Here is a 54,570-nt window from a genome sequence, read left to right on the forward strand (position 1 = left end):
CGCCGAGGAAACACCGAAGACGGAAAGCGCGGCGCCCTGGTGGCGCACCCTCAAGGTCGGCGGCGAGCTCAATGCCAAGTACCCCGGCGGCATCGAGGCGCAGATGTCGAGGCTCGAGGCCGAGGGCCATACGGTCGTGCAGCGCGGCAAGCGCTATTTCGTCGAAGACTTCGCAAAGAAGCTCACCGGAGCCCGCTGATGCGCCGCGCCGACCGCCTCTTCCAGCTCGTGCAGCTCATCCGCGGACGCCGGCTGACCACGGCCGCATTCCTGGCGCAACGCCTCGAGGTGTCGGAGCGCACGGTGTATCGCGACATCGCCGACCTGCAGCACCAGGGCGTGCCCATCGAGGGCGAGGCCGGCGTGGGCTACCGGCTGGGCGCGGGCTTCGAACTGCCGCCGCTGATGTTCACGCAGGACGAGGCCGCGGCGCTCGTGGCCGCGGCGCGGCTCGCGCAGAGCTGGGTCGATCCGGCACTGGCACGCGACATCGAGACCGGGCTGGGCAAGATCCTGTCGGTGCTGCCGCCCGCGGCGCGCGTCTCGGCCGAGGCGCTGGCGCTCTATGCCCCGGGACTGGGCCTGGACGACACCCTGCGCGCTCGGCTGCAGACGCTGCGCGAGGCGACGCAGTCGCACAACAAGCTGCGGCTGCACTACCGCGATGTTTCCGGCGACGCCAGCGAGCGCACGGTGCGTCCGCTGGGCTGCTTCTATTGGGGCAAGGTCTGGACGCTCTCGACCTGGTGCGAGTTGCGCGACGACTTCCGGGGCTTCCGCCTGGACCGCATGGATGCGATCGAAGTCCTGCCCGATCGCTTTCGCGACGAAGCAGGCAAGACGCTGGCCGACCTGCTGCGACAGGTCAACGCCGAGACGGCGCAAGGCAAGGTGGTGCCGCAGAAGCCGGGCACGCCGCCGCCGTGGAACAACGGCAGCGGCAAGAACGGCAACACGGGCTGACGGCCCTCTTCTTCTTCAACGCCTTGACGGCGCCGGATCAGTACTCGTCGTTGTTGCTGTAGCCGACCAGGTTCTCGAACTTGGTGAGCGGCTTCAGGAAGGCCAGCTTGACGGTGCCGGTCGGGCCGTTACGGTGCTTGCTGATGATCACCTCGGCCACGCCCGGCTCCTTCGACTCCTTGTTGTAGTAGTCGTCGCGGTAGATGAACATGATGATGTCCGCGTCCTGCTCGATGGCGCCGGATTCGCGCAAGTCGCTCATCATGGGGCGCTTGTCGGTCCGGCTTTCCACACCGCGGCTGAGCTGCGACAGCGCGATCACCGGGCACTTGAGTTCCTTGGCCAGCATCTTCAGGCCACGCGAGATTTCACCCACGGCCGTCGCGCGGTTCTCGTCGCCCGAGCTGCTGGTGGACATGAGCTGCAGGTAGTCGACCACGATCAGGCCCAGGCGCCCATACTGGCGCGCCAGGCGGCGTGCGTTGGCGCGCAGTTCGCTGGTCGAGAGGCCCGGCGTCTCGTCGATGTGCAGCGAGACGGTGCGCAGCTTCTCGATGGCCTCGGTCAGGCGCGGCCACTCCTCGTCGGTGAGCTTGCCGGTGCGCAGGTGACCCTGGTCGATGCGGCCGATGGAACCCACGATACGCACCGCCAGCTGGGCGGCGCCCATTTCCATGGAGAACACGGCCACCGGCAGGCCCTCGTCGAGCGCCACGTGCTCGGCGATGTTGATTGCGAGCGAGGTCTTGCCCATCGAGGGACGCGCGGCCAGCACGATCATGTCGCCCGGCTGCAGGCCCGAGGTCATCTTGTCGAAATCGTTGAAGCCGGTGCGAACGCCCGTGATGTCGTTCGGGTTCTCGGCCATCTCCGTCACGCGGTCGAGCAGGTCGACCACCAGGGCATCCATGCTCTGGAAGCCCTGCTTCATCCGCGTGCCTTCCTCGCCGATGTTGAAGATCTTCTGCTCGGCCTCGTCAAGGATCTTGTCGACCGCCTTGCCCTGCGGATTGAAGGCGTTGGTGGCGATCTCGTCGCTGGCGGAAACCAGTTTGCGAAGAATGGAGCGCTCACGCACGATCTCGGCGTAGCGGCGGATGTTGCTCGCGCTGGGTACGTATTGCGCGAGCGAGTTCAGGTAGACCAGCCCGCCGATCTCGTCGGCCTTGCCGAGGTTCTGCAGCTGCTCGTAGACGGTGATCACGTCCGCCGGCTTGCTGGCGTTGATCAGCCCGCCGATGGCCGCGTAGATCAGCTTGTGCTCGTGGCGATAGAAGTCGCCGTCGACCAGCAGGTCGCCCATGCGGTCCCAGGCGCCGTTGTCGAGCAGCAGGCCGCCGAGCACGCTCGATTCGGCCTCGATGGAGTGAGGCGGAATGCGCAGTTGAGCGACTTGGCGGTCTGCCGACGGATCGTTGTCGGCATAGGAGAAAACGGCGGACATGGACTTCCCTTGCAACCCTGCATGCTAAGCCGCGCAGGTCGATGCGCGTGTGGACAAGGTTGTGAATAAACGGTGATCTTCCAGTGCAATCGGCTGGAAAAGACGGGACAACTCGCTCCCGGAAAAACAAAAGCCGCCCGAAGGCGGCTTCTGTGCAGCGCACGAGGCGCTGTGGAAGATCAGGCGGTTTCGCCGTAGACCGTCACGGTGATGTCGACCACCACGTCGGTGTGCAGGGCAACGCTCACGGTGCTGTCGCCAACGATCTTGATCGGACCGTTGGGCAGGCGCACTTGCGCCTTGGCAACCTTGTAGCCTTGCTTGCCCAGTTCTTCGGCGATGTCGCCGTTGGTGACCGAGCCGAACAGACGGCCGTCGACGCCAGCCTTTTGCGTCAGCTTGATGGTCGTGCCACCGAGCTTTTCGCCTTGGGCTTGCGATTCAGCCAGCTTGGCGGCCGCAGCCTTTTCGAGTTCGGCGCGCTTGGCTTCGAATTCGGCCTTGTTGGCGGCGGTGGCGCGGCGAGCGCGGCCCGACGGGATCAGGAAGTTGCGTGCGTAGCCGTCCTTGACCTTGACGATGTCGCCCAGGGCGCCGACGTTGACAACCTTGTCCAGAAGAATGATTTGCATGGTGTCGACTCCTTAGACGCGGTGCTGGTCGCTGTACGGCACCATGGCCAGGAAGCGCGCGCGCTTGATGGCGGTGTTCAGCTGGCGCTGGTAGATCGCGCGCGTGCCGGTCAGGCGTGCGGGGATGATCTTGCCGTTTTCGCTGATGAAGTCACGCAGCGTGTCGATGTCCTTGTAGTCGATTTCCTCGACGCCAGCGACGGTGAAGCGGCAGAAGCGCTTGCGCTTGAACAGCAGCGACTGGGTGTTGCGCTTCGGGCGCTTGTCTTTGTTGAATTTCTTGAACGTGGCCATTTCGGGACCTCTTGTCGAAAATTAATCTTGCTGAAAATCCTGGATGTGCAGGACCGGATGCTTGCCGTTGCCCGGTGTCGCGAGGAAGCCCTGAAAACGCCAGAGACTTCCCATCGACTGTCTTGCGAGCCGTTCGGCGATGGCGCCGAAGGCAACGGCCTTGAGGGCCGTCTTCACCTGCCTGGGCTTTCCTGCCTCCTGGAGCGTCGACTCGTGTTCGAGCTTCAGGTCTATGGCTGGCAAGCCGGCTGGCGTGAATCGCAGGGTTCCGAGTTCGGCAACGGAGGCGGTCAGCAGAAGCTGGTTGACCCCGGTTGCCGCAGCGGCGGCAGTCACGCCATCAGTTGTTGTTGGCGGCGTACTCGGCCTGCTGGGCCTTGCGGGCCTCTTCGCGCTCGACCGTCTTCATCATCGACGAAGGACCGGTTTCGGCCTTCTTCTTCTGGACGGTCAGGTGACGCAGAACAGCGTCGTTGAACTTGAACGCGTGTTCCAGTTCGCCCATCACGGTTTGCTCAGCTTCAATGTTGACGCACAGGTAGTGGGCCTTGTTGAGCTTGTTGATCTGGTAGGCCAGCTGACGGCGGCCCCAGTCTTCAACGCGGTGGACCTTGCCGCCGCCGGCCGTGATCAGGCCCTTGTAGCGCTCCAGCATGGCCGGAACTTGTTCGCTCTGATCCGGGTGGATCAGCAAAATGATTTCGTAGTGACGCATGGCACTCCTTGTGGATTCTTCCGAGGAAGAGGAAAAGCCACCTGCAGCGTCGGGCGCAGTGTGGCAAGGCAAAGCCGGCAATTATAGCCCTGCCGGAAGCGATCCGGCAAGTTGCTCAGTCGTTGAGCGCCTTGTCGAGCGCCGCGGCCTTCTCGGCGCCGACGGCTGCGCGGATCTTCGGCGCCAGCGCCAGCAGGTCGTCGTAGCCCGCAGCGGCCTCGACCTGGAGATTGAGCCGGAAGCCCTTCAGCCCCAAGCCGCCGGTCAGCTGGGTCGCGATGGGATAGGCATCCTTGTAGCGCTGCTGCTTGCTGCGACCGGAAGAGCCCTGGACAGGCGCGGCACTCTCCGCAGAAGGCGCCGCGCTTCCCGCCGCCTGCTCCAGCACACCCAGAGCGACCATCTGGTCGATGTCTTCGCGGACGATGCCCATGCCGGCAGCCAGCACATCATCGACCGAGCGCTTGCCGTCGAACAGGATGAACGCCGAGCGCTGGCGTGGCGAAAGCGGGACCGAGCGGTCCTTCAGTGCCTGGTGGCCGGCTTCTGTCTTGACGAGGATCATGGTGGTCTTCCCTTCCGGGATACGCCCGTGAGTCCCGCCAGTCTGGCATCAAATACGCAATTTGTTTCAATCACACTCCCGGGTCGCGGGAATCCCCCCATGGGGATTACCGCAATCCAGGAGCTTCGGCCTTCGACCTGCTTGCTCAGCGCTTGGCGAGCTGCTGCCAGGTGTCGATCACGCTGTCGGGGTTCAGCGAGATCGATTCGATCCCCTGCTCCGCCAGCCACAGCGCGAAGTCGGGATGGTCGCTGGGGCCCTGGCCGCAGATGCCGACGTACTTGCCCTGCGCCTTGCAGGCCTTGATGGCGCGGCTCAGCAACGCCTTGACAGCCGGATCGCGCTCGTCGAAGTCGGCGGCCAGCAGTTCAAGGCCCGAGTCGCGGTCCAGGCCCAGCGTGAGCTGGGTCAGGTCGTTCGAGCCGATCGAGAAGCCGTCGAAGTACTCCAGGAACTCGTCGGCCAGCACGGCGTTGCTCGGCACCTCGCACATCATGATCAGCTTGAGCTCGTTCTCGCCGCGCTTCAGGCCGTGCTCGGCGAGCAGGCCGGTCACGCGCTCGGCCTGGCCCAGCGTACGCACGAAGGGCACCATGATCTGCACGTTGGTCAGGCCCATGTCGTTACGAACGCGCTTGAGCGCCTCGCACTCCATGGCGAAGGCCTCGCCGAAGTCGGCGCTCAGGTAGCGCGCGGCGCCGCGGAAGCCCAGCATCGGGTTTTCTTCCTCCGGCTCGTAGCGGCTGCCGCCGATCAGCTTGCGGTACTCGTTCGACTTGAAGTCCGACAGGCGCACGATGACCTTCTTCGGCCAGAAGGCCGCGGCGATGGTCGCGATGCCCTCGGCCACCTTGTCGACGTAGAAGGCGCGCGGCGAGGCATGGCCTCGGGCCACCGACTCCACGGCTTTCTTCAGGTCGTTGTCGACGTTCGGGTAGTCGAGGATCGCCTTCGGGTGCACGCCGATGTTGTTGTTGATGATGAACTCGAGCCGCGCCAGACCCACGCCGTGGTTCGGCAGCTGCGCGAAGTCGAAGGCGAGCTGGGGGTTGCCCACGTTCATCATCAGCTGGATGTCGATCTCGGGCATCACGCCGCGCTGCACCTCGGTCACTTCGGTCTCGAGCAGGCCGTCGTAGATGAAGCCGGTATCGCCCTCGGCGCAGCTCACCGTGACCAGCGTGCCGTCCTTCAGCAGGTCGGTGGCGTCGCCGCAGCCGACCACGGCCGGAATGCCCAGCTCGCGCGCGATGATGGCCGCATGGCAGGTGCGCCCGCCGCGGTTGGTGACGATGGCAGAGGCACGCTTCATCACCGGTTCCCAGTTGGGGTCGGTCATGTCGGTGACGAGCACGTCGCCGGCCTGCACCTGGTCCATCTCGCTGATGCTGTGCACGAGCCGCACGGGGCCGGTGCCGATCTTCTGGCCGATGGCACGGCCTTCGGCCAGCACCGCGCCCTTGCCCAGCAGCTTGTAGCGCTGCTCGGCCTTGCCTTGCTGCTGGCTCTTCACCGTCTCGGGGCGGGCCTGCAGGATGTAGAGCTGGCCGTCGGTGCCGTCCTTGCCCCACTCGATGTCCATCGGGCGGCCGTAGTGCTGCTCGATCACCAGCGCGTACTTGGCCAGTTGCTCGACCTCGGCGTCGGTCAGCGAGTAGCGGTTGCGCTGTTCGGCCTTGACGTCGGTGGTCTTCACCAGCTTGCCGGTCGCCTTCTTTTCTTCAGGCGTGGCGAACTCCATCTGGATCAGCTTGGAACCGAGGTTGCGGCGGATGACGGCCTTCTTGCCGGCCTTCAGGGTCGGCTTGTGCACGTAGAACTCGTCGGGGTTCACCGCGCCCTGCACCACCGTCTCGCCCAGGCCGTAGCTGGAGGTGATGAACACCACGTCCTCGAAGCCCGATTCGGTGTCGATGGTGAACATCACGCCTGCGGCGCCGAGGTCGGAGCGCACCATGCGCTGCACGCCGGCCGACAGCGCGACCACGTCGTGCTCGAAGCCCTTGTGCACGCGGTAGCTGATGGCGCGGTCGTTGTAGAGGGAGGCGAACACCTCCTTCATCTTGTGCAGCACGTCGTCGATGCCGACCACGTTCAGGAAGGTTTCCTGCTGGCCAGCGAAGGAGGCGTCGGGCAGGTCTTCGGCGGTGGCCGAGGAACGCACGGCGAACGATGCCGACGGATTGCCGGCGCTCAGCGTGGCGAAAGCCTCGGTGATGGCCTTCTGCAGGTCGGCCGGGAACGGCTGGGCCTCGACCATGCCGCGGATCTCGGCGCCGGCGGCGGCAAGAGCGCGCACGTCTTCGACGTTCAGGGCGGCCAGGCGCTTGCTGATCTTGTCGGCCAGGCCGTCATGGGCCAGGAACTGGCGGAATGCGTGCGCCGTGGTCGCGAAACCTGTGGGCACCCGCACGCCTTGTGGCAGCTGCGAGATCATTTCGCCGAGGCTGGCGTTCTTGCCGCCAACCGCCTCGACGTCGGTCATTCTCAGGTTTTCAAACGGTACGACCAGGGCGGTCGCGTCGAAAAGTGCAGACATGGGAAAGCTCCAGAAGTTGAAACCTGTGCCGCATGCAGACGGCGCGGCACGATCGTTCTCGTTGCTTTGGGTGCGGGCGCGGTGTGCATGGAGAGAATTGGGTTGGGAAAGCGGATTCCCGATAATGGCCCTGATTGTAGGCGGGGCAAGGTTGTCCCTGCCGCAGGACAAGGCCGCATGACCATGCATTCACGCACTGTTTTCTTTGTTTCAGACGGCACCGGCATCACCGCCGAGACCTTCGGCAACGCCGTTCTGGCCCAGTTCGAGATGAAGCCGCGCCACGTGCGGCTGCCTTTCACCGACACGGTCGACAAGGCCCACCAGGCGGTGAGGCAAATAAACCACACCGCCGAAATCGAGGGCGTCCGGCCCATCGTCTTCACCACGCTGGCCAACATGGACGTGCTGGAAGTGATCGAGACCGGCTGCAAGGGCATGCTGCTGGACATGTTCGGCACCTTCGTGCGTCCCCTCGAGATCGAGCTGGCCATGAAGTCGAACCACCGCATCGGCCGCTTCAGCGACGTCAGCAAGAGCAAGGAATACAACGACCGCATCGCCGCGATCGACTTCAGCCTGCAGCACGACGACGGCCAGAGCAACCGCGATCTCGAGGGCGCCGACGTGATCCTGGTGGGCGTGAGCCGCAGCGGCAAGACGCCGACCTCGCTCTACCTGGCGATGCAGCACGGCCTGAAGGCGGCCAACTACCCGCTGATTCCGGAAGATTTCGACCGCCGCCAGCTCCCGCCGGCCCTGATTCCGCATCGCAAGAAGATCTTCGGCCTGACCATCCAGCCCGAGCGGCTCAGCGAGATCCGCAACGAGCGGCGGCCCAATTCGCGCTACGCCAGCATCGAGAACTGCCGCCACGAGGTGGCCGAGGCCGAGGCGATGATGCGGCGCGCGGGCATCCGCTGGCTCTCGACCACCACCAAGTCGATCGAGGAAATCGCCACCACGATCCTGCAGGAGCTGCGGCCGGAGCGGCTGGTCTACTGAGCTCGCTATCTTTCAGATAGCAAACGGCATCCGGCGGCCCTAGCCGAAGAGATACTGGACCGTGCCGTCCGTGCTGGTCACGGGCTGGCACGGCGTGCCCCACACGGCTTCGATCAGCCCCGGCTGCAGCACCTCGGCCGCCGCGCCCTGCACCAGCCCGCCCGAGGCTCCGCCGAGCACCACCACCTCGTCGGCATAGCGCCGCGCCAGGTTCAGATCGTGCAGCACGGCCACCACGCCCACGCCGCGAGCGGCCCAGTCGCACAGCAGGCGCATCGCCGAGTGCTGATGGGCGAGATCCAGCGCCGCCGTGGGCTCGTCGAGCAGCAGCCAGCGGCTCGCGCCGTCCGGCCTCGGATGCCACAGCTGGGCCAGCGCCCGCGCCATGTGCGCCCTCGCCTTCTCGCCGCCCGACAGGGTGTTGAGGATGCGTGGCGCCAGCGCCGACACGTCGGTCAGCGACATCGCCTCGTCGACGATCGCGTCCTCGTCCAGCCCCGGCGCGCGGCAATGCGGGTAACGGCCCAGCGCCACGATCTCCTGCGCGGTGAAGTCGAAGGCGACCGCGCTCTCCTGCGGCATCAGCGCCCGGCGCAGCGCCAGCTCGGGCATGCCGTGTTCAGCGAGCGGGCGGCCGTCGAGCGACACGCTGCCCCGGGTCGGTGCGCGCTGGCCGGCCAGCACCGAAAGCAGCGTCGACTTGCCCGCGCCGTTGGGCCCCAGGATGGCGGTCACCCTGCCCGGCGCGAGATGGACCGAGGCACCGGCCAGCAGCGTCTTGCCGCCCACCTGGACCTCCACGCCGGAGCAGCACAAGGCCAGCGGATCGCGTTGCACCGCAGTCATATGCGCCCCCTGAAGCGCCGCAGCATCCACAGGAACATCGGCACGCCGATGAACGCCGTCAGCACGCCCAGCGGCAGCTCGGCCGGCGCCATCGCCGTGCGCGCCACGGTATCGGCGGCCAGCACCAGCGCAGCACCGAGCAGTGCCGACGCCGGCAGCACCACGCGGTGATCGGGCCCCGCCACCATGCGCACCCAGTGCGGCGCGATCAGGCCGATGAAGCCGATGATCCCGGTCGTCGCCGTCACCGCCCCCACGGCCACGGCCGTGACGAGGATGGCGCGCCGCTTGGTGCGCTCCACGTCCACGCCGAGCAACGCCGCCTGCGCCTCGCCCAGTGCGATGGCATTGAGCGGCGCCGCCAGCGACCGCGCCGCCACGCACGCGAGCAGCACCGCCGCGCCGACCAGCAGCACGGCGCTCCAGCGCGCCCCGCCCAGGCTGCCCAGCAGCCAGAACTGCAGGCTGCGCAACTGCTCGTCGGTCGCCATCACGCTGAGAAAGCCGAGCCCGGCGCTCGCCAGCGCGTTCACCGCGATGCCAGCGAGCAACATCAGCGCCATGCGCGTGCCGCCCTCGCTGCGCGACAGGGCGTAGATCAGCAGGGTCACCGACAAACCGCCGCCGAAGGCCATGAGCACCAGAGTCCAGCTGCCGAGCGTGCGCGGCAGCACCGGCCAGAGCCAGGCGCCGAGGATGATCGTCATGCCCGCCGCAAGCGCCGCGCCGCTGCTGATGCCCACCAGCCCCGGATCGGCCAGCGGATTGCGAAAGAGCCCCTGCATCAGCGTGCCCGCCATGCCGAGGCCCGCGCCGGCCGCCACGCCGAGCACGAGGCGCGGCAGGCGGATGTTGAGGAACACGAGGTGCTCAGGCGACTTGTCGGTGCCCTGCCCCAGCGTCGCCAGCACATTCCAGAGCTGCGGCAGGCTGATGGCGTAGGCCCCGGAGACGGCGCCCACCACGAGGGCCGCGACGAGCAGCAGCGCGCTGCCGCCCAGCACGGCCCGGGCCGTGAAGCGCTGCGTCATGCCAGCGCGGCCAGGAATTTCTCGTGCAGCTCCGCAACGGCCGACGGCATGCGCGGGCCGAAGCCCAGCAGGAGCAGCGCGTCCTGCGTGATGAGGCTGCGCTTCCTGAACGCCGGCGTGAGCGCGAGCTCGGGCCGCTCCCAGAACCTGTCGACGCCGCCGTGGGCCTCGATGCTCTGCGTACTGGTGAGGATGATGTCCGGCGCGGCGCTGGCCATGGCCTCGGCCGTCATCGGCCGGTAGCCCTGGAAGCCGCCGAGCGCATTGACGCCACCGGCGAAGCCGATCACCGAATGCGCGGCGGTCTTTTCGCCCGAGACCTGCGGGCTCGCGCTGTGCGAGAGCACGAACAGCACGCGCGGCTTGCGCCCCTTTCCAGCGGCGGCAGCCACGCGCTGCTGTACCTGGCCCCACTCGGTGTCGAGCCGCGCCTGCAGCTCGCGCGCCTGCGCCTCTCGCGCAGCGGCGCGGCCGACGGCCTGCACCTTGCGCTGCACCTCGCCCCAGCTGTGGTCGGCCTCGATGATCTCGACCTTCACGCCCGCGCTGCGGACCTGGTCGAGCACCACGGCCGGACCCGACTCGTTGGTGGCGATGATCGCGTCGGGCTTGAGCGACAGCAGGCCCTCGGCCGAGAGCTGGCGCATGTAGCCCACCTTGGGCGTGGAGCGCGCGGCCGCGGGATAGAGGCTGGTCGTGTCGGTACCGACGAGCTGGGCCTGCGCGCCCAGCAGGTACACGACCTCGGTGATCGCGCCGCTGACGGTCACGAGCTTCGGCAGCTTCGCGTCCTGCGCGAACAGCGGCAGCACGGTGGTGCCGAGCGACGATGCGCCGAGCAGGCGCAGCACGTCGCGGCGCTGGGGAAGGCGGTGGGACATTTCGTCGAAGCCGGTCATTGGTTCTGTGCCGTGGGTTGAAGACGCGGAAGCTCGCGCACGATGCGCCGCCATTCCTCGCGCTCCGGCGCGCCGGGCTTGCGCGCGCCGAAGAACATCGCCATCAGCTCGCCCTGCTGGTCGAAAGCCTCGACCGATGTCACCACGCCGTCGCTGGTCGGCTTCTCGACGATCCACACGCTGGCGATGCGGTCCTCGCGCAGATGCAGGTTGAATCCCGGGTCGAGCACGTTGAGCCAACGGATCGGCGGGGCGTTCTCGCCGGGGCCTTTCATTTCCATCGGCTCGATGCGGGTCACCGGGCCGGTGTGGATCTGGATGCAGCCGGGGCTGCCGACGAACACCATGATCGGCGTGCCGTCGAACGCCGCTTCCATCAGCAGGGCGCGCACGGCATCGGGCTCGGCGCGCTGCGTGAACTCGCCCTCGGTCAGGCGAAAGCTCTGCTGGCGCTCGACATCGAACTTCTTCAACAGGCCGAAGAACTCGTGCGTGTCCTGCATGCCGCGCCATGCATCCGACAGGCCGGTCGTGTCGATGGCTCTGTCGTCGCGCGGCGCGGCCTTGTCCTCGGGCGCGGCGAACGCCACGGGCTCGTCGGGCGCGGTGAAGCCTTCGACGACCGACTGGAACGCATCGCGGTCGGTGGCTTCGCGCACGAAGATCTTGTGCACGGCCACGCCCTCCGGATTGAAGAACTGCAGGCTCAGCGAAGGCGGCACACCAGGGTTCGCGGCGGCCTCGCTCACCGCGAAGCCCGCATGCCAGCGGCTGAAGAACAGGCGCAGGTCGATGGCCTCGCCCAGCGCGAGCCCCATCGCCTCGCTGCCCGACACCTTCTCGTAGACGCCGGTCTTCTCGTGCACGGTGGTCTCGTTGCGCGTGAGCGCGAGCAAGGGGCCGCACAGCTCCAGCGCCTGCAGCAGTTCGACCCACGGCCCGCGCAGGCGCGTGGCGCGCAGGGCCTCGTCATGCGTGCCAGTGTGCGCGGCCACCGCCGCGCCTTCGGACAGGCCCATGGCCGCGGCGGCGTCCTTGTGGCGCATGCCCTTGGCACGAAATTCGGCGAAACGGGCTCGGATGTCTTCGGCGGTCATCATCGGGTTTCCTTGTTGTGGAGAAAGCGTTGCAAAGCGGCGATCAGAAGTCGGCAACGAGCGACACGTTGAAGCTGCGGCCGGGCTGGGTGTAGGCGTCGCGGATGTTCGACGTCGAGGCCAGGCCGCGCACGTCGCTCCACATCCAGTAGCGCTTGTTGGTGAGGTTGGTGATCGATGCGTTCAGGCGCAGGTCCTTGCGGATGCGCCATTGCGCGCTCAGGTCGAAAGTGGTGGCCGCGGGCGTCTGGAACTGGGTGCCGGTCGTGATTTCGGTGCCGTCGATATCGGACCACTTCTTGCGCGCGTGGTTGACTGCGTCGAGGCGCACGCTCCACACCGGCGCCTGGTACTTGATGCCGACGCTGGCCTTGCTCGGGTCGATCGAATTGAGCGGCCGGTTGTTGGTGCGGTCGCGGCCGCGCGTCTGTCCGTAGGCGAAGGGCACGGAGAAGCCGTTGCCGTCGTTGGTGAAATCGAGCTCGCCCTTGATCTCGAAGCCGCTGATGCGTGCGCGCCCGATGTTGACCGACTGGAAGGTGGCCGGGTTGGTGCGCGAGCCGAACACGCCGCCGACCTGGCGGTCGTTCTCGATCAGGTCCTTGTAGTCGCCGGTGAAGGCGGCCACGTCGAAGCTCAGGATGCCGGTGCGCCCGCGCAGGCCGAGTTCGATGTTCTGGCTCTTCTCGGGCTTGAGGTTCGGGTTGGGAATCGTCCTGTAGCCCGAGATCACGTTCTCGAAGAAGTTGTTGACCTGGAAGGCGTTGGGCGCCTTGAAGCCCGAGGCGTAGTTGCCGTACACGCTCCACTGCGGCGTGGCGCGGAACAGCACGCCCAGCTTGGGCGAAACGGCCGAACCCGAGAGCGACACGGCCTGCGCATTGAAGCCGGCCTGCTTGGCGTCGAGCGAGAAGCGGTCGAAGCGGATGCCGGGCGTGATGCTCCAGCGGTCGTGGATGAACTCGTCCTGCACGTAGAACGCCGACGAGGTTTCACGCGTGTCGGGGAAGCGCTTGAGCGGGTAGCTCTCGCCGGTCGGCGGCACCAGGCCGGTCTGCAGGTTCTCGACGTTGGTGCGGGTGTAGTCGAAGCCGTAGGTGATCTTCTGTGCCCAGTCACCCATGCGGATGGTCTTGTCGGCCTGCAGGCCGAGCTGCCACGTGCTCTCGTCGTAGGTGACGTCGCGCGTGCGGTCGGCGGCGGTGTAGCGGTCTTCGTAGATGAACTCTCGCGACTTCGCCTTCTGGTAGCTCACCACGGCGAGCAGGCTGTCGGCCAAGGCGGCGTTCAGGCGCAGGCGGCCGTCGTAGGTGAAGCGGTCGCGCTGCAGGTCGGTCTTGGCGTTGAGGCCGACGACCGAGGTGGAAGCGTACGGCGGCTTGGAGACGCCCGAGAGCAGGTCGTAGCGGCTGGTCTTGTCGACGTGTTCGAAGGTGAAGCCGTGGCGCTGGTCGGCGTTGGGCGTGAGGATGACCTTGGCGAGCAGCGCCTTGTTGCGGTCGCGCTGCGGGTTGGGCGTGGTGCGGTCGACGTTGGCCGCGTTGTTGGTGCCCATGTTCTCCAGCGCGCTGGAGCGGCCCATGTTGGCCGAGATGAGCCACTGCAGCGTGTCGTTGGCCTTGCCCGCGAGCGTGACGCCGCCGCGCGTGCCGTTGTCATCGCCGCTGTAGCCGATGCTGGCGCTGCCGCCGAAGCTCTTGCCGTCTCGCAGGTAGGACGACGGATCGCGCGTGATGAAGTTCACCAGGCCCGCGAGGCCGTCGGAGCCGTAGAGCGCGGAGGCCGGGCCCTTGATGATCTCGATGCGCTCGACGAGGCCGATGTCGAAGTAGTCGCGCCCGAAGGCGTTGGCGCTGAAGACGTAGCTGCGCGGCGTGCGGATGCCATCGGTCAACAGCAGCACGCGGTTGCCGTCGAGGCCGCGGATGTTGAAGCCGGCGTTGCCATCGCGACCGGTGTTGCCCTGCGCGAGGCCGAAGCGCGCGGGAGAGCGCTTGACCGACACGTTCGGCAGGTCGCGCACGGCATCGCGGATGTCGGTGATCTGCTTCGATTCGATGTCGTCGCGGCCGATGACCTCGGTGCTCACCGCGAGGTCGTCCCTCGCCTGCTCGGAGCGCGAGCCGCTCACCACCACTTCGTTGAGCGCCGCGACGCGCTGCTGTGCCCACGAGGGCGCGGCAAGGCCGAGCCCGGAGGCGATCAGGCAGGGCAGAAGAGCAACGCGAGGGGCAAGGCGATGGGAAGGACGGAGCTTGGTTTGGGCGGCCACGAAAAAGGTCCAGAAAACAGTTAAGAAACTGCTCGCTGGACCTCTTGGCGCAGGCGGCTGCGCATGGTGACCTGGCTGGCAATGAAGGGCCCCGACAATGCGGGGCCCGAGCCGGTCATTTTATGAGAATAATTCTCAACTAAACAACCAAATGCTTACTTATGCTGGGGCCGATGTGCGGATCAGATGGTCGAACGCACCCAGCGCAGCCTTCGCGCCGTCGCCGGCCGCGATGATGATCTGCTTGAACGGCACCGTGGTCGCATCGCCCGCCGCGAACACGCCCGGCACCGACGTCTGGCCACGCGCGTCGACGATGATCTCGCCGTGCCTCGACAGCTCGACCGTGCCCTTGAGCCAGTCGGTGTTGGGCACCAGGCCGATCTGGATGAACACGCCCTCGAGCTCGACCTTCTTCGACTCGCCCGTCGCGCGGTCCTTGTAGATCAGGCCGTTGACCTTCTGGTCGCCGGTGATCTCGGTGGTCTGCGCGTTGGTGAACACGTCGACGTTCTTCAGGCTCCTGAGCTTGCGCTGCAGGACCGCGTCGGCGCGCAACTGCGTGTCGAACTCGATCAGAGTGACGTGGCCCACGATGCCGGCGAGGTCGATCGCCGCCTCGACGCCCGAGTTGCCGCCGCCGATCACCGCGACGCGCTTGCCCTTGAACAGCGGGCCGTCGCAGTGCGGGCAGTAGGCCACGCCCTTGTTCTTGAACTCGTGCTCGCCGGGCACGTTGATGTTGCGCCAGCGCGCGCCGGTCGAGATGATGACCGACTTGCTCTTGAGCGAAGCGCCGCTCTCGAGCTGCACTTCGATCAGGCCGTTGCCCGGCACCAGCGCCTTGGCGCGCTGCAGGTTCATGATGTCTACGTCGTAGTCGCGCACATGCTCCTCGAGCGCGTGGGCGAACTTCGGTCCTTCGGTTTCCTTGATCGAGATGAAGTTCTCGATGCCCATGGTGTCGAGCACCTGGCCACCGAAACGCTCGGAGGCGACGCCGGTGCGGATGCCCTTGCGCGCGGCGTACACGGCAGCCGCGGCGCCCGCGGGGCCGCCGCCGACGATCAGCACGTCGAACGGGTCCTTGCCGGCGATCTTCTTCGCTTCGCGCTCGACGCCGCTGGTGTCGATCTTGGCGAGGATTTCCTCCAGGCTCATGCGGCCCTGGCCGAACTCGGTGCCGTTGAGGAACACGGTCGGCACGGCCATGATCTGGCGTTCCTTGACTTCGTCCTGGAAAGTGCCGCCTTCGATCATCGTGGTGCGGATGCGCGGGTTCTGCACGGCCATCAGGTTCAGTGCCTGGACCACGTCGGGGCAGTTGTGGCAGGTGAGCGAGACGTAGATCTCGAACTCGAAGTCGCCGTCGAGCGCCTTGATCTGGTCGAGCACGGCCTGCTCGACCTTCGGGGGATAGCCGCCGATCTGCAGCAGGGCAAGGATCAGCGACGTGAATTCGTGGCCCATCGGCAGGCCGGCGAAGCGCGGGCCATGGTTTTCGCTCGGGCGGTTGACCGAGAACGAGGGCTTGCGGTGGTTGTCGTCGCGGCTTTCGGTCAGCCTGACCAGCGGGGACGACTCGGCGACGTCCTTCAGCAGCGACAGCATCTCGCCCGAGGCCTTGCTGTCGTCGAGCGAGGCGACGATCTCGATCGGCTGCGTGGCGCGTTCGAGGTAACTCTTCAATTGGGCTTTGGTGCTTGCGTCGAGCATGAGGGACTCTCTTTCGATAACGGAAAACTATCAACTGGGGACAAAAAAGCCCGGGGCCTCGTGAGCGCCCGGGCTTTCGCGCGGGGGGCGCTTAGATCTTGCCGACGAGGTCGAACGAGGGCTTCAGCGTTTCGGCGCCTTCGGTCCACTTGGCGGGGCAGACTTCACCGGGGTGAGCGGCGACGTACTGAGCAGCCTTCACGCGGCGCAGCAGTTCGGCGGCGTCACGGCCGATGCCGTTGTCGTGCACTTCGATGGTCTTGATCTTGCCTTCGGGGTCGATCACAAAGGTGCCACGGTAGGCCAGGCCGGCGTCTTCGCCTTCTTCGATCAGCACCTGGAAAGCACGGGCCAGTTGCTGGCTCGGGTCGCCGATCAGCGGGTACTTGACCTTGCCGATGGTGTCCGAGGTGTCGTGCCATGCCTTGTGGGTGAAGTGGGTGTCGGTCGACACGCCATAGATCTCGACGCCCAGCTTCTGGAATTCGGCGTAGTGATCGGCCAGGTCGCCGAGTTCGGTGGGACACACGAACGTAAAGTCAGCCGGGTAGAACACCACGACCGACCACTTGCCCTTGAAGTTCTCGTTGCTGACGGGCACGAACTTGCCGTTGTGATAAGCGGTGGCCTTGAAGGGGATGATTTCGGTATTGATCAGGGACATTGATGCTTCCTTGTGATGGCTGATGAAAAGGGCGAGCCATCAGTATAGCTACCAATCAGATAACTTTGATAGTTGATATCTATTAAAAGTATTGCAAGTCGCTATGTTCACGATGGCTTCGGAACACCCTCGCAGCCGCCTCAATACGAACGTGTATCACCATCACACGCATGCAGACCGGCGCAGCATGGGTTTGCTTGCAAACGCTCCTTTTCGCCTCTGACAATCACCGCTTTCAGAACAAGGAAAAAATCATGAAGGGCGACCCCAAAGTCATCGAACACCTGCAGGCGCAGCTCAAGAACGAGCTGACCGCGATCAACCAGTACTTCCTGCACTACCGCATGCTCAAGCACTGGGGCCTGGACAAACTGGCGAAGAAGGAATACGAGGAATCCATCGGCGAGATGAAGCACGCCGACAAGCTCATGGACCGCATCTTCATGCTCGACGGCCTGCCGAACCTGCAGGACCTGGGCAAGCTGAACATCGGCGAGGACGTGCCCGAGCTGCTGCGCTGCGACCTCGGCGCCGAGACCGGCGCGCAGGCCACCATCAAGGACGGCATCGCACATTGCGAATCGGTGCGCGACTATGTCTCGCGCGACCTGCTCCAGGAGATCCTGGACGACACCGAGGAGCACATCGACTTCCTCGAGACCCAGATCGACCTGATCGACAGGGTCGGACTGCAGAACTACCTGCAGTCGCAGATGGGCGAACTCGAATAAGGCGGGGCCTGCCTCTCACCAATCGACGGGACTTCGGTCCCGTTTTTTATTGCTTTACGTAACTTAACCGCCCACGAATAACAGTCATTCTCATTCGCACGGATAAAATCCGCGCCTTCGATGACTGCCGCCACCCGCCCCGACAACCGCCGCCGTGCCTATTGGCTCAAGACCCTGCACGAATGGCACTGGGTGAGTTCGGCGATCTGCCTCATCGGCATGATCCTGTTCAGCGTGACGGGCTTCACCCTCAATCACGCGAGCCAGATCGAGGCCAAGCCCGTCGTCACCAAGCTGAACGGCACGATCGACGAAGCCCTGCGCGCCCAGCTCGAAAAGCAGCTGCCCGCCGCCAAGGCCCTCAAGGGCAAGGCCCCTCTTCCCACCGAACTCCAAGCCTGGGTGCAGAAGCACTGGGACATCGGCACCTCCGGCCGCGAGGCCGAGTGGTCCGACGACGAGATCTACCTTTCGCTCCCCCGCCCCGGCGGCGACGCCTGGCTGCGCCTGAGCCTGTCCGACGGCGAGATCGAATACGAGCGTACCGACCGCGGCTGGCTCTCCTACCTCAACGACCTCCACAAGGGCCGCAACACCGGCGCCGCGTGGAGCTGGTTCATCGACATCTTCGCGGGCGCCGCCCTGGTCTTCTCGATCACGGGCCTCTTCATTCTCAAGATGCATGCGGGCAACCGACCGTTCACCTGGCCGATGGTCGGCATGGGGCTGGTCGTGCCGGTGCTGCTCGCGCTGCTGTTCATTCACTGATTTCGTTCATCAATCCATCCAGATCCAGGAAAGAGGTTTCCCGTGCACGTTCGCTACTCACTCGCGCCGCTGGCCATGTCGGCGCTGTTCGCGGCTCCGGCCTTCGCGTCGGGGCTGGCCGTCAACATCGAAATTCCCCGGCTGAACGTCTCCGAGTACCACCGCCCCTACGTGGCGACCTGGATCGAACGCGCGGACAACACCGTCGCCGGCACGCTGGCCGTCTGGTACGACGTGCGCACCAAGACCAACAACCCCGAGGGCGAAGGCACGAAGTGGCTGAAGGACATGCGCCAGTGGTGGCGCCGCGGCGGCCGCGAACTCTCGGTTCCGGTCGACGGCGTGACGGGCGCGACCAAGCCCGCAGGCAAGCACCAGCTGAGCTTCACCGAAGGCACGGCGCCGATGCCCAAGCTCGCGCCGGGTGCCTACAAGCTCGTGGTCGAGGCTGCGCGCGAAGTCGGCGGCCGCGAGGTCGTGAGCATTCCCTTCCAGTGGCCTCCGACGGCGGCGGCTCAGCCGACCGCCACGGGCAAGGAAGAGCTCGGAGAGATCAAGCTCGAACTCAAGCCCTGACCAGTACCCGCCCCAGTACCGCACGGCCCTTTCACCGCCGGCCCTCCACACACAAGGAACTGCCATGACCCGATTCATCAACCTGCGCGTTGCCTCCCTCGCCATCGCCCTGTCGGCCGCCGCATCGCTCGCCCAGGCGCACAACGCCTGGCTGCTGCCCTCCTCCACCGTGTTCTCCAAGGCCGACACCGTGACGGTCGACGCTGCCGTGTCGAACGACCTGTTCGTCGCCAACCATGCGCCGCTGCGCCTCGACGGCCTGCAGATCACCGCGCCCGACGGCAGCACCGTCAAGCCCGAGACCGAGGCCAAGCTCAAGCTGCGCAACGTGTTCGACGTGAGCGTGGCGCAGGCCGGCACCTACCGCATCGCGGTGATCAACGCCGGTGCCTTCGCGAGCTGGAAGGACAAGGCCACGGGCCAGACCAAGCGTGCGCGCGGCACGGCCGAAACCATCGGCAAGGAAATTCCGGCCGACGCGCAGGACGTGACGGTCACCCAGTCGTCCGGCCGCATCGAGACCTTCGTGACGGTCGGCAAGCCTTCCGCGCTCAAGCCGATCGGCCAGGGCCTGGAGCTCATCGCCGCCGGCAGCCCGACCGACCTGGTCAAGGGCGAGAAGGCGACCTTCACGCTGAACCTCGACGGCCAGCCCGCCAAGGGACTCGAAGTGACGGTGACCGCGGGCAACACGCAGTACCGCGACAAGCTCGAGGAAATCAAGCTCAAGACCGACGACAAGGGCCAGTTCAGCGTGACCTGGCCGACTGCCGGCATGTACTGGCTCGACGCCAGCACCAAGGACAACAAGACCACGGTGCCGCAAGCCAAGGAACGCCGCCTGAACTACGCGGCCACCCTCGAAGTGATGCCCTGAAGCCCTGAGGCTTCCTGCGCGACAGCAGACGGACCACCTTGGGCCTTTCGTTCAGTAGTACCTGGCGCGCCGGCGGCTACGCCAATGCGGCCGTGCCACGCCCCGCCGATCCCGCCACCCTGCAGCAGCTGGGCGGCGAGACCATGGGCACCACCTGGTCGCTGCGCTTCGACAACCCGCGGATGCTGCCGCTGGCGGAGGTGCGCGCGGCTGTCGAGTCGGCGCTCGGCCGCGTGATTGCGCAGATGAGCCACTGGAAGCCCGAATCGGACATCAGCCGGTTCAACCGCGCCCAGGCCGGGTTGCGCCACATCCTGCCGACCGAGTTCGCCACGGTGATGCGATGCGCATCCCGATGGGCGACGGCCAGCGGCGGAGCGATCGATCCGACCGTCGGTCCGCTGGTCGCCTGCTGGGGCTTCGGCCCTGAAGCCGGGGCTGAAAACGCCCTGCCCACCGCGGATGCCCTGGCCGGGGCGCGAGAGCGCGTCGGCTGGTCGCGGCTGGCATTCGATGCCGCCGATGGCTCGTTGCTGCAGCCCGGGGGCGCCACGCTGGATCTCTCGGGTATTGCCAAGGGCTTCGCGGTCGATCACGGCATCGAGGCCTTGCGTGCACTGGGCATCGCGAACGCGCTTCTCGAGATCGGCGGGGAACTGCGGGGCATGGGCAAGCGCCCCGGTGGGCAACCGTGGCAGGTGCTAGTCGACGGCGATCCGGCCGGGGCAAGGCGCGTGGCGCTTGCCGACATGGCCATCGCCACCTCGGGCGACCGGTGGCACCAGCGCTCGCACGAAGGGCGCCGCTGGTCGCACACCATCGATCCGCGAACGGGCGAGCCGGTCGCGCATGCGCTGGCCAGCGTCACCGTGCTGCACGCCGAATGCATGCAGGCCGATGCGCTGGCCACGGTGCTGACGGTGCTGGGCCCGGATGAAGGATTCGACTTTGCGCGGCAACACGGCATTGCCGCACTGTTCGTGAGCCATGGCGTTCCTTCGCCCGCTGCAAAGGCCACGCCCGCATGGCCTGCGCCGGCCGGGACATGAACGACTTCGGCTGGCGCGCGCTCGGCGCGGGTTCCACCCTGGCGGCATATGCGGCGCTCTGTGCGTCGATCTACCTGCGCGAGCACAGGCGAAAAGCCGCAGCCGTGCGCGATGCCGCGGCACTTTCAGGTAACAGCGACGAGCCCCCGGTGCTCGTGCTGTTCGCCAGCCAGACCGGCCAGGCCGAAGCCATCGCGTGGCAGACCGCACGACAGCTGGGCGCCGCGGGCGTCCCGGCGCGCGTCATGGAACTGAACACACTGGATGCCCCCACGCTGGCCGCAACGCGCCGCGCGCTCTTCATCGCCAGCACCTACGGCGAAGGCGATGCGCCCGATGGCGCCAGCGTGTTCGTCGAGCGCACGATGATGGCGAGTTCGCCACCTGCGCTGCCTTCGCTGAGCTACTCGGTGCTGGCCCTGGGCCACCGGCAGTACGCCAATTTCTGCGGCTTCGGCCGCGCGCTCGACGAGTGGCTGCAGGCCGCAGGCGCCAGGCGCGAATTCGATCGCATCGAGGTCGACAACAGCGACCCGGCCGCGCTGGCTATGTGGCAGGCGCAATGGGGCGAAGTGCCGGAACCCGGCATTGGCGATGCGGCCGCCGACAGCTTCGCTCAATGGCGGCTCGTTGCGCGCGAGCGCCTCAATCCGGGCAGCGCGGGCGGGCCGGTCTTCCACCTCGGGCTGGTGCCGCAATCGGGCCCGATGCCGCCCTGGGCTTCTGGCGACCTCGCCCAGGTGGCCGTGGCGAGCGATCCGAAGCGGCCGCGCGACTATTCCATCGCATCGGTGCACGCCGATGGCGAACTGCAGTTGCTGGTGCGGCAGGAACAGCATCCGGACGGCACGCTCGGCGCCGCATCGGGCCTGCTCACATCCACGCTCAGCATCGGCGACACGGTGGCCCTGCGCATGCGGCCGCACCGGGGCTTCCGGCTGGAAGGCAACGAGACGCGGCCCTTGATCCTCGTCGGCAACGGAACCGGTATCGCGGGCCTGCGCGCACATCTTCGGGCGCGCGCAGCCGCGGGCAGGCACGACAACTGGCTGGTGTTCGGCGAGCGCCAGGCAGCCCATGACTTCCTCTATCGCGAAGAAATCGAAGCGTGGCAGGCCGACGGCGTGCTGAAGCGGCTCGACATGGTCTTCTCGCGCGATCAGGCCGAGCGCTTCTACGTCCAGCACCGGCTGCTGCAGTCGGCCGACGCCCTGCTGCGCTGGCTGGACGACGGGGCGGCCATCTACGTCTGCGGGAGCCTGCAGGGCATGGCGTCCGGCGTGGACGCCGCTCTGCGGCAGGTCGCGGGCGACACGCTGGTCAGCGAGCTGACGGCCAGCGGACGCTACCGCCGCGACGTCTACTGAACCGGCCGCAGCGGCCCCATCAGTTGCGTGACAGCAACGATTTGGCACAACTTTTGGATTAATTTAGTTCAACTGCGTATTTTTGGTATTGAGAACCAATATCATTCGCGGCGATTTACGACGCTTCGTGAATCGACTCACCCAGCCAGTCCCCCTCGTTTCTCCAACCAAGGAACGCAGGCCGTCCGGACATCGCCAGTCGAGTCCTGCCGCCCGCCCCTTTCGGAGAAAACTTCATGGCCTACATCAAGAGCCGCAAACACACCGTTGCGCGCGCCGTTCCTCATCTCTCAGGCGCTGCCGCCGCCACGCTGATGGCCATTGCGGCACCCGGCGCCCTGGCCCAGTCGGGAGGCGCCCTTCCCGAAGTCCGCGTGCAGGACACCACCGCCGCCGACTACAAGACCGACAACTCGTCGAATCCCAAGTTCACGGCCCCGCTGGTCAACACGCCCCAGACCATCCAGGTCATCAAGGAACAGATCATTCGCGACCAGGGCGCGACCACGCTGACCGAAGCTCTGCGCAACACGCCCGGCGTGGGCACCTTCTTCCTCGGCGAGAACGGCAACACCAACACGGGCGACGCCGTCTTCATGCGCGGCTTCGACAGCTCGAGCGCCATCTTCGTCGACGGCATCCGCGACCTGGGCTCGGTGTCGCGCGACGTGTTCAACATCGAACAGGTCGAGGTCGTGAAGGGTCCGTCGGGCACCGACGTGGGCCGCACCTCGCCGACCGGCTACATCAACCTCGTTACCAAGAAGCCCAAGCTCGAAGACAGCTTCATGGGCTCGCTGAGCTACGGCAGCGCCGACTTCAAGCGCGGCAGCGTCGACTGGAACAAGTCGCTGAGCAGCGCCAACGGCATCGGCGCGGCCTTCCGCCTGAATGCGGTGAGCGAAGACGGCGGCGTTGCCGGCCGCGACTTCGTCAAGAACAAGCGCTGGGCGATCGCACCGTCGCTGGCCCTCGGCCTGAACAGCCCGACGCGCATCTTCCTCGACTACCTGCACGTCAAGCAGAACAACATTCCCGACGGCGGCGTGCCCACCATCGGCCTGCCGGGCTACACCACGCCGGACGCCACCGCGATCACCCGCGGCCTTGCCCGCCGCACCTACCTGAACTACGCACAGCGCGTCGATTCGAGCAACTTCTACGGCACGAGCTCCGACTTCGACAACGTCACGGCCGACATGTTCACCGCTCGCATCGAGCACGACCTGACGCCCGACATCACCATCCGCAACACCACGCGCTACGGCAAGACCTCGCAGGACTACATGCTGACGTCGTTCATGGGCGGCGGCCTGACGTCGACGAACGGCGCCGGCACCCTGCCCGCCGTGACGGCTGGCTTCCTGAACACCGTGATCCCGACGATCCCGGCAAGCTGGACGATCACGCGCAACCTGCCCACCAACAAGGACCAGGAAAACACGATCTTCACCAACCAGACGAGCGTGTCGGCCAAGTTCAACACGGGCAGCATCAGCCACTCGTTCAACGGCGGCATCGAGTTCATCCGCGAGAAGCAGACCGCCAACAACTTCTACGCTCCCGGCTACGCGAGCGTGGGCACCACGCTGGCCGCCGCCGGTTCGTGGCCTGCGGCCAACCTGTACAACCCGAATCCGTACGTGAGCGGCTACAACCGCATCGCCAACGGCACCGGCTCGGACGGCAGCACCGACACCATCGGCCTCTACGCCTTCGACACGCTGAAGTTCAACGAGCAATGGCAGCTGACCGCCGGCCTGCGCTACGACCACTACTCGACCACGTACAACGCCACCGCGCTGACGCTGGCTCGCACCGGCAACGGCCCGCAGACCTCGACGATCACGCCGACCAACCTGAAGCTGTCGGACAACCTGCTCTCCGGCAAGATCGGCCTGGTCTACAAGCCGACCGAGAACAGCAGCGTCTACGCGGCCTACGGCACCGCCGCCCAGCCGCCGGGCGGCGCCAACTTCCAGCTGGCCGCCGGCGGCACCGGCAACAGCGCCGCGCGCACCGACTTCCTGCCGCAGAAGGCCAAGACCTACGAGGTCGGCACCAAGTGGGACGTGCTGAACAAGCGCGTGGCCCTGACGGCAGCCCTGTATCGCACCGACGTGAGCAACGAGGTGGTGCAGGACTCGGTCACGCAGCAGTACTTCCAGACCGGCAAGAAGCGCGTGCAGGGCGTCGAACTCGGCGTGTCGGGCGCACTGACCGACAACTGGGGCGTGAGCTCGGGCTTCACCACCATGAACACCCGCGTGCTGAGCGGCCCCTCGGTGCTGGCGGACGGCTCGACCGCCCTGGCCTACACGCCGAAGAAGGCCTTCACGCTCTGGACCACCTACCAGTTCCCGTTCGGCCTGACGCTCGGCGGCGGCGCCCGCTACAACGGCAAGCTGCAGCGCGGCACCGACGGCGCGGTGGGCACGCCGGCGTACGTCGACTCGTACTGGGTGTTCGATGCGATGGCCTCCTACCGCATCAACAAGAACATCGACATCCAGCTGAACGTGTACAACCTGTTCAACAAGGACTACGTGGCGGCCATCAACAAGAGCGGCTACCGCTACACGCCGGGCACGCCGCGCTCGGCCAAGATCACCGCGAACTTCGCGTTCTGACGGTTTCCTGCGCGCACCGGCCCCGGCCGGTGCGGTGCGACACTCGAGCCCCGGCCCGCGCCGGGGCTTTTCTCATTGCGGAGTTCCCGAAAAATGATGCTGCATGTGCCCGAAGTGCTGAGCCCCGACCAGGTGCGCGAGATGCGCGCCGCGCTCGACGCCACGCAATGGACCGACGGACGCGAGACGGTCGGCGCGCAAGGAGCGCAGGTCAAGCGCAACCGCCAGCTGCCGGAGCACTCGCCGGTTGGCAAGGAGCTCGGCAACATCGTGCTCGCCGCGCTGGCGCGCAACGCGCTGTTCTTCTCGGCGGCGCTTCCGTCGCGCTTCGTACCGCCGCTTTTCAATCGCTATGAGGGTGGCGAGCACTACGGCGTTCATGTCGACGGGGCGGTGCGGGCTTTGCCTGGCAGTGGGCAGCAACTGCGCACGGACCTGTCATGCACCCTTTTCCTGTGCGATCCGGAAGATTACGAGGGCGGCGAGCTGGAGGTGATCGACACCTACGGCTCGCATGAAGTGAAGCTGCCGGCCGGCGACCTCATTCTTTACCCGGCGAGCAGCCTTCACCGCGTTCATCCGGTGGCGCAGGGGGCGCGGGTCTGCTCGTTCTTCTGGCTGCAGAGCATGGTGCGCAGCGATCAGCAGCGGGGCATGCTTTTCGAACTGGACCAGAACATCCAGAAGCTGCGCGCCCGCCTGGGCGAGTGCGAGGAAACGGTGGCGCTGACCGGGCATTACCACAACCTGCTGCGGCTCTGGTCGGAAGTCTGATTTCAGACGCCCGGGTGTTGCATGAATCAGTAACACATAGTTATTGTGAATGCGATGGATTCTTATTTATAATCATCGCATCCAACAGCCAGCCAACTGCCGCTTTCACCGCCATGATCGTTTGTGTCTGCCGCCGAGTCTCCGACCGAGAAATCGCACGTCACGTGCGGGCCGGCATGACTTTCGACGAAGTCCAGTTCGAACTTGGCGTAGCCACCCAGTGTGGTCAATGTGAAGGCTGTGCGCGCGATATCGTCGCGCAGTGCAGCGCTTCGCACCCGGTCGCCGCCTTGAATTGCGAATCGGGTCCGAGAGCGATCCAGCTTGCCAACTCCATCAAGGAAAGCAAAGCATGGAACTCGTCTCGGCCCTCGGCGGCAGCCTGATCCTCGTCGCGGGTTCGGTCTGGTGGATCTTTCGCAAGTAGCGCCATTGGCGTCTTCGTAGCGGTTTTGCTGCAATCGGGGCACCTTTGGCGGTGCCCGCATTCGAATGGTTGATCGTGTCTGACCGCTTCGCCCCCCCTCCTTCCCTCTTCGGCCTTTCGCGCAATGTCGTCATTGCGGGCGGCGTCGTCCTCTTTCATGCCGCTGCGCTGTGGGCGCTCCAGAGCGGTCTGCTGCGCCGCGCCGCCGAAGTGGTGGTTCCCGTCGAAATACTGAGCCAGTTCGTCGAACCGCCCAAGCCGAAGGCCGATCCGCCTCCTCCGCCCCCTCCCCCGCCTCAACCCAAGGCCAAGGCACCGCCTCCGCCGCGGCCCCAGGCCATTCGCGAGCCGAAGCCCACCCCGGCTCCCCAGGCGCCCGTCGGGACCACAGAGCCGCCGCCACCGGCCACGCCTCCTGCGCCCCCCGCTCCACCGGCCCCACCCGCTCCGCCGCCGGCACCACCGGCACCGCCCGCGGTGCAACTGCCGTCGAGCAACGCCGACTACCTGCAAAACCCGAAGCCCACCTACCCCGCCATGAGCAAGCGGCTCGGCGAACAGGGCAAGGTGATCGTGCGCGTGCTCGTGGGCGTCGACGGCCTGCCGAAGAGCGCGGAGGTCAAGAAATCCAGCGGCTTCGATCGCCTCGACGAGGCCGCGGTGGAATTCATCATGAAATGCCGGTTCGTTCCCGGCAAGGTCAACGGCGTGGTGCAGGCCATGTCCTATGACGCCCCCGTCAACTACGTCCTGAACTAATTTTTCTCTGGAGCAACTTCGTATGGATTCCCATTTTGGCTTGATGAACGTCTGGAATCAGGGCGACTTCGTCACCAAGGCCGTGGCGGTGCTGCTGATCGGCATGTCGCTCGCGTCGTGGATCGTGATCATCGTCAAGGCACTCGACGTCATCCGCTACAAGCGCCTCGCGAAGCACTCGCAGGACTTCTGGCACAGCGAAGACTTCGCCACCGCGCTGAACAAGCTGGGTCAGGACGACAGCAACCCCTTCCGCGCACTGGCCCTCGAAGGCCGCGAAGCGGCAGCGCACCACCGCAACACCAAGGCTCATCTGCACGATGCGCTGGATGTGAGCGACTGGATCACGCGCGCGCTACGCAATGGCATCGACGCCTTCACCGCCCGCCTGCAGACCGGTCTCGCCATCCTGGCTTCGGTCGGCTCCACCGCGCCATTCATCGGGCTGTTCGGCACCGTCTGGGGCATCTATCACGCACTCATGAGCATCGGCTCCGCCGGCCAGGCCACCATCGACAAGGTGGCGGGCCCGATCGGTGAAGCGCTGATCATGACGGCGCTCGGCCTGGCCGTCGCCATTCCCGCGGTGCTGGGCTACAACGCGCTGGTGCGCGGCAACAAGTTCGTGCTGACCAAGCTCAACGCCTTCGCCCACGACCTGCACGCCTACTTCGTGACCGGCGCCCGCGTCCAGAGCGGCAGCGGCGACGCCATCGTGGTTCCGCTCAAGAAGGGCTGAGCATCATGGCCTTCGGAACACAAGACGAACCCGATGAGGTGATGAACGAGATCAACATGACGCCGCTGGTCGACGTCATGCTGGTGCTGCTCATCATCTTCATCATCACCGTGCCGGTGATGAAGCACGCGGTCAACATCGACCTTCCGCGCGCCACGAGCGAGCCCGAGCAGCCCAAGCCGCAGAACATCCTGTTCAGCGTCACGGCCGACGGCGCCTACTACTGGAACGAGCAGAAGATCGACGACAGCGAGCTGCCCGGCCGCCTCGCCGCGGAAGCCGCCAAGGAGCCGCAGCCCGAGCTGCACATCCGCGGCGACAAGGCCGTCCGCTACGAGCGCGTGGCCAAGGCGATGTCGGAAGCCCGGGAAGCCGGCGTGCGCAAGATCGGTTTCATCACCGAACCCGACGCGAAGTGATCTGAAGGAAAAGGCACAAGGAAAAAAAGTTGATCGCGGCGATTGACTTCTTGTTGCGAATCATTATCATTCACTCATCGCTTCGATAAGGGAACTCCAGATGCCAGCCACACCGAATGCCTTCTCTGTCCTGAACCATCCTTCGCTCGACCAATCGGGTGGCGGCCATGCGTCCATCCAGGCAACGCGTCCGGTGCCGATGCTCGAAAGCACGGAGCTTCTGAAAGGAAGCAAGACCGTGGGCATCATGCACAACGGTTCCCTCTATCGGCTACAGGCCACCAAACTCGGCAAGCTGATCCTGACCAAGTAAGTCATCCAGCCCGCCCTTCGCGCAAGTTTCATCGTGGGGCGACTCAAGGAGATTCATCTCCGAAGGGTCGTTTTTTGCTAGCCAACGGTTCGCCGACTAGCCAAGCTTTTTTTTCCACGCTGAAGCAGCCCAAACGAAAACGCCGACCTCGAAGTCGGCGTTTTGCTTTGCGCGAGAGAAAAGAATCAGAGGCCGAGAGCCGCGATGCCAGCCTTGGCGATCTGCGCGTCTTCGTTCGACTTCACACCGCTCACGCCGACCGCGCCGATCACGTGGCCGTCCTTGACGATCGGCACGCCGCCTTCGAGCAGGCCCTGCACTTCGGGCGCCGTCAGGAAAGCCGTCCGGCCGCCGTTGATGATGTCTTCGTAGACCTTGCTCTCGCGGCGGCCCATGGCAGCCGTATGCGCCTTGGCGGGAGCGATGTGCGAGGACAGCGCGGCGGCGCCGTCCAGGCGCTGCAGCCAGAGCAGGTTGCCGGCGTCGTCCGAGATCGCGATGGTCACCGCCCAGTTGTTCTTGAGGGCTTCGGCCTCGGCCGCTGCTGCGATGGCCTTGACGTCGGCGAGTTCGAGAAAGGATTTGGTCTTCATGATGGATGAGCTCTGCTTGCTGAAAACCCAAGAGCATAACGGCCATGCCGCAGCCATCCCGGCAAGGCGGCTTCAGGGCTTGGGAACACCCCGCATACGGTCTTTTCGATACCCCCTCTTGCAGCCCCCTAGAATGCGCCCAACTGCATCCATGCAGCAACCACAGGAGCTCCGGCCATGAACGACCGCGTCACCACCCTAGACACTTCCTCCGGCTACGGACAGCCACTGGCTCAAGCCGAACGCCAGCGCGTGCTGCGCAACACCTACTGGCTGCTCGCGCTGAGCCTGCTGCCCACCGTGCTGGGCGCCTGGGTCGGCGTCAGCACCGGCATCACCCGCTCGCTTACGGGCGGCCTCGGCCTCATCGTCTTCCTCGGCGGCGCCTTCGGTTTCATGTTCGCCATCGAGAAAACCAAGAACTCGGCCGCCGGCGTGCCGGTACTGCTGGCCTTCACGTTCTTCATGGGCCTGATGCTGTCGCGCCTGATCGCGATGGTGCTCGGCTTCAAGAACGGCTCCGAGCTGATCATGACGGCCTTCGGCGGTACCGCCGGCGTGTTCTTCGTGATGGCTTCGCTGGCCACCGTCATCAAGCGCGACCTGTCGGGCATGGGCAAGTTCCTGTTCGTCGGCGCGCTGGTGCTGATGGTCGGCGCGATCATCAACGTGTTCGTCGGCTCGACCACCGGCATGCTGGTCATCTCGGTTGCCGCCATCGGCATCTTCTCGGCCTACATGCTCTATGACCTGAAGCAGATCATGGACGGCGGCGAAACCAACTACATCAGCGCCACGCTCGCCCTGTACCTCGACCTGTTCAACGTGTTCCAGAGCCTGCTGGCGCTGCTGGGCATCTTCGGCGGCGAACGCGACTGAGAGAGCGGATCAACCGCACCAACAGAAAGGGCCCCGAGGGGCCCTTTTTCATTCCTGCTCGAAAACCGCGATCGACTCGACGTGCGCCGTGTGCGGGAACATGTTGACCACCCCCGCATAGGTGCAGCGATAGCCCGCCTGATGCACCAGCAAACCGGCATCGCGCGCAAGCGTCGACGGATTGCAGCTGACGTACACGATGCGTTTCGGCGGCGTCCAGCCGTCGGTGCGCAGTTCGGGCTGCTGATGGAGATCGGCGATGGCCTTCGCCAGCGCGAACGCCCCTTCGCGCGGCGGATCGACCAGCCACTTGTCGGCGCTGCCGTCGGCCACCAGCATCTCCGGCGTCATTTCGAACAGGTTGCGCGCCACGAACGTCGCGGAAGACAGCTCACGGCGAGCCGAAGTGGCCGGCTGGTTTCTCTTGAAGTTGTCGGTCGCGCGCGCCACCAGCGTGTCGCTGCCCTCGATGCCCAGCACCTCGCGCGCCTGACTTGCCAGCGGCAGCGTGAAGTTGCCGAGGCCGCAGAACCAGTCGATCACGCGCTCGTCGGACTGAACATCGAGCAGGCGCAGCGCCTTGCCCACCAGCGCCCGGTTGATGTGCGGATTGACCTGCGTGAAGTCGGTGGGCTTGAACGGCATCGTGACGCCGAACTCCGGCAGCCTGTACGCCAGCGGCGTGCCGCCTTCTTCGAGCAGCTTCACGGTATCCGGCCCCTTGGGCTGCAGCCACCACTGGACGCCTTCGTTCTTCGCGGCAAAGGCCTTCAGGCGGTCGATGTCGGCACGCGAGAGCGGCTCGAGGTGGCGCAGCACCAGGGCGATCGTGCCGAGCCGCGTCGAATCGGGCGCGTCGCCGCAGGCCAGTTCGATCTGGGGGCAGGTGTCGCGCGCGTCCATCGAGCCGATCAGCTCGCGCAGCGGCATCAGCATTTCGCTCACTTGCTTCGGCAACACCGGGCACACCTGCATGTCGGCCAGATAGCGGCTCTTGCGCTCGTGAAAACCGATCAGCACCGTGCCCTTCTTGACCACATGGCGCACCGAAAGGCGCGCGCGGTAGCGGTAGTGCCAGGCCGGACCTTCGAGCGGCCGCAGCAGGTTCTCGGGCTTGACCTTGCCGAGGTGCCAGAGGTTGTCTTCCAGCGCGCGCTGCTTCACGGCCACCTGGGCGGCCGCATCGAGGTGCTGCATCTTGCAGCCGCCGCATGCGCCCGTGTGCAGGCCGAAATGCGGGCAGCCCGGGCGCACCCGCTGCGACGATTCGCGGCGGATGGTGGTGACCGTGCCCTGCTCCCAGTTGTTCTTTCGGCGGTGGACGTTGAACTGCACTTCCTCGAAAGGCAGCGCGCCTTCGATGAACACGACCATGCCGTCGGCCTTGTGCGCCACGCCCTGCGCGTCGAGGTCGAGGGACTCGACTTTCAGCCACTCTTCACCGGGATTCGCGGGGACTTTCTTTTCTTCGATGGATTCCGTCATCCCCCGATTGTCTCAGCGTGGCCGGATGGCCCTAGAACAGCGCGTCGCGCCCCACGCCGGAACGGGCCAGCTGGCGACGCATCTTGGCCAGCGCCTCGTTCTGGATCTGCCGCACGCGCTCCCGCGTGAGCCCCAGCCGCACGCTCAGCACCTCCAGCGTTTCGGGCTCACGGTCGTGCAGCCCGTAGCGCCCCTCCAGCACCTCGCGCTCGCGCGCGTCGAGGGCATGCACCCATTGGTCGAGCAGGCGCTCCACCTCGCGCGTGTGCGCCACGTCGGTCGGGCTGCCCTGCTCGTCCTCGGAGGCCACGGTGTCGGCCAGCGTGAAGCCCTCGTCTCCCCGGGAATCGCCCGCGTCGAGTGAGCGCGGGGCCTCGGAGAGAGCCAGCAGATCGGCCACCGCCTGAACGTCGCGGCCCAGCAGCGCGGCGATGTCTTCCACGCGCACGCCGTCCGGCCTGTGCGCGACGAATTCGGCATCACCCTCGAGCGTGCGGCGAGCCTTCAGCACCTGCTGCAGTTCGCGCACCACGTGCACCGGCAACCGGATGGCGCGCGCCTGCGTCATGACCGCGCGCTCGACGGACTGGCGGATCCACCAGGTCGCATACGTGGAAAAGCGAAAGCCGCGTTCGGGCTCGAACTTGGTGATCGCGTGCATCAGTCCGAGATTGCCTTCCTCGATGAGGTCGGACAGCGGCACGCCCCGCCCCAGGTAGCCCTTGGCGATGTTGACCACCAGCCGCAGGTTGTGCTCGATCATCGACTGCCGCGCGGCGAAGTCGCCCGCGCGTGCGGCGCATGCGGTCTGGTATTCCTCGGCAGGCGTGAAGAGCTCGGTGCGCCGGACCTGGCGCAGGTAGATGGTCAGCGCATCGGCACCCTCGCCCCCGACCATCTCGCCCACGGCGCCGTTGGCGGGCAGCGGAGCATCCGCCGTCGGCGGATCTACGTCTTCTTCAGGAGGATGCGCGCTCTCGCCGTCAAATTCGGACTGGCCGTTGCCCGAGGGCATGCTGCCCCTGCCCGCCGACCCGCGCACAGGCAGCAGCGTGCGGCGGGAGCGGGAGGCAGCCATGGCATCACCGGTTGGGCAGGTAGCGCGAAGGATCGACGGGCTTGCCCTGGCGGCGGATCTCGAAATGCAGCTTCACGCGATCGGCGTCGCTGTTGCCCATTTCGGCGATCTTCTGGCCCTTCTGAACCGACTGGTCTTCCTTCACGAGCAGCGTCTGGTTGTGCGCGTATGCCGTGAGGTAGGTGTTGTTGTGCTTCAGGATGATCAGGTTGCCGTAGCCACGCAGGCCCGCGCCCGCATAGACCACGCGACCATCGGCGGCGGCCAGCACGGGATCGCCCGCCTTGCCGCTGATGTCGTAGCCCTTGTTCTTGGCCTCGTCGAAGCCTGCGATCAGCGAACCGCTCGCGGGCCAGATCCACCCGAGGTCTTCGTCACCCGAACCGCCGCTGCCGGGGCTGGCCGGTGAAGCCGTGACCGGAGCCGTCGGCTTGGTCGCGCCGCTGGATGGCGTTGTAGGCACCACCACGGGCTGCGGCGTCACCGGCTTCGTGACGACGCCGTCGGGGGAAGCAGCGCCAGGCGGCGACGTCACGGGAGCCGTCGCAACGACCGTTCCCGAGCCAGCGGGCGGAATCACGCGCAGCACCTGACCGACTTCGATCAGGTCCGGGTTGTCGAGGTTGTTCCAGCGGACGAGATCCTGCCAGCGCTGGCCGGTCTCGATACCGATGCGGCGAATGGTGTCGCCCGGACGCACGGCGTAGTAGCCGGGCTTGCCATAGTTCTCGATGCCGGCGAGCGGCTTGCCGTTGGCGTCGGTCGTGATGGGCGGGCCGCCGGGCACGGTCGCGGCTGGAGCGCGCGTCATCGTGCCGCGGTCTTCGACTGGAGCCGGCCCGCGAGGTGTGGAACAGCCCGCGATCACGAGCACAAAGGCCAACGTGACGCCAGCGAACCAACTCCGATTGCCAAAACCCTGCATTTGTTATTCCTTCAAGCAATACCAGATTTTAGGGGGACAAAGTGAACCGCCTCAAGAATGAGACGCTCCAGTCCCCGGGGGGTCTTGTCGATGACGACAAGGGCTTGGCCACCCTTCGCGGAATGGGTCGGCGCGACGATGCGCCCACCCACCGCAAGCTGTTCGATCCATGCCTCCGGCACCGCCTCGCCGCCTGCCGCGGCGATGATGCCGGCATAGGGCGCGCCCTTGGCATAGCCGATCATCCCGTCACCCAACATCAGGTGCACGGTCGCGAGCCGGAAGTGCCTCAGATTGGCCCGTGCGCGCTCGTGCAAGCCGCGCAGACGCTCGATGCTGTAGACCTCGGTCGCCACGTGATTCAGCACCGCTGCCTGGTAACCGCAGCCCGTGCCGATCTCGAGCACCCGGCCCAGCTTGGCGTCGGGCTTTCCCGCGAGGGCGGGAGCGCCCATAAGCAGCTCGATCATGCGAGCCACCACGTTGGGCTTCGAAATGGTCTGGCCCAAGCCGATCGGCAGGCTTGTGTCTTCATAGGCCTGGTTGACCAGGGCGCTGTCGACGAAGCGATGCCGCTCCACGGTGCCCATCGCACGCAGCACGCGCGCGTCGGAAATGCCCTGCGCGGCGAGCTTCTGCACCATGCGCGCGCGCACGGCGTCGGAGGCCATCGAGGGCGTGGACGGCACCACGGGCTTGACCGGCGCGGCGGGCATGCGCCCGCGCGTGGCGGCCGAGGCGGTGGGTGTCAGGCGGACGGGGAAACTGGGCCGCTGCGTGGCCATGTCAGTTGCCGAGACGGGCCACCGTCTCGCGCCATTGGCCAAGGTTGGCGTGGTCGGTCAGGTCGATCTGCAATGGCGTCAGCGCGATGTGGCCGGCCGCGGTGGCGTGGAAGTCGGTGCCTTCGCCACTGTCCTTGGCGCCGCCAGCACCGGCGATCCAGTACATGGTCTCGCCGCGCGGGCTGTCCTGCGTGATCACTTTTTCCGCCGCGTGGCGCCGGCCGAGCCGGCAGACCTTGACGGGCTTCAGTTCGTCGAAAGATAGGTTCGGCACGTTCACGTTGAGCAGGAAGGCGCCGCCTTCGAGCATGCGCTCACGCTCGATCTGCTGCACCAGCCGCCGTGCCACCTGCGCGGCCGCATCCACATGCGCCCAACCCTTCTCGATCTGCGAGAAGGCGATGGCCGGAATGCCGAACAGGTAGGCCTCCATCGCCGCGCCGACGGTGCCCGAATAGATGGTGTCGTCACCCATGTTGGCGCCGTTGTTGATGCCGGAAACCACCAGGTCAGGCCGGTAGTCGAGCAAGCCCTTGAGCGCGATGTGCACGCAGTCGGCCGGCGTGCCGGTCACGTAGCGAAAGCCGTTGTGCGCCTCGCGCACATACAGCGGAGCCGCAAGGGTCAACGCATTCGACTTGGCGCTGTTGTTGTGCTCCGGAGCGACCACCTCGACTTCGGCGATGTCCTTGAGTGCTTCGTGCAGTGCGACGATGCCCGGCGCCTGGAAGCCGTCGTCGTTGGAAATAAGTATCTTCATGGTGCTTCTGGATGCACCGGATTGTAGGCTTCGGGTGCGTCGCAGCAGGGACAAGGCCACCCCGCCGCGGCACCTATCATCGCCCGCTTCATTGCCCCAACATTACTTGTCTGAAGGAGACCCTGGCATGCACGCATGGCTTTGCGAGAACCCCGTTGGCGTCGACGCGCTGACCTGGAAGGAATTGCCCACCCCCACCCCGGGGCCGGGCCAGGTGCTCATCGAGATCAAGGCGGCCAGCCTGAATTTCCCCGATCTGCTGATCGTGCAGAACAAATACCAGATGAAACCGCCGCTGCCCTTCGTGCCGGGCTCCGAGTACGCGGGCGTCATCCAGGCGGTCGGCGAAGGCGTGACGCACCTCAAGGTGGGGCAGAACGTGGCCTGCCTTTCCGGCACCGGCGGCTTCGGCACCCATACGCTGGCGCCCGCGGCGCTGTGCATGCCGCTGCCGGAAGGCTTCGGCCATGTCGACGCGGCAGCTTTCATCATGATCTACGCCACCTCGTGGCATGCACTGATGGATCGCGCACAGCTCAAGGCCGGCGAGACCGTGCTGGTGCTCGGTGCAGCAGGCGGCGTGGGCACCGCGGCCATCCAGATCGCCAAGGCCGCCGGGGCCAAGGTGATCGCTGCAGCCTCCACAGACGAGAAATGCGAGCTCTGCCGCTCTATTGGCGCCGACGCGACGATCAACTACACGACCCACGCCCTGCCCAACGGTTTTCGCGACGCCATCAAGGCCGCTACCGACGGCAAAGGACCCGATGTCATTTACGACCCGGTAGGCGGCGATTTTGCAGAGCCTGCGTTTCGCTCCATCGGATGGCGCGGTCGTTATTTGGTGGTCGGTTTTGCATCCGGCCCGATTCCGTCGCTGCCATTGAATCTGACGCTGCTGAAAGGCGCTTCGCTCGTCGGAGTGTTCTGGGGCGATTTCGCGAAACGCGAGCCCAAGGCCAATGCGCAGATGATGGCGGAATTGGCACAGTGGTACGGCCAGGGAAAGATCAAACCGGTGATCGACAGCACGATGCCGATGGCGGAATTGAAGGCTGCATACGCTCACATGGGTTCGCGCGGCGTCAAAGGAAAACTGGTGATGGTGAACTGAGCGCGCCGCACCCCTTCATCTTCAACGCCCAATAAAAAAGCCCGCTCATGCGGGCTTTTTTATTGGGCACCTGCCCAGGGAAAACAGGGGCACTTACTTGATCTCGTAATCGGAAAGCGACTTGCCCGCGGCCAGCGCCTCAGTCACCCAGCGCGGCTTGCGGCCACGGCCACCGGACCAGGTTTCGCCGGTAGGGCTGCGATATTTGGCGGCTGCCTTGGTCGGCGCGGCGCCTGCGCTGCGTTTGGCGGAGCCCGCACGACCAGCCAGTTTCAGGTCGGAAGCTGTCAAACCGTATTCGGCAATCTTCCTGCGCAACTCCTCGACCACACCGGCGCGCTCCTGGTTGCGCAGGTCTTCGGCCTGCTTGCGCAATTGCGCAATCTGCTCGTCATGCTTCTTGATCTGGGAATTGATATCGGCGAGGGTCGAAGCCATTGTTGGACTCCTGGAATTGAAAACGGGGCGATTTTAATTCAGTTTACATTTGCCACAAGTGCCTTACCCGGCGAAAAAAACGGCGGCGCATTGCATTAGTGCAACAACTCGCAACGTAAAGTGCACGCCGCAGTTGACGTCTTATATGCAGGCAGGATGGGAAAAGAGTCTTCGGCGCGCGGGCAGTGGAGATGCGGCGACCGGAAAAGACAACGCCGGGACAAGCCCGGCGTCGAGATCCTTTGAATGCCGCTATTGCGCAATAGCAGCAAGGAGATATTTTTTGGGGTGGCTGATGGGACTCGAACCCACGACGACCAGAATCACAATCTGGGACTCTACCAGCTGAGCTACAGCCACCGCAGAGCCTACGATTGTAGCGTTAAAAATCGCCGTTTTGGCTGGCGCCATCGATCAAACAGCTCGAAAGCCACATTTCGCCCTGCAAACACAGGTCTGCCCAAGCTCGCCGGCACCAGATTTGTAGGACACCGCGCAACGCACGCGCCGCGAAGTCAGGCACAAACTCCCACGCGCCCGCTCGATGTTCGCCGCCTTCGCTGGCACGCACATCGCTCCGCTATCATGAATGCGCCCCGCGCAGACAGGCGTGGCTTCCGGCCAACTCCCCCTTCACCACAACCAAAGGAATTCTTCATGAGCATCGTCTGGACCATCCTGATCGGGTTCGTCGTAGGTCTTGTGGCACGGGCGGTCAAGCCGGGCGACGACTCGGCAGGCTTCATCGTCACAACCCTCATCGGCATCGCAGGCTCACTGATCGTCACGTACGTCGGCCAGTCGCTGGGCTGGTACACCGCCGGCCAAGGTGCGGGCTTCATTGCCTCGGTGCTGGGTGCGATCGTGCTGCTCTTCATCTACGGCCTGATCAAGCGCAAGAGCTGATCAAGACAAGCAAAAGGCCGTGTCGCTCCGCGCGCACGGCCGCCACTGTGATGCCCCGCAAGGCGCGCGCCAAGCATCATGTCTATGTGGTCGAGCTGGACGACCGCGTATGGAACAACGGCCGCTTCAGGCGCGCCAACCCCGACTACCAGCTCGGCAAGCCTTTCGTCTACGTCGGCATGACCGGCCTGGACCCCGACATCCGTTTCGACAAGCACAAGGCCGGCATCCAGGCCAACAGCTTCGTGCAGGAGTTCGGCCTGCGACTGCTGCCCGCACTCTACGAACGCTACAACCCCATGACCTACGAGGACGCTCGCCTGATGGAGGTCGACCTCGGCATCGCGCTGCGCAAGGCCGGCTACGGCGTCTGGCAGGCCTGACGCCGGATGCCGCAGCCCGTCTTCAGGAGTAGGTGATCCAGTCTTCGTACGCCGGACCATCGAGGTGCGGCAGCGTGTTGTAGGTCACGAGCATGTGCCGCTTGGGCGTGAAGGCGAACTCGGTCACCGATGTGTTGCGGATGCGCAGGTTGAGCTCGATCGTCGTCTCGGCGCTCGTACCCAGCACATGCCCCACTGCCGTGCTGATCGGCCCTCCGCTCGACACCACCAGAACCTTCGCGCCGTGATGCCTGTCTCGCACATGGTCGAGTGCCGTCGTCACTCCGGCGAGAAAGTCGACATAGCTCGGCATTCCCACCGGCGCCGTCCTCCCCTGCATCCACGCGCCCAACCCCTCACGCAGCAGGCGGAAGTGGTGCCTGTACATCTCGGGCGAATCGGGCTTCTCCAGCTTGCCTTCGTGGATGGTGGCGATGACCGCCTCGCTGTCGTACTCGTTGAGGCCGGGCCACGGAAGCACGTCGTCGCGCTCGAGACCGAGCCCCTTGGCAATGCCCTCCCAGGTCTGGCGATGGCGCTTCAGAGTGCCGGTGATGACGGCATCGAACTTCATGCCGCGCTCGCGCCAGTACTCGCCGAGGCGCACGGACTGACGGTGTCCGAGTTCGCTCAGGTTGTCATAGTCGGCAGCACCGAAGCTGGCCTGTCCGTGGCGCACGAGGTAGAGGGTTCCCATGGGCGGGATTCTGGCAAGAAGCCAACGCGCAAGTTGTCCCTCGTGCGACCTGCCTGCGCCCCATGAAAAAAGCCCGAGCCATTGGCTCGGGCCTTGCGTCTGCTGGCGTACCGCGCGTGCGTATCAGCGCGCGGCGGGCGGCAGCGTCTCCGCCGGCTTCGGCACCAGGATCTCCGCTTTGAAGCGGTCCTTCAGGAGGTTGTAGTAGGCGGCATCCTCGGCGGCAGCAATCGACTGACCGACCTGCGACTGCTCCTGCTTGGCGAGTTCGGCCGGAGGCGGCGTGCGCGGCACGACCTTGGTCACGCGCACCACCGTGTAGCCCTGCGCGCCCAGGTCCACGCCGACGAGCACGGGCAGCTTGGAGGGGTCGGCACGCAGCGCGGCATCGATGACCGGCAGCGGCTGCGATTGCGCGTCGCGACGCGACACCGTCACGGGCGCGCCGAAGGTCGCGCCATCGGCCTTCGCGGTCCAGGCAGCGAGCTTTGCTTCGCCTTCGGTCTTGGCCAGCACGGCGGCACGTTCGGCGACGAGCTGGGCACGGATCTTGTCCTTCACGTCGGCCAGCGGCACCGGATGCGCCGGCGAGTACTTCGTCACGCGGCCCGACGCGAGCTGGCTGGGGCCGACTTCGATCGCTTCGGTGTTCTGCTTGCGCTCGAGCGAGTCGGCGGCGAACAGCGCGTTCAGGAAGTTGCGGTTGGCCAGCGGGCCGGTTGCGCCGGGTGCCGCGGTACGCGCGACGTTGTCGGCCGTCTTGATCGTGAGCTTGAGCTTCTCGGCCGCGGGCTTGAGGCTGTCGGGCGTCTGGTAGACCGCGTCGGTGAAGGTCTCCGCGGCCTTCGCGAATTCCTGCGTCGCCTGCTGCGAGCGCATGTCGTTCTCGATGGTTGCGCGCACCTGCTCGAAGGGAGGCACCACGGCCGGCTTGATGTCGGTCAGGTGAATGATGTGATAGCCGAACTCGGTCTCGACGACGTTGCTGATCTCGCCCTTCTTGAGCGCGAACATCGCATCCTCGAAAGGCTTGACCATCGCGCCCTTGGTCACGAAGTCGAGGTCGCCGCCCTTCTCCGCCGAGCCCGGGTCCTGCGAATTCTTGCGTGCCACTTCGGCGAAGGTGCTGGGAGCCTTCTTCACGTCGGCCAGCAGTTGCTCTGCCTTGGCCTTGGCCTTCTCGCGGTCGGCGGCAGACGCGCTGGCCGGCGCGGTGATCAGGATGTGGCTCGCGCGGCGCTCTTCCTTGGAGCCGAAGCGCGAGGCGTTCTGCTCGTAGTAGGTCTTGAGGTCGGCCTCGTTCACGACGACGTTCTTCTTCGCCGCATCGAGGTCGAGCACCAGGTATTCGATGCTGGCCTGCTCGGGCGCCTGGAACTGTGCCGTGTGGTCCTTGTAGTAGGCCTCGACGTCGGCATCGCTCACCGTCACCTTCGAGGCAAAGCTGTCGGGGGTGAAGCGAGCGACCTGGATCTCACGCGTGTCGTAGAACGCGTTGATGGTGGTGGCCGCCAGGGCCGGCGGTGTGAAGGCCGTGCTCGAGATGCCCAGCAGCACCTGCTGCGTCGCCAAATCGGAACGAACAGAGGCCTCGTACTGCTCCGGCGTGCGGCCGGTCACGCGCTGGAAGGCCTCGCGGTCGAACTTGCCGTCGGGCGTGCGGAAGCTGGCAAGGCCCTGGTCCTGCGCAAAGATGCGCGACAGGCGGTCTTCGGACACCGTCATGTTGGCCTTGGCAGCCGCTGCGGCCAGCACGCGATCGCGCACCATGCGCTCCAGCGTGGCATAGCGCAATGCGTCGGACTCCAGGAGCGTCGGATCGACGTTGGGCGACTGCTGGCGGATGCGGTCCGTCTCGACGCGGTGCTGCTGATCCCACTCGGGCTTCGTGATGTCATGCCCTTCGACGCGTGCGACCTTCTCGTCGCGGCCGAACCCCTGATAGCGCTCGACACCGAAGAACACGAACGAGGGAATGATCAGCAAGAACAAGAAAATCATCACGACTTTGTTGTACTTGCGGAAGGTATCAAACATGCTTGAACACTCTTTTTCGACGGCTGTCGGACGGCAACAAAAAAGGCGAACTTGTGGTTCGCCTTTGCATCGGGTGGTGGTGGGTGCTGAGGGGCTCGAACCCCCGACCTACGCCTTGTAAGGGCGCCGCTCTACCAACTGAGCTAAGCACCCCACCGGAAATACTCTCCGAGTCTAACGCCTCAGTTCAGCGCGTCTTTGAGCGCCTTGCCGGGACGGAACTTCGGGATCTTGGCGGCCTTGATTTTAATAGCGTCGCCGGTACGGGGATTACGGCCGGTGCGGGCCGCGCGTTTGCCTACTGCGAAAGTGCCGAAACCGACGAGCGAAACAGAGCCGCCCTTTTTGAGCGTGGTACGAATGGCGCCGATGGTGGATTCGAGCGCGCGGGTCGCTGCGGCTTTGGAAATATCGGCGTTCTTTGCGATGTGCTCAATCAGTTCGGTCTTGTTCACAAGGGCCCCTTGTAGAAAAAAAGTTGGTCGGCTTTCGTCAGCTGCGACCTGGCCGCAAACGGTGCGACACAAGAACCTGGCAGGCCTGACGCCTCGGCAGCGCGCTGCCAGCGAGGATTACAACCACTGGTCTGCAGGGTGTCAATAAGACACGAGGCCATGCCGAGCAGCGGAGCGCGCGATTTTAGGGGCGTTTCGTGAAGTCCTTTTTCGCGGCGGCTCAAAGCGCATCGGCGATGGCCTTGCCCAGGTCGGAGGTGCTGGCCTTGCCGCCGATGTCGGGGGTGCGCGGTGCTCCGCTTTGGGGCGCGAGCACCTTCTCGATGGTCGACAGGATGGCGTCATGCGCCTGCTTGTGGCCCAGGAATTCCAGCATCATCGCGCCGCACCAGATCTGGCCGATCGGGTTGGCGATGCCCTTGCCGGCGATGTCGGGCGCCGAGCCGTGCACCGGCTCGAACAGCGACGGCATGGTGCGGTCGGGGTTGAGATTGGCGCTGGGCGCGATGCCGATGGTGCCCGTGCAGGCCGGCCCCAGGTCCGACAGGATGTCGCCGAACAGGTTGCTCGCCACCACCACGTCGAAGAAGTCGGGCCGTTGCACGAAGTGGGCGGTGAGGATGTCGATGTGGAACTTGTCCAGCCTGATGTCGGGGTAGCTCTTGCCCATCTCGGCCACGCGCTCGTCCCAGTACGGCATGGTGATCGAGATGCCGTTCGACTTGGTGGCGCTCGTCAGGTGCTTCTTCGGCCGCGACTGCGCAAGCTCGAAGGCGAACTTCAACACCCGGTCGACGCCCACGCGCGACATCACCGTTTCCTGCACCACGATCTCGCGCGGCGTGCCCTGGTACATGCGCCCGCCGATGCTGGAGTACTCGCCCTCGGTGTTCTCGCGCACGATGTACATGTCGATCTCGCCGGGCTCGCGCGGCGTGCCGTCGCGCCGCACCACGGGCGCGATGATGCCGGGCATCAGGCGCGCGGGACGCAGGTTGATGTACTGGTCGAACTCGCGGCGGAACATCAGCAACGAGCCCCACAGCGACACGTGGTCGGGAATCTTCTCGGGCCAGCCCACCGCGCCGAAGAAGATGGCGTCATGCCCGCCGATCTGGTCCTTCCAGTTGTCGGGCAGCATCTGGCCGTGCTTCTCGTAGTAGTCCCAGCTCGAGAAGTCGAAGTAGTCGAACTTCAGGTCGATGCCGAACTTGCGCGCCGCAGCATCGAGCACGCGCACCCCCTCAGGCATGGTTTCCTTGCCGATGCCGTCGCCGGCGATGACTGCGATTCTGTGGGTGCTCATGGATTGGCTCCTGCGTGTGCTTGTTGCAAAGGTGAAAAGAAGGCCAGGGCTTCGGCGAGCAGCTCGTCCGGAGCCTCTTCGGGAACATAGTGGCCGCATGGCAGCGCGCGGCCCGACACATCGGCGGCACGCTCGCGCCACAGCGCGAGCACGTCGAAGGCCTTGCCCACGGCGCCATGCTCGCCCCACAGCACGCGCAGCGGCAGCGCAAGCTGCCGGCCCGCGGCGATGTCGGCGCGGTCGTGCTCGAGGTCGATGGTGGCGGAGGCACGGTAGTCCTCACAGATCGATTCGGCCGTGCCTGCGATGGCGGCGCAGCGCTCGTACTCGGCCAGCACCTCGGGCGCGAAGGGAGCGAGGCCGGCGTGCCGCCCGCCCATCACGCTGCGCACGTAGCGCACGGGGTCGGACGCGATCAGCGCCTCGGGCAACGGCGGCGGCTGGATGAGAAAGAACCAGTGCCAGTAGGCCTTCGCGAAGGCTTCGGATGTCTGCTCGTACATCGCGAGCGTGGGCGCGATGTCGAGCAGCAGCATGCGCTCGACGGCCACGGGATGGTCCATCGCGAGCCGGTGCGCGACGCGTGCTCCGCGGTCATGCGCCAGCACGCCGAAGCGGTCGAAGCCGTGGTGCCGCATGGCGGCGAGCGCGTCGAGCGCCATCTCGCGCTTGCTGTAGACAGCATGTTCGGCATCGGCCGCCGGCCGGCCCGAGTCGCCGTAGCCACGCAGGTCGAGCGCCACCACCGTGAACTTCTCGGCCAGGGCGGGTGCCACGCGATGCCAGATCGCATGCGTCTGCGGATGGCCGTGCAGCAGCAACAGGGGAGCCCCCTGCCCGCCGATGCGCCCGCGAATGCGCACGCCGTCTCGCTCGATGTCGAAGGTGGGGAAGGAAAGAAAAGAGGCCGTCACGGCGACGATTGTGCGTTGCGCCCTGCCGGCCATCAAGCAACAATCAGCCAATTCATACTTTCCAATCTGGCATGAATCCACCATCGATGGACCGCGGCGACCTGGCACTGGTGCTGGCGATCCGCGACCAGGGCAGCCTGGCGGGCGCGGCAGCCACGCTCGACGTCGTGCCCTCCGTCGTCACCAAGCGGCTCGGTGCGCTGGAGGCGCGCCTGGGGCAGCGCCTGTTCGAGCGCACCACCCGCCGCCTCAGCGCCACGGCCGAGGGCGAGGCGGTCTGCCTGCACGCACGGGCACTGCTCGACGGCTTCGTCGCGCTCGAGAACGAACTCGGCGAGCGGCAGAACGAGCTGACCGGCACGATCCGCCTGGCCGCCACCTTCGGCTTCGGCCGGCGCTGGCTCGGGCCGGCGGTGGCATCCTTCCAGGCCCGGCACCCGGCGCTGCAGATCGAACTGATGCTGACCGAGCAACTGCCCGACCTCGGCGCCGAGGGCTACGACGGCGCAGTCTGGCTCTGGGCCGTGCAGCAGCGCCATGCGGCCGACTGGATTTCGCGGCGCATCGCGCGCAACCAGCGCGTGCTCGCCGCCTCGCCCGACTACCTGAAGCGCCGCGGCACGCCGGCCACGGTCGAGGCGCTGGCCTCGCACGACTGCCTGGTCGCGCGCGAGAACGGCGACGCCAGCCAGCGCCAGCACGCGGTGTGGACCCTGCGCTACGCGCGCGACGGCAGCACGGCGCGTGTGCGCGTCCAGGGAGCGCTGGCCAGCAACTCGGGCGAGATGGTGCGCGACTGGTGCCTGGCCGGACACGGGATCATGCTGCGCAGCCTCTGGGACATCGCGCCGCAACTCGCCAGCGGCGAGCTCGTGCGCCTGCTGCCGCAATACGCGATGGCGGAAGCCGACATCCACTGGATCGCGCCCTGGCGTCCGAAGACGCCGCGGCGCGTGCGCCTGCTGGTCGACCACCTTGTCGAGCAGTTTCGCGGCGAGCCCTGGAAGCCGGGCAAGGCCGGCGGGCGCTAGAAAAGAAGGATCGGACCGCTCAGCGTCCGTTGCGCACCACGAGGCTCACGCCCACAGCGGTAAGCCCGATGCCCAACACCGTCACCAGCGTGATCGGCTCGGAGAAAAGCAGCCACGCCATCACCGCCGTGCAGGGCGGTACTAAATAGAGCAGGCTGGTGACGGCGGTGGCCGTGCCGCGCTGGATCAGCATGTAGAGCAGCGAGCTGCCGCCCAGCGACAGCGCCAGCACCGACCACGCCATCGCCCCGCCCGAATGCAGGTTCCAGTGGATGCTGTCGGACTCCAGCGCCGCGAACGGCAAGGTGACCAGCACGGCAGCCGCCATCTGCACGGCGCTCGCGCTGCGCACGTCGCAGGGCGCGACGAAGCGCTTCTGGTAGAGCGTGCCCGCAGTGATCGACACCAGCGCCATCAGCGCGAGCGCCATCGTCTGCACGCTGACCTCGCCGCCCTGCCCCAGCTTGCGCAGCACCACCAGCACCAGGCCCGCGAAGCCCAGTCCCAGCCCGGCCCATTGGCGCCCCGTAATGCGCCCGCCGGTGAAAGACAGCCAGACGGCCGTCAGCACGGGCTGGATGCCGACCAGCAGCGCCACCAGCCCCGCGCCCATGCCCTCGCGCACCGCGGCCCAGACGCCGCCGAGGTAGCCCGCCTGCATCAGGATGCCGGTGACGGCCAGGTGCCCCCACTGGGCGCGCTGCTTCGGCCACTCGACCCGCGCCAGCGCGACCCATGCGGCGAAGCACGCGAGCGACAGCGCGAAGCGAACGGCCAGGAACTTGAGGGGCGGCGCATACGGCATGCCGTAGCGCGCGACGATGAAGCCCGTGCTCCAGATCAGCACGAAGACCGCCGGCATCGCCCGCAGCCAGCCCGCACCGCGGCCCGCGGCTGCCGGGGTCATTTGGTACGGGCCCGGATTTCCGGAATGGCCTTCTGCAGGTAGTACACCATCGACCAGATGGTGAGCACGGCAGAGATCCAGATCAGCCACTGGCCCCAGACGCCGGTGTCGATCACGCCGAACAGGCGCCCGTCGTAGAGCAGGAAGGGAATGGCGATCATCTGCACGGTCGTCTTGACCTTGCCGATCATGTGCACCGCCACGCTCTTGCTGGCGCCGATCTGCGCCATCCATTCGCGCAGCGCCGAAATGGCGATCTCGCGGCCGATGATGATGAGCGCCACGAACACGTCGGCCCGGTTCAGGTGCACCAGCACCAGCAGCGAGGCGCACACCAGGAACTTGTCGGCCACCGGATCGAGAAAGGCCCCGAAGGCCGAGGTCTGGTTGAGCCGGCGTGCCAGGAAGCCGTCGAGCCAGTCGGTCGCGGCGAAGACGATGAACATGACCGTGGCGATCAGGTTGCGCATCGGCTCGGCCATCGGCAGGTAGAACACGCCGACGATCAAAGGGATCGCGACGATGCGCGTCCAGGTCATGATGGTCGGTAGCGTCCAGAACATCGCTTGATTGTGTCATGGCGGCGTTAACCCCCTGCGGGGGTCGCGCGATCAGTGCAACGCCTTGTAGATTTCTTCCGCCAGGTCGGCGGCGATACCCTCGACCGAGGCGATGTCCTCGACGCTCGCAGCCGCCACACCCCGGATGCCGCCGAAGCGCTGCAGCAGCCGCGCGCGCCGCTTGGGCCCGATGCCCGGAATGTCCTCGAGCTGGCTGCCGCCCACCCGCACCTTGGCGCGCTTGGCCCGCATGCCGGTAATGGCGAAGCGGTGCGCCTCGTCGCGGATCTGGGCCACCAGCATCAGCGCGGCCGAGTCCTTGCCCAGGTAGACCTTCTCGCGGCCGTCGGCGAACACGAGCTCCTCGAGCCCGACCTTGCGGCCCTCGCCCTTCTCGACCCCGACGATCAGCGACAGCGGCAGGCCCAGCTCGCCGAACACCTCGCGCGCCATCGACACCTGCCCCTTGCCGCCGTCCACCAGCACCAGGTCGGGCATGCGCGCGGTGGTCCGGGTCTTCGCGGGCGCCTCGCTGCCGTCGCTCTCGGCGTCGCCCGGGGGCAAGGCATCGGTCTCGGCCGCCATCGCCTCGGCCAGCTTGCCGTAGCGTCGGTGCAGCACCTGGCGCATGGCCGCGTAGTCGTCGCCGGGCGTGATGCCTTCGATGTTGTAGCGGCGGTACTCCTTGTTCTGCATGGCGTGGTGTTCGAACACCACGCACGAAGCCTGCGTCGCCTCGCCCGCGGTGTGCGAGATGTCGAAGCATTCGACGCGGAAGTTGTCGAGGTCGTCCGACGCCAGCTCCAGCGCATCGGCCAGCGCACGCGTGCGCGCCTGCTGCGAGCCCTCCTCGGCCAGCAGCCGGGCCAGCTGCAGCTTGGCGTTGGTCTCGGCCATCTCGAGCCAGTGCCGGCGCTGCTCGCGCGGCTGGAACACCGCCGTCACGCGCGAGCCGGCCTGCTGCGAGATCGCCTCGATCAGCTCGCGGCTCACCTGCTCGCTCAGCACAAGCGTGGCGGGCACGGGCACGTCGATGTAGTGCTGGGCGATGAAGGCCTCGAGCACCTGCACCTCGACCGGGTCTGCGACGGCGGGCGGCGCGCCCTCCTCGTCATCGAGCTCGCCGTGATGGATCTGCGCCGCGTCTTCCACGTGCACCGGAAAGTACGGCCGGTCGCCCAGGTGCCGGCCGCCGCGCACCATGGCCAGGTTCACGCAGGCCTTGCCGCCCTGCACCTTCACGGCAAGGATGTCCACGTCCTTGTCGGACGCGATCTCGATGGACTGCTGGTGCAGCACGCGCGAAATCGCCGACATCTGGTTGCGCAGCTCGGCCGCCTGCTCGAACTCGAGCTTCTCGGCATGCGCCGTCATGCGCTGCTCGAGCTTGGAGAGCACGAGCTGGGTGTCGCCCATCAGGAAGGCCTCGGCGTTGGCGACGTCCTGCGCGTAGGCCTCGGGCGCGATGTGGCCCACGCACGGACCGCTGCAACGCTTGATCTGGTAGAGCAGGCAGGGCCGCGTGCGGTTGGCATACACCGTGTCCTCGCAGGTGCGCAGACGGAACACCTTCTGCAGCAGCTGGATCGACTCCTTCACCGCCCAGGCGCTGGGGTACGGCCCGAAATAGCGGTGCTTCTTGTCGACCGCGCCGCGGTAATAGGCCAGCCGCGGAAACTGGTGCGAGGCGATCTTGAGATAGGGGTAGCTCTTGTCGTCGCGAAACAGGATGTTGTAGCGCGGCTTGAGCGTCTTGATGAGATTGTTCTCGAGCAGCAGCGCCTCGGCCTCCGAGCGCACCACGGTGGTCTCCATGCGCACGATCTTCGAGATCATGTGACCGATGCGGGTGCCGCCGTGGTTCTTCTGGAAGTAGTTGGCAACCCGCTTCTTCAGGTTGCGCGCCTTGCCCACGTAGAGCACCGCGCCGGCCGCGTCGAAATAGCGGTACACGCCGGGCAGTTGCGGCAGGGCCGCCACTTCGCTGAGCAGTTGTTCGGAATGCACGTCTGACATGGCGGCTATTGTGGCGCGCGGCATGGGGCCCGGCGGCCGTCTGAGCGCAAACCCCGACGCGGCTGGAACGAAATGTGCTGAAGATGAGGCACGGGCGCGAGGAGCGCCCGTGTTCTTTCTAAAAACCTACTCGGGACTCTCCATGAAGAAAAGCAACAACAGACGCGTCTGGTGGGCGCTCACGCCTGTCGCGCTCTCGCTGAGCCTCACGGCCTGCGGCGGCGGCTCCAACAACGACGCACAGAACACGGCAGCCACGCTTGCGGCGATCGCCGCGATCAACGCAGCGAACCAGCCGGCACCGGCCGCGCCCGATACCGGCTGCCTGATCCCGAGCGGCGGCTCCTCGGTGGTGGTCGGCTCGGGCGACGCAGGCGATCCGGCAGCGCCCGAACCTGCCTCGGGCTACGTGCCCGGCCACAAGCTGGTGTACGCGAAGAACTACATGGTGGTCGCCAACCACCCGCTGGCCACGCGCGCCGGCTGCGACATCCTCAAGGCCGGCGGCAGCGCGGTCGATGCGGCCGTGGCGGTGCAAGCCGTGCTCGGCCTGGTCGAGCCGCAATCGAGCGGCCTGGGCGGTGGAGCCTTCATGCTGTACTACGACGCGGCCACGAAGAAGGTGCAGGCCTATGACGGCCGCGAGACCGCTCCGGCCGCGGCCAATGAGAACTACCTGCGCTACATCGACCCGACCGGCGCGGACACCACGGCACCCAAGCCCGGTGGGGCACGCGCCAGCGGGCGCTCCATCGGCACGCCGGGCGCGGTGCGCATGCTCGACATCGCCTACCAGGACCACGGCAAGCTGCCGTGGAAGGACCTCTTCGGCTACGGCATCACGCTGGCCTCCGACGGCTTCTCGATCGGCGGGCGCATGGCCGCCGCCATCTCCTCGTCGGCCACCAGCCTCAAGCGCGACGCCGAAGCCACGGCGTACTTCCTCAATGCGGACGGCTCGCCCAAGGCGCTGGGGACGAAGCTGAAGAACCCGGCATATGCGAAAACGCTGAACGCGATCGCCACGCAGGGTGCCAGCGCCTTCTACACAGGCGACATCGCGCAGGGCATCGTCGACAAGATCGGCATCACGACCGCGGCGAACGACGGCTCGGCCATCACGCCTGGCATGACCACGATGGCCGACCTGGCCAACTACAAGGCCAAGCGGCGCGATCCGGTCTGCGGCACCTATCGCGACTACTACGTCTGCAGCATGTCACCGCCCTCCTCCGGCGGCATTGCCGTGGTGGCCAGCCTGGGCATCCTCGAGACCTTCAACCTGGGTCTGTACAAGCCGACTGCCATCGACATCGAGGGCGGCAGGCCGACCGTGATGGGCGTGCACCTGGTGAGCGAGGCCGAGCGCCTGGCCTACGCCGACCGCGACAAGTACGTGGCCGACACCGATTTCGTGCCGCTGCCGGGCGGTTCGGTCGACACCATGATCAACAAGCCCTACCTGCAGAGCCGGGCCAGCCTCATCAGCCTGACGAAGAGCATGGGCGTCGCCCAGGCCGGCAACCTCGGCTCGGTGCCGCTGGGCATCGACAAGACCGAGGAGCACGGCACCACGCACTTCACCATCGTCGACAAGCAGGGCAACGTGGTCTCGATGACCACCACGGTGGAGTCCACGCTCGGCTCGTATCACATGACGCAGGGCTTCATGCTGAACAACCAGCTGACCGACTTTGCGTCCAACCCCGACGACACCAGCGTGACTCCGAGCGTCAAGGTGGCCAACCGCGTCGCCCCCGGCAAGCGCCCGCGCAGCACGATGGCGCCGACGCTGGTGTTCAGGAAGAACGCCGACGGCAGCATGGGCGAGTTCGTCATGGGCACCGGCTCGCCGGGCGGCGGCACCATCATCCAGTACGTCGTGAAGACGCTGGTCGGCGCGCTCGACTGGGAACTCGATGCGCAGCAGGCCACGTCGCTGGTCGACTTCGGCGCGTCCAACAGCGTCAACACCAACGTGGGCGGCGAGCATCCGAACGTGGACACCAGCAGCAGCGGCAACAACGACGCGCTGGTCACCGGCCTGCGCGCACTGGGTCACACGGTGGTGACGTCGGCCCAATCCAGCGGCATCAGCACCATCATCCGCACCAACGTCGGCGGCAAGCCGGTGCTGAGCGGTGGCGCCGACCCGCGGCGCGAAGGCATCGTGCTGGGCGACACCTTCACGCCCTGAGAGCCCGCAGGGCCCTCGCGGCCCTGAGGGTGCCCTGTGCGACTTACTTCGCGAGCTCGCTGACCAGCCGGTAAAGGAACTCGCGCCCGTCGTACAGGCGCTGGATCTCGATGCGCTCGTCCAGGCCGTGGGCGCGCGCGTCGGACGGCTCCAGGAACATGCCGGTCACGCCGTACATCGGGATGCCGGCATTGCGCATGAAGCGGCTGTCGGTGGCGCCGGTGCTCATCGCGGGCACCACGGGCACGCCGGGCCACATCTGCTGCGTGATCGACTCGACCGTCTTCACGAGGTCGCCGTTCAGCGGCGAGGCCGGGCTGCGCAGCGGCTTGCCCATGTTGCGCACCACGATCTTGTCGTTGCCGATGGCCTGGGTCAGCAGGCGCTCCACCTCGTCGGGGTCGTCGTGCGGCAGGATGCGGCAGTTGACCGTGGCCTTGGCCGACTGCGGCAATGCGTTCTCGGCGTGGCCGGCCTGCACCATCGTCGCCACGCAGGTGGTGCGGAACTGGGCGCTGTAGGCCGGGTTGGCCGACATGCGCTCGATCACCGCCGGGTCGGGGTTGCCGTTGCCGACGGCGCGCATATCCTCGGCGAGCTGGCCGGTGGCGAACGGTGCGCTGCGCGCGAAGTAGGTCTTGGTGACATCGGCGAGCTTCACCGGAAAGCTGTAGTTGCCCAGCCGCTCCAGGCCGGCCGACAGCGCGTAGATCGGGTTGTTCTTCGTCGGCACCGAGCTGTGGCCGCCCACGTCGCGCGCCTCCAGCATGTAGGTGGTGTACATCTTCTCGGCCACCTGCATCCGGTGCAGGTTGGGCTTGCCGCCGCGCAGTTCGCCGCCGCCGCCTTCGTTGATGCCGAACTCGGCCTGCAGCAGCTCGGGCTTGTTGTTGATGAGCCAGAAGGCGCCGTTGCTCAGCGCGTCACCGCGTTCCTCGTCGGCGGTCAACGCCAGGATCAGGTCGCGCTTGGGCTTGAAGCCTTCCTGCTTCAGCTGACCCACTACCGAGACCAGCGCCGCTGCCATCGCCTTGTCGTCGATGGCGCCGCGCGCGGTGAAATAGCCACCGGTTTCCTGCAGCTTGAAGGGATCCGTCTTCCAGTCCTCGCGGCGGGCCTCGACCACGTCGATGTGGGCCAGCAGGAGCAGCGGCTTCTTGCTCCCGTCGCCCTTGAAGCGAAGTACCAAATTGCCCTTCTTGGGGAAGGGCTCGAAGATCTGGATGTCACCCGGAGCGAAGCCCGCTTCGACCAGACGCTTTTCCATGGCCCGCGCCGCCGCGGTGTTGTCACCCACCGAATGGGTGGTGTTGATCTCGATCAGCTCCTTGTAGATGTCGTGGAAACGCTGCTGCTGCGGCGTGAGCGACGGCGGAGTCTGCGTCTGCGCCACGGCGGCGGCCATGCCGCAAAGCGCCAGGGAGACGGCGAGCACGGTTTTCGCGGCACGGAAGGTCTTCATCCTCATGGGTTCTCTCTCCGGTGGTGGTTGTCCGGACAGCATAGCAAGCGCCATCCGCGAACGCGGGCACACTCGCGACCATGCAATCCATGCGATGGGACATCTTCTGCAAGGTCATCGACAACCACGGCGACCTCGGCGTGTGCTGGCGGCTGGCCTCCCAGCTGGCCGGGCTCGGCGAACAGGTGCGGCTGTGGGTCGACGACGCCGCGGCGCTGGGCTGGATGGCCCCCTCGGGCCATGACGGCGTGGAAGTGATCGACTGGCTCGACCCCGCGGCGCTGCGGGCGGCCGTGGCGCAGCCGGCGCCCGACGTGCTGATCGAAGGCTTCGGCTGCGAGCCAGCACCGGAACTGATCGCCCGTTTCGCCGAGCGGCCGGGCATTGCCTGGATCAACCTCGAATACCTGTCGGCGGAGCCGTACGTCGAGCGGCTGCACGGGTTGCCCTCGCCGGTGTTCAAGGGCCCCGGCGCCGGATTGACCAAGCGCTTCTTCTATCCCGGCTTCACGACCGCCACCGGCGGCCTGCTGCGCGAACCCGGCCTGATGGAGCGCAGGGCAGGCTTCGATCGCGCATCCTGGCTGGCGGCGCGGCAGATCCTCTGGCAGGAAAACGAGCGCCTCGTCTCCCTCTTCTGCTACGAGCCCCCTGCGCTGGCCGGTCTGCTGGCTCGCCTCGCCGAAAGCGGACAACCCACGCGACTGCTGGTGACGGCGGGGCGCGCTGCGCAGGCGGTTCAGGCTCTTTTCGCCGACGCCCCCTTGCCCCACGGCCGCGGCGCGCTATCAATTTCATACCTGCCCTATCTCACGCAGCCCGATTTCGACCACCTGCTGTGGGCCTGCGACCTGAACTTCGTGCGCGGCGAGGATTCGCTGGTGCGTGCCCTCTGGGCCGGGGCGCCGCTGGTCTGGCAGATCTACCCCCAGGACGACGACGCCCACCACGTCAAGCTGAACGCCTGGCTCGACTGGCTCGGTGCGCCGCCCTCGCTGAGGCTTTTTCACCACGCGTGGAACGGCTTCGGCAACGGCGCCCTGCCCGAGCCGGAAATGCAGGGCCCGTGGCTGGAAACGGCCCGGGACGCCCGCGCGCGGCTGCTCGCGCAGGAAGACCTGGTCACCCAACTGCGGAAATTCATCGCCCAAAAAAGCTAAAATAGTTGGCTTTGCGGATTCCGGCCCGGATCTCACCGATCCGGGGTGCCCTTCCGCTAAACCTGCCGCGGGACATGTACCGCGGGGCCAGACATCCCGGCGAACGTCGAAACACACATCGAGACGGCAGCCGAAGGCCCCGCGCACCGAGCGGCCAACATCCAGAGACCCTGATATGAAAATCGCTCAAGAAATCCGCGCCGGCAACGTCATCATGCACGGCAAGGACCCGATGGTCGTCCTCAAGACCGAATACAGCCGCGGCGGCCGCAACTCCGCCACCGTGCGCATGAAGATGAAGAGCCTGATCGCCAACTTCAACACCGAAGTGGTCTTCAAGGCCGACGACAAGATCGACCAGATCGTGCTCGACAAGAAGGAGTGCACCTACTCCTACTTCGCAGACCCCATGTACGTCTGCATGGACACCGAATACAACCAGTACGAAGTCGAAGCCGAGAACATGGGCGACGCCCTGAACTACCTCGAAGACGGCATGGCTGTCGAAGTGGTGTTCTACGAAGGCAAGGCCATCTCGGTCGAACTGCCCACCAGCGTCGAGCGCGAAATCACCTGGACCGAGCCGGCCGTCAAGGGCGACACCTCGGGCAAGGTCATGAAGCCCGCCAAGATCGCCACCGGCTTCGAAATCGGCGTGCCGCTGTTCGTGTCGCAAGGCGACAAGATCGAAATCGACACGCGCACCGGCGAATACCGCAAGCGCGTCTGAGTCCCGGTTCCACCGGCTGACCACCACCCCGAAAAAGGCTCCGCAAGGAGCCTTTTTCGTTTCCGGGACATCTGCCGCGCGTTGGGCACGATGGTTGCGACGCTGCACAATCACCTTGGTCAACCTGTCCGCTTTCTCCATGAACAACACGCACAACCTTCACGACAAGCGCCTGGCCGATGCCTGGGCCACGCTCCAGACCCATGCGGACCAAGGCCTTCCGCTCGATCCCGATCCTTCGCGCCTCGCCTTCGCCGACCCCGAGTTCCTGCTGCGCCGCGAGACGCGCGGCATCCGCATGCAGCTCGAGCTGATGAAGCCCGACATCGAGCAGCGCGCCCACGGCATCGAGAACACCGTGGTGGTGTTCGGCAGCGCGCGCTTCCGCAGCGAGGAAGACGCCGCGGCCATGATCGCGCAGGCCGAGCTCGGCGGCGACACCACGGCGTCCGAGCGCTGGCGCCGGCTGGCGCGCAACTCGCACTACTACGAGAAGGCGCGCGCCTTCGGCAAGCTGGTGGCCGAGTACAGCAACGGCAAGGAGCCGCAGGACAAGCTCTTCATCTGCACCGGCGGCGGCCCCGGCATCATGCAGGCGGCCAATCGCGGCGCGCACGAGGGCGGCGGCCTGTCGGTCGGCCTGGCGATCGCGCTGCCGATGGAAGAAGAAGCCAACCCCTACGTTACGCCGGCGCTGAGCTTCAAGTTCCACTACTTCGCCATCCGCAAGATGCATTTCATGATGCGTGCGAAGGCGCTGGTGGCGTTCCCGGGCGGCTTCGGCACGCTCGACGAGCTCTTCGAGGTGATCACGCTGGTGCAGACGAAGAAGTCGAAGCCGGTGCCGATCGTGCTGTTCGGCTCGGACTACTGGAAGCGGCTGATCGACTTCGACTTCCTGGTCGACGAAGGCGTGATCTCGCCGGGCGACGTGAAGCTCTTCGAGTACGTCGACGCGCCGGAAGACGCGTGGAACGCGATCAAGCGCTTCTACAAGCTCTGATCCGATCCTGATCCGCTCCTGACCCTGTCGGTCAGTCGGCGCTGTCGTCCTCGGCGGGATGCAGCGCCTGCCCCAGGAACTTCGTGAGCGCCCGCGCGCGGCGCTTGCGCTCCGCCGCGCCGGTCTGGCCCATCGCCACCGAGTCGTCGGCCACGCCGTGCAGCGCATTGAAGAGGATCACGGCCGTGAGGGTCGGATCCTCCACGTCCCAGAAGCCGGCGCCGTCGCCCTGCTTCAGCAGCGTGACCAGCTGCGTGATGACCGCGTTGTCGTTGCGCATGCGGCGGTCTTCGGGCCTGTATTCGTGGAACACCACGTCGTGCAGCGCGACGTTGTCGAGGTAGGTCTCCAGGCCCGTTTCCACCCAGGCCTTCAGGCGCGCGTGGTAGTTGTCTGGCCGATGGCGATCCATGGCCTCCTGCAGCCGCGCGCAGAAGCTGTCGACGAAGCGCTGCTGCAGCGCGCCGAGCAGCGCCTCCTTCGACGGAAAGTACAGATAGAAGGTGCCCTTGGCCACCTGCGCACCGGCCGCGATCTCGTCGATGCTGGTGGTGGCGATGCCCTTTTCGATGAAGAGGCGCTCGGCGGCATCCATCAGCGCGCCGGCGCGCGTCTCGGGGGCCTTGGTGCGACGGCGC

General features: G+C 66.2%; 56 protein-coding genes and 2 tRNA genes (2 of these 58 only partly in view). 25 read left to right on the forward strand and 33 right to left on the reverse strand.

Features of this window, described 5'->3' with window-relative positions:
* Both BMY35_RS21140 and BMY35_RS21145 read left to right on the forward strand, forming a co-directional pair.
* A protein-coding gene (locus BMY35_RS21140; RefSeq protein WP_093203327.1) for an MGMT family protein crosses the window boundary here: on the forward strand, positions 1-199 show its 3' end. The gene continues 272 nt to the left of window position 1, outside the view; the window shows 199 of its 471 coding nt (coding positions 273-471); its start codon lies off the left edge, out of view; the stop codon is at positions 197-199.
* Positions 199-963, forward strand: a complete 765-nt coding sequence (locus BMY35_RS21145; protein WP_093203329.1) for a helix-turn-helix transcriptional regulator — start codon at positions 199-201, stop codon at positions 961-963. Before BMY35_RS21140 ends, BMY35_RS21145 begins: the two co-directional genes overlap by 1 nt.
* Positions 964-1,000: 37 nt before the next feature.
* Here BMY35_RS21145 and dnaB read toward each other — a convergent pair whose 3' ends face one another.
* The 7 genes from dnaB to ppsA all read right to left on the reverse strand — a co-directional run bounded on the left by dnaB (position 1,001) and on the right by ppsA (position 7,152).
* Complete coding sequence (gene dnaB, locus BMY35_RS21150) at positions 1,001-2,407, reverse strand: replicative DNA helicase (protein WP_093203332.1); 1,407 nt, start codon at positions 2,405-2,407, stop codon at positions 1,001-1,003.
* Between the two features lie 179 nt (positions 2,408-2,586).
* On the reverse strand, positions 2,587-3,039 hold the full coding sequence (gene rplI, locus BMY35_RS21155; RefSeq protein WP_093203335.1) for a 50S ribosomal protein L9: 453 nt from the start codon (positions 3,037-3,039) through the stop codon (positions 2,587-2,589).
* Positions 3,040-3,051: 12 nt separating this feature from the next.
* The gene (gene rpsR, locus BMY35_RS21160) at positions 3,052-3,333 is read right to left on the reverse strand and encodes a 30S ribosomal protein S18 (protein ID WP_007830781.1); all 282 of its coding nucleotides are present in this window, start codon (positions 3,331-3,333) and stop codon (positions 3,052-3,054) included.
* Positions 3,334-3,354: 21 nt separating this feature from the next.
* Positions 3,355-3,669, reverse strand: a complete 315-nt coding sequence (priB, locus tag BMY35_RS21165) for a primosomal replication protein N (protein ID WP_093203337.1) — start codon at positions 3,667-3,669, stop codon at positions 3,355-3,357.
* Positions 3,670-3,673: 4 nt separating this feature from the next.
* Entirely contained in the window at positions 3,674-4,048 is a 375-nt protein-coding gene (gene rpsF, locus BMY35_RS21170) for a 30S ribosomal protein S6 (protein ID WP_019655917.1), read from the reverse strand.
* Positions 4,049-4,163: 115 nt separating this feature from the next.
* Positions 4,164-4,613, reverse strand: coding sequence for a hypothetical protein (locus BMY35_RS21175; RefSeq protein ID WP_093203340.1), 450 nt, complete (start codon positions 4,611-4,613; stop codon positions 4,164-4,166).
* A gap of 145 nt (positions 4,614-4,758) precedes the next feature.
* Positions 4,759-7,152, reverse strand: coding sequence for a phosphoenolpyruvate synthase (ppsA, locus tag BMY35_RS21180; RefSeq protein ID WP_093203342.1), 2,394 nt, complete (start codon positions 7,150-7,152; stop codon positions 4,759-4,761).
* A 183-nt stretch (positions 7,153-7,335) separates the two neighbouring features.
* Between ppsA and BMY35_RS21185 the strand changes: the two genes are divergently transcribed.
* Positions 7,336-8,157 carry a posphoenolpyruvate synthetase regulatory kinase/phosphorylase PpsR gene (locus BMY35_RS21185; protein WP_093203586.1) on the forward strand — a complete coding sequence of 274 codons (822 nt, stop codon included), beginning with the start codon at positions 7,336-7,338 and terminating at the stop codon, positions 8,155-8,157.
* 39 nt (positions 8,158-8,196) lie between these two features.
* Here BMY35_RS21185 and BMY35_RS21190 read toward each other — a convergent pair whose 3' ends face one another.
* The 7 genes from BMY35_RS21190 to ahpC all read right to left on the reverse strand — a co-directional run bounded on the left by BMY35_RS21190 (position 8,197) and on the right by ahpC (position 16,682).
* A complete protein-coding gene (locus BMY35_RS21190; protein WP_093203345.1) occupies positions 8,197-9,003 on the reverse strand; it encodes a heme ABC transporter ATP-binding protein in 807 nt (268 codons plus the stop codon).
* Positions 9,000-10,034: a FecCD family ABC transporter permease gene (locus tag BMY35_RS21195; protein ID WP_093203347.1), complete on the reverse strand. Its 1,035-nt coding sequence runs from the start codon at positions 10,032-10,034 to the stop codon at positions 9,000-9,002. Before BMY35_RS21195 ends, BMY35_RS21190 begins: the two co-directional genes overlap by 4 nt.
* Entirely contained in the window at positions 10,031-10,915 is an 885-nt protein-coding gene (locus tag BMY35_RS21200) for a heme/hemin ABC transporter substrate-binding protein (RefSeq protein ID WP_093203589.1), read from the reverse strand. The genes BMY35_RS21195 and BMY35_RS21200 overlap by 4 nt, the downstream gene beginning before the upstream one ends.
* Before the next feature lie 14 nt (positions 10,916-10,929).
* Positions 10,930-12,030: a hemin-degrading factor gene (locus tag BMY35_RS21205; RefSeq protein ID WP_093203591.1), complete on the reverse strand. Its 1,101-nt coding sequence runs from the start codon at positions 12,028-12,030 to the stop codon at positions 10,930-10,932.
* Positions 12,031-12,073: 43 nt separating this feature from the next.
* Positions 12,074-14,302: a TonB-dependent hemoglobin/transferrin/lactoferrin family receptor gene (locus tag BMY35_RS21210; protein WP_093203350.1), complete on the reverse strand. Its 2,229-nt coding sequence runs from the start codon at positions 14,300-14,302 to the stop codon at positions 12,074-12,076.
* A gap of 159 nt (positions 14,303-14,461) precedes the next feature.
* Positions 14,462-16,018 carry an alkyl hydroperoxide reductase subunit F gene (gene ahpF / locus BMY35_RS21215; RefSeq protein WP_093203352.1) on the reverse strand — a complete coding sequence of 519 codons (1,557 nt, stop codon included), beginning with the start codon at positions 16,016-16,018 and terminating at the stop codon, positions 14,462-14,464.
* A gap of 91 nt (positions 16,019-16,109) precedes the next feature.
* A complete protein-coding gene (ahpC, locus tag BMY35_RS21220; protein ID WP_093203355.1) occupies positions 16,110-16,682 on the reverse strand; it encodes an alkyl hydroperoxide reductase subunit C in 573 nt (190 codons plus the stop codon).
* Between the two features lie 254 nt (positions 16,683-16,936).
* Between ahpC and bfr the strand changes: the two genes are divergently transcribed.
* From bfr to hemP, 13 genes are all read left to right on the forward strand, one after another.
* A complete protein-coding gene (gene bfr, locus BMY35_RS21225) occupies positions 16,937-17,413 on the forward strand; it encodes a bacterioferritin (RefSeq protein ID WP_056583098.1) in 477 nt (158 codons plus the stop codon).
* Positions 17,414-17,533: 120 nt separating this feature from the next.
* Positions 17,534-18,181, forward strand: coding sequence for a PepSY-associated TM helix domain-containing protein (locus BMY35_RS21230; protein ID WP_093203357.1), 648 nt, complete (start codon positions 17,534-17,536; stop codon positions 18,179-18,181).
* Between the two features lie 75 nt (positions 18,182-18,256).
* Positions 18,257-18,757 (forward strand): DUF2271 domain-containing protein, encoded by a 501-nt coding sequence (locus BMY35_RS21235; protein WP_371287183.1) that lies wholly within the window; start codon positions 18,257-18,259, stop codon positions 18,755-18,757.
* A 64-nt stretch (positions 18,758-18,821) separates the two neighbouring features.
* Positions 18,822-19,634, forward strand: a complete 813-nt coding sequence (locus BMY35_RS21240; protein ID WP_093203362.1) for a DUF4198 domain-containing protein — start codon at positions 18,822-18,824, stop codon at positions 19,632-19,634.
* A 38-nt stretch (positions 19,635-19,672) separates the two neighbouring features.
* The gene (locus tag BMY35_RS21245; RefSeq protein ID WP_093203365.1) at positions 19,673-20,683 is read left to right on the forward strand and encodes an FAD:protein FMN transferase; all 1,011 of its coding nucleotides are present in this window, start codon (positions 19,673-19,675) and stop codon (positions 20,681-20,683) included.
* Positions 20,659-22,050, forward strand: a complete 1,392-nt coding sequence (locus tag BMY35_RS21250) for a sulfite reductase subunit alpha (protein WP_371287182.1) — start codon at positions 20,659-20,661, stop codon at positions 22,048-22,050. The genes BMY35_RS21245 and BMY35_RS21250 overlap by 25 nt, the downstream gene beginning before the upstream one ends.
* 236 nt (positions 22,051-22,286) lie before the next feature.
* Positions 22,287-24,680, forward strand: coding sequence for a catecholate siderophore receptor Fiu (locus BMY35_RS21255; protein WP_093203368.1), 2,394 nt, complete (start codon positions 22,287-22,289; stop codon positions 24,678-24,680).
* Between the two features lie 93 nt (positions 24,681-24,773).
* On the forward strand, positions 24,774-25,454 hold the full coding sequence (locus BMY35_RS21260) for a Fe2+-dependent dioxygenase (RefSeq protein WP_093203370.1): 681 nt from the start codon (positions 24,774-24,776) through the stop codon (positions 25,452-25,454).
* A gap of 113 nt (positions 25,455-25,567) precedes the next feature.
* A complete protein-coding gene (locus BMY35_RS21265) occupies positions 25,568-25,840 on the forward strand; it encodes a (2Fe-2S)-binding protein (RefSeq protein ID WP_093203373.1) in 273 nt (90 codons plus the stop codon).
* A gap of 113 nt (positions 25,841-25,953) precedes the next feature.
* Complete coding sequence (locus tag BMY35_RS21270; RefSeq protein ID WP_371287184.1) at positions 25,954-26,640, forward strand: energy transducer TonB; 687 nt, start codon at positions 25,954-25,956, stop codon at positions 26,638-26,640.
* 22 nt (positions 26,641-26,662) lie between these two features.
* Entirely contained in the window at positions 26,663-27,379 is a 717-nt protein-coding gene (locus BMY35_RS21275; protein WP_093203375.1) for a MotA/TolQ/ExbB proton channel family protein, read from the forward strand.
* Between the two features lie 5 nt (positions 27,380-27,384).
* The gene (locus tag BMY35_RS21280; RefSeq protein WP_093203378.1) at positions 27,385-27,798 is read left to right on the forward strand and encodes an ExbD/TolR family protein; all 414 of its coding nucleotides are present in this window, start codon (positions 27,385-27,387) and stop codon (positions 27,796-27,798) included.
* Positions 27,799-27,898: 100 nt separating this feature from the next.
* A complete protein-coding gene (gene hemP, locus BMY35_RS21285; RefSeq protein WP_019655899.1) occupies positions 27,899-28,111 on the forward strand; it encodes a hemin uptake protein HemP in 213 nt (70 codons plus the stop codon).
* Between the two features lie 185 nt (positions 28,112-28,296).
* Here the strand turns inward: hemP and BMY35_RS21290 are convergent, their stop codons facing one another.
* Complete coding sequence (locus tag BMY35_RS21290; RefSeq protein WP_019655898.1) at positions 28,297-28,704, reverse strand: GlcG/HbpS family heme-binding protein; 408 nt, start codon at positions 28,702-28,704, stop codon at positions 28,297-28,299.
* Between the two features lie 177 nt (positions 28,705-28,881).
* Between BMY35_RS21290 and BMY35_RS21295 the strand changes: the two genes are divergently transcribed.
* Entirely contained in the window at positions 28,882-29,583 is a 702-nt protein-coding gene (locus BMY35_RS21295) for a Bax inhibitor-1/YccA family protein (RefSeq protein WP_093203380.1), read from the forward strand.
* Positions 29,584-29,631: 48 nt separating this feature from the next.
* On the opposite strand, the gene rlmD is transcribed toward BMY35_RS21295, so the two are convergent.
* From rlmD to surE, 5 genes are read right to left on the reverse strand one after another with little or no spacing between them, the layout of a single operon-like run.
* Positions 29,632-31,068, reverse strand: a complete 1,437-nt coding sequence (gene rlmD, locus BMY35_RS21300) for a 23S rRNA (uracil(1939)-C(5))-methyltransferase RlmD (protein ID WP_093203383.1) — start codon at positions 31,066-31,068, stop codon at positions 29,632-29,634.
* Between the two features lie 31 nt (positions 31,069-31,099).
* A complete protein-coding gene (locus tag BMY35_RS21305) occupies positions 31,100-32,146 on the reverse strand; it encodes a sigma-70 family RNA polymerase sigma factor (protein WP_093203385.1) in 1,047 nt (348 codons plus the stop codon).
* A 4-nt stretch (positions 32,147-32,150) separates the two neighbouring features.
* Positions 32,151-33,071 carry a peptidoglycan DD-metalloendopeptidase family protein gene (locus BMY35_RS21310; RefSeq protein ID WP_093203388.1) on the reverse strand — a complete coding sequence of 307 codons (921 nt, stop codon included), beginning with the start codon at positions 33,069-33,071 and terminating at the stop codon, positions 32,151-32,153.
* Between the two features lie 11 nt (positions 33,072-33,082).
* A complete protein-coding gene (locus BMY35_RS21315) occupies positions 33,083-33,856 on the reverse strand; it encodes a protein-L-isoaspartate(D-aspartate) O-methyltransferase (RefSeq protein WP_093203390.1) in 774 nt (257 codons plus the stop codon).
* A 1-nt stretch (position 33,857) separates the two neighbouring features.
* Positions 33,858-34,616: a 5'/3'-nucleotidase SurE gene (surE, locus tag BMY35_RS21320; RefSeq protein ID WP_093203393.1), complete on the reverse strand. Its 759-nt coding sequence runs from the start codon at positions 34,614-34,616 to the stop codon at positions 33,858-33,860.
* 127 nt (positions 34,617-34,743) lie between these two features.
* On the opposite strand from surE, the gene BMY35_RS21325 reads away from it, so the two are divergent.
* Positions 34,744-35,730 (forward strand): NADPH:quinone oxidoreductase family protein, encoded by a 987-nt coding sequence (locus tag BMY35_RS21325; protein ID WP_093203395.1) that lies wholly within the window; start codon positions 34,744-34,746, stop codon positions 35,728-35,730.
* Positions 35,731-35,823: 93 nt separating this feature from the next.
* Here the strand turns inward: BMY35_RS21325 and BMY35_RS21330 are convergent, their stop codons facing one another.
* Positions 35,824-36,168, reverse strand: coding sequence for an H-NS histone family protein (locus BMY35_RS21330; RefSeq protein WP_093203398.1), 345 nt, complete (start codon positions 36,166-36,168; stop codon positions 35,824-35,826).
* Positions 36,169-36,452: 284 nt separating this feature from the next.
* Positions 36,453-36,528: transfer RNA gene (locus BMY35_RS21335), tRNA-His, on the reverse strand.
* 297 nt (positions 36,529-36,825) lie between these two features.
* Between BMY35_RS21335 and BMY35_RS21340 the strand changes: the two genes are divergently transcribed.
* Positions 36,826-37,074 (forward strand): GlsB/YeaQ/YmgE family stress response membrane protein, encoded by a 249-nt coding sequence (locus tag BMY35_RS21340; protein ID WP_126472780.1) that lies wholly within the window; start codon positions 36,826-36,828, stop codon positions 37,072-37,074.
* A 50-nt stretch (positions 37,075-37,124) separates the two neighbouring features.
* On the forward strand, positions 37,125-37,457 hold the full coding sequence (locus BMY35_RS21345) for a hypothetical protein (RefSeq protein WP_093203403.1): 333 nt from the start codon (positions 37,125-37,127) through the stop codon (positions 37,455-37,457).
* Positions 37,458-37,479: 22 nt separating this feature from the next.
* Here the strand turns inward: BMY35_RS21345 and BMY35_RS21350 are convergent, their stop codons facing one another.
* The 6 genes from BMY35_RS21350 to BMY35_RS21375 form a co-directional block, all read right to left on the reverse strand.
* Positions 37,480-38,154 carry a histidine phosphatase family protein gene (locus BMY35_RS21350; RefSeq protein WP_093203406.1) on the reverse strand — a complete coding sequence of 225 codons (675 nt, stop codon included), beginning with the start codon at positions 38,152-38,154 and terminating at the stop codon, positions 37,480-37,482.
* Between the two features lie 123 nt (positions 38,155-38,277).
* Entirely contained in the window at positions 38,278-40,191 is a 1,914-nt protein-coding gene (locus BMY35_RS21355) for a SurA N-terminal domain-containing protein (protein ID WP_093203407.1), read from the reverse strand.
* Between the two features lie 77 nt (positions 40,192-40,268).
* Positions 40,269-40,344: transfer RNA gene (locus tag BMY35_RS21360), tRNA-Val, on the reverse strand.
* 29 nt (positions 40,345-40,373) lie between these two features.
* Positions 40,374-40,646: an HU family DNA-binding protein gene (locus BMY35_RS21365; RefSeq protein WP_007830705.1), complete on the reverse strand. Its 273-nt coding sequence runs from the start codon at positions 40,644-40,646 to the stop codon at positions 40,374-40,376.
* A 220-nt stretch (positions 40,647-40,866) separates the two neighbouring features.
* Positions 40,867-41,952 (reverse strand): tartrate dehydrogenase, encoded by a 1,086-nt coding sequence (locus BMY35_RS21370; protein WP_093203409.1) that lies wholly within the window; start codon positions 41,950-41,952, stop codon positions 40,867-40,869.
* Positions 41,949-42,866 carry an alpha/beta fold hydrolase gene (locus BMY35_RS21375; RefSeq protein WP_093203598.1) on the reverse strand — a complete coding sequence of 306 codons (918 nt, stop codon included), beginning with the start codon at positions 42,864-42,866 and terminating at the stop codon, positions 41,949-41,951. The genes BMY35_RS21370 and BMY35_RS21375 overlap by 4 nt, the downstream gene beginning before the upstream one ends.
* A 71-nt stretch (positions 42,867-42,937) precedes the next feature.
* Between BMY35_RS21375 and BMY35_RS21380 the strand changes: the two genes are divergently transcribed.
* Positions 42,938-43,897: a LysR substrate-binding domain-containing protein gene (locus BMY35_RS21380; protein ID WP_093203410.1), complete on the forward strand. Its 960-nt coding sequence runs from the start codon at positions 42,938-42,940 to the stop codon at positions 43,895-43,897.
* A gap of 19 nt (positions 43,898-43,916) precedes the next feature.
* On the opposite strand, the gene BMY35_RS21385 is transcribed toward BMY35_RS21380, so the two are convergent.
* The 3 genes from BMY35_RS21385 to uvrC are packed head-to-tail and all read right to left on the reverse strand — an operon-like array spanning position 43,917 to position 47,380.
* Positions 43,917-44,804, reverse strand: a complete 888-nt coding sequence (locus BMY35_RS21385) for a DMT family transporter (RefSeq protein WP_093203412.1) — start codon at positions 44,802-44,804, stop codon at positions 43,917-43,919.
* The gene (pgsA, locus tag BMY35_RS21390; RefSeq protein ID WP_093203413.1) at positions 44,801-45,367 is read right to left on the reverse strand and encodes a CDP-diacylglycerol--glycerol-3-phosphate 3-phosphatidyltransferase; all 567 of its coding nucleotides are present in this window, start codon (positions 45,365-45,367) and stop codon (positions 44,801-44,803) included. The genes BMY35_RS21385 and pgsA overlap by 4 nt, the downstream gene beginning before the upstream one ends.
* A gap of 48 nt (positions 45,368-45,415) precedes the next feature.
* A complete protein-coding gene (gene uvrC / locus BMY35_RS21395; RefSeq protein WP_093203415.1) occupies positions 45,416-47,380 on the reverse strand; it encodes an excinuclease ABC subunit UvrC in 1,965 nt (654 codons plus the stop codon).
* 142 nt (positions 47,381-47,522) lie between these two features.
* Between uvrC and ggt the strand changes: the two genes are divergently transcribed.
* Positions 47,523-49,577 carry a gamma-glutamyltransferase gene (gene ggt, locus BMY35_RS21400; protein WP_093203417.1) on the forward strand — a complete coding sequence of 685 codons (2,055 nt, stop codon included), beginning with the start codon at positions 47,523-47,525 and terminating at the stop codon, positions 49,575-49,577.
* A 43-nt stretch (positions 49,578-49,620) separates the two neighbouring features.
* Here the strand turns inward: ggt and BMY35_RS21405 are convergent, their stop codons facing one another.
* Positions 49,621-51,045: a M20/M25/M40 family metallo-hydrolase gene (locus BMY35_RS21405; protein ID WP_093203418.1), complete on the reverse strand. Its 1,425-nt coding sequence runs from the start codon at positions 51,043-51,045 to the stop codon at positions 49,621-49,623.
* Between the two features lie 74 nt (positions 51,046-51,119).
* Here BMY35_RS21405 and earP point away from each other — a divergent pair, with 74 nt between their 5' ends.
* From earP to BMY35_RS21420, 3 genes are all read left to right on the forward strand, one after another.
* Positions 51,120-52,199: an elongation factor P maturation arginine rhamnosyltransferase EarP gene (earP, locus tag BMY35_RS21410; RefSeq protein WP_093203420.1), complete on the forward strand. Its 1,080-nt coding sequence runs from the start codon at positions 51,120-51,122 to the stop codon at positions 52,197-52,199.
* A 175-nt stretch (positions 52,200-52,374) separates the two neighbouring features.
* Positions 52,375-52,929 carry an elongation factor P gene (gene efp / locus BMY35_RS21415; RefSeq protein WP_093203421.1) on the forward strand — a complete coding sequence of 185 codons (555 nt, stop codon included), beginning with the start codon at positions 52,375-52,377 and terminating at the stop codon, positions 52,927-52,929.
* 139 nt (positions 52,930-53,068) lie between these two features.
* The gene (locus BMY35_RS21420) at positions 53,069-53,932 is read left to right on the forward strand and encodes an LOG family protein (protein ID WP_093203601.1); all 864 of its coding nucleotides are present in this window, start codon (positions 53,069-53,071) and stop codon (positions 53,930-53,932) included.
* 31 nt (positions 53,933-53,963) lie between these two features.
* On the opposite strand, the gene BMY35_RS21425 is transcribed toward BMY35_RS21420, so the two are convergent.
* A protein-coding gene (locus BMY35_RS21425) for a TetR/AcrR family transcriptional regulator (protein ID WP_093203423.1) crosses the window boundary here: on the reverse strand, positions 53,964-54,570 show its 3' portion. 59 nt of this gene lie beyond the right edge of the window; 607 of the gene's 666 nt are visible here — the last part of the coding sequence; its start codon lies beyond the right edge, outside the window; it ends in the stop codon at positions 53,964-53,966.

Origin of the sequence: Variovorax sp. YR750, assembly GCF_900109805.1 — a bacterium.
GTDB lineage: Bacteria > Pseudomonadota > Gammaproteobacteria > Burkholderiales > Burkholderiaceae_C > Variovorax > Variovorax gossypii.

What these genes read in the sequence shown, in the direction of transcription:
- BMY35_RS21185 (WP_093203586.1), top strand. Translation starts at nt 7,336, where the DNA reads ATGCATTCACGCACTGTTTTCTTTGTTTCAGACGGCACCGGCATCACC.
- BMY35_RS21355 (WP_093203407.1), bottom strand. Translation starts at nt 40,191, where the DNA reads ATGTTTGATACCTTCCGCAAGTACAACAAAGTCGTGATGATTTTCTTG.
- ahpC (WP_093203355.1), bottom strand. Translation starts at nt 16,682, where the DNA reads ATGTCCCTGATCAATACCGAAATCATCCCCTTCAAGGCCACCGCTTAT.
- BMY35_RS21205 (WP_093203591.1), bottom strand. Translation starts at nt 12,030, where the DNA reads ATGACCGCCGAAGACATCCGAGCCCGTTTCGCCGAATTTCGTGCCAAG.
- rpsF (WP_019655917.1), bottom strand. Translation starts at nt 4,048, where the DNA reads ATGCGTCACTACGAAATCATTTTGCTGATCCACCCGGATCAGAGCGAA.
- BMY35_RS21310 (WP_093203388.1), bottom strand. Translation starts at nt 33,071, where the DNA reads ATGCAGGGTTTTGGCAATCGGAGTTGGTTCGCTGGCGTCACGTTGGCC.
- BMY35_RS21260 (WP_093203370.1), top strand. Translation starts at nt 24,774, where the DNA reads ATGATGCTGCATGTGCCCGAAGTGCTGAGCCCCGACCAGGTGCGCGAG.
- BMY35_RS21370 (WP_093203409.1), bottom strand. Translation starts at nt 41,952, where the DNA reads ATGAGCACCCACAGAATCGCAGTCATCGCCGGCGACGGCATCGGCAAG.
- rpsR (WP_007830781.1), bottom strand. Translation starts at nt 3,333, where the DNA reads ATGGCCACGTTCAAGAAATTCAACAAAGACAAGCGCCCGAAGCGCAAC.
- BMY35_RS21200 (WP_093203589.1), bottom strand. Translation starts at nt 10,915, where the DNA reads ATGTCCCACCGCCTTCCCCAGCGCCGCGACGTGCTGCGCCTGCTCGGC.
- BMY35_RS21230 (WP_093203357.1), top strand. Translation starts at nt 17,534, where the DNA reads ATGACTGCCGCCACCCGCCCCGACAACCGCCGCCGTGCCTATTGGCTC.
- surE (WP_093203393.1), bottom strand. Translation starts at nt 34,616, where the DNA reads ATGAAGATACTTATTTCCAACGACGACGGCTTCCAGGCGCCGGGCATC.
- ahpF (WP_093203352.1), bottom strand. Translation starts at nt 16,018, where the DNA reads ATGCTCGACGCAAGCACCAAAGCCCAATTGAAGAGTTACCTCGAACGC.
- BMY35_RS21380 (WP_093203410.1), top strand. Translation starts at nt 42,938, where the DNA reads ATGAATCCACCATCGATGGACCGCGGCGACCTGGCACTGGTGCTGGCG.
- rlmD (WP_093203383.1), bottom strand. Translation starts at nt 31,068, where the DNA reads ATGACGGAATCCATCGAAGAAAAGAAAGTCCCCGCGAATCCCGGTGAA.
- BMY35_RS21315 (WP_093203390.1), bottom strand. Translation starts at nt 33,856, where the DNA reads ATGGCCACGCAGCGGCCCAGTTTCCCCGTCCGCCTGACACCCACCGCC.
- ggt (WP_093203417.1), top strand. Translation starts at nt 47,523, where the DNA reads ATGAAGAAAAGCAACAACAGACGCGTCTGGTGGGCGCTCACGCCTGTC.
- uvrC (WP_093203415.1), bottom strand. Translation starts at nt 47,380, where the DNA reads ATGTCAGACGTGCATTCCGAACAACTGCTCAGCGAAGTGGCGGCCCTG.
- BMY35_RS21405 (WP_093203418.1), bottom strand. Translation starts at nt 51,045, where the DNA reads ATGAGGATGAAGACCTTCCGTGCCGCGAAAACCGTGCTCGCCGTCTCC.
- BMY35_RS21240 (WP_093203362.1), top strand. Translation starts at nt 18,822, where the DNA reads ATGACCCGATTCATCAACCTGCGCGTTGCCTCCCTCGCCATCGCCCTG.
- BMY35_RS21255 (WP_093203368.1), top strand. Translation starts at nt 22,287, where the DNA reads ATGGCCTACATCAAGAGCCGCAAACACACCGTTGCGCGCGCCGTTCCT.
- BMY35_RS21305 (WP_093203385.1), bottom strand. Translation starts at nt 32,146, where the DNA reads ATGGCTGCCTCCCGCTCCCGCCGCACGCTGCTGCCTGTGCGCGGGTCG.
- BMY35_RS21420 (WP_093203601.1), top strand. Translation starts at nt 53,069, where the DNA reads ATGAACAACACGCACAACCTTCACGACAAGCGCCTGGCCGATGCCTGG.
- ppsA (WP_093203342.1), bottom strand. Translation starts at nt 7,152, where the DNA reads ATGTCTGCACTTTTCGACGCGACCGCCCTGGTCGTACCGTTTGAAAAC.
- BMY35_RS21280 (WP_093203378.1), top strand. Translation starts at nt 27,385, where the DNA reads ATGGCCTTCGGAACACAAGACGAACCCGATGAGGTGATGAACGAGATC.
- dnaB (WP_093203332.1), bottom strand. Translation starts at nt 2,407, where the DNA reads ATGTCCGCCGTTTTCTCCTATGCCGACAACGATCCGTCGGCAGACCGC.
- BMY35_RS21340 (WP_126472780.1), top strand. Translation starts at nt 36,826, where the DNA reads ATGAGCATCGTCTGGACCATCCTGATCGGGTTCGTCGTAGGTCTTGTG.
- BMY35_RS21385 (WP_093203412.1), bottom strand. Translation starts at nt 44,804, where the DNA reads ATGACCCCGGCAGCCGCGGGCCGCGGTGCGGGCTGGCTGCGGGCGATG.
- efp (WP_093203421.1), top strand. Translation starts at nt 52,375, where the DNA reads ATGAAAATCGCTCAAGAAATCCGCGCCGGCAACGTCATCATGCACGGC.
- earP (WP_093203420.1), top strand. Translation starts at nt 51,120, where the DNA reads ATGCAATCCATGCGATGGGACATCTTCTGCAAGGTCATCGACAACCAC.
- BMY35_RS21325 (WP_093203395.1), top strand. Translation starts at nt 34,744, where the DNA reads ATGCACGCATGGCTTTGCGAGAACCCCGTTGGCGTCGACGCGCTGACC.
- pgsA (WP_093203413.1), bottom strand. Translation starts at nt 45,367, where the DNA reads ATGTTCTGGACGCTACCGACCATCATGACCTGGACGCGCATCGTCGCG.
- rplI (WP_093203335.1), bottom strand. Translation starts at nt 3,039, where the DNA reads ATGCAAATCATTCTTCTGGACAAGGTTGTCAACGTCGGCGCCCTGGGC.
- BMY35_RS21235 (WP_371287183.1), top strand. Translation starts at nt 18,257, where the DNA reads ATGTCGGCGCTGTTCGCGGCTCCGGCCTTCGCGTCGGGGCTGGCCGTC.
- bfr (WP_056583098.1), top strand. Translation starts at nt 16,937, where the DNA reads ATGAAGGGCGACCCCAAAGTCATCGAACACCTGCAGGCGCAGCTCAAG.
- BMY35_RS21175 (WP_093203340.1), bottom strand. Translation starts at nt 4,613, where the DNA reads ATGATCCTCGTCAAGACAGAAGCCGGCCACCAGGCACTGAAGGACCGC.
- BMY35_RS21295 (WP_093203380.1), top strand. Translation starts at nt 28,882, where the DNA reads ATGAACGACCGCGTCACCACCCTAGACACTTCCTCCGGCTACGGACAG.
- BMY35_RS21190 (WP_093203345.1), bottom strand. Translation starts at nt 9,003, where the DNA reads ATGACTGCGGTGCAACGCGATCCGCTGGCCTTGTGCTGCTCCGGCGTG.
- BMY35_RS21290 (WP_019655898.1), bottom strand. Translation starts at nt 28,704, where the DNA reads ATGAAGACCAAATCCTTTCTCGAACTCGCCGACGTCAAGGCCATCGCA.
- BMY35_RS21350 (WP_093203406.1), bottom strand. Translation starts at nt 38,154, where the DNA reads ATGGGAACCCTCTACCTCGTGCGCCACGGACAGGCCAGCTTCGGTGCT.
- BMY35_RS21195 (WP_093203347.1), bottom strand. Translation starts at nt 10,034, where the DNA reads ATGACGCAGCGCTTCACGGCCCGGGCCGTGCTGGGCGGCAGCGCGCTG.
- BMY35_RS21330 (WP_093203398.1), bottom strand. Translation starts at nt 36,168, where the DNA reads ATGGCTTCGACCCTCGCCGATATCAATTCCCAGATCAAGAAGCATGAC.
- BMY35_RS21145 (WP_093203329.1), top strand. Translation starts at nt 199, where the DNA reads ATGCGCCGCGCCGACCGCCTCTTCCAGCTCGTGCAGCTCATCCGCGGA.
- BMY35_RS21265 (WP_093203373.1), top strand. Translation starts at nt 25,568, where the DNA reads ATGATCGTTTGTGTCTGCCGCCGAGTCTCCGACCGAGAAATCGCACGT.
- BMY35_RS21345 (WP_093203403.1), top strand. Translation starts at nt 37,125, where the DNA reads ATGCCCCGCAAGGCGCGCGCCAAGCATCATGTCTATGTGGTCGAGCTG.
- hemP (WP_019655899.1), top strand. Translation starts at nt 27,899, where the DNA reads ATGCCAGCCACACCGAATGCCTTCTCTGTCCTGAACCATCCTTCGCTC.
- BMY35_RS21275 (WP_093203375.1), top strand. Translation starts at nt 26,663, where the DNA reads ATGGATTCCCATTTTGGCTTGATGAACGTCTGGAATCAGGGCGACTTC.
- BMY35_RS21250 (WP_371287182.1), top strand. Translation starts at nt 20,659, where the DNA reads ATGGCCTGCGCCGGCCGGGACATGAACGACTTCGGCTGGCGCGCGCTC.